General features: G+C 65.6%; 53 protein-coding genes, 2 tRNA genes and 1 riboswitch (1 of these 56 cut by a window edge). Of the genes, 27 read left to right on the forward strand and 28 right to left on the reverse strand.

Annotated features, from left to right (window positions below; all coding sequences use genetic code 11):
• Positions 1–1059: metallophosphoesterase family protein (locus AC1DDH_RS17265; RefSeq protein WP_476955924.1), on the forward strand; the 1059-nt coding region annotated here is incomplete at its 5' end.
• 156 nt (positions 1060–1215) lie between these two features.
• Positions 1216–2376, forward strand: coding sequence for a globin domain-containing protein (locus AC1DDH_RS17270; RefSeq protein WP_476860419.1), 1161 nt, complete (start codon positions 1216–1218; stop codon positions 2374–2376).
• 85 nt (positions 2377–2461) lie between these two features.
• Here the strand turns inward: AC1DDH_RS17270 and AC1DDH_RS17275 are convergent, their stop codons facing one another.
• Complete coding sequence (locus AC1DDH_RS17275; protein WP_476955925.1) at positions 2462–3874, reverse strand: FAD-binding oxidoreductase; 1413 nt, start codon at positions 3872–3874, stop codon at positions 2462–2464.
• A 319-nt stretch (positions 3875–4193) separates the two neighbouring features.
• Positions 4194–6029, reverse strand: coding sequence for a phosphoenolpyruvate carboxykinase (GTP) (locus tag AC1DDH_RS17280; RefSeq protein ID WP_476955926.1), 1836 nt, complete (start codon positions 6027–6029; stop codon positions 4194–4196).
• A gap of 277 nt (positions 6030–6306) precedes the next feature.
• Between AC1DDH_RS17280 and AC1DDH_RS17285 the strand changes: the two genes are divergently transcribed.
• Positions 6307–6380: transfer RNA gene (locus AC1DDH_RS17285), tRNA-Arg, on the forward strand.
• A gap of 169 nt (positions 6381–6549) precedes the next feature.
• On the opposite strand, the gene AC1DDH_RS17290 is transcribed toward AC1DDH_RS17285, so the two are convergent.
• A complete protein-coding gene (locus AC1DDH_RS17290; RefSeq protein ID WP_476850662.1) occupies positions 6550–7278 on the reverse strand; it encodes a FadR/GntR family transcriptional regulator in 729 nt (242 codons plus the stop codon).
• Between the two features lie 165 nt (positions 7279–7443).
• Here AC1DDH_RS17290 and AC1DDH_RS17295 point away from each other — a divergent pair, with 165 nt between their 5' ends.
• The 5 genes from AC1DDH_RS17295 to AC1DDH_RS17315 all read left to right on the forward strand — a co-directional run bounded on the left by AC1DDH_RS17295 (position 7444) and on the right by AC1DDH_RS17315 (position 13179).
• On the forward strand, positions 7444–8979 hold the full coding sequence (locus AC1DDH_RS17295) for a dihydrolipoyl dehydrogenase family protein (RefSeq protein WP_476955927.1): 1536 nt from the start codon (positions 7444–7446) through the stop codon (positions 8977–8979).
• Between the two features lie 87 nt (positions 8980–9066).
• A complete protein-coding gene (locus AC1DDH_RS17300) occupies positions 9067–9825 on the forward strand; it encodes an ABC transporter ATP-binding protein (protein ID WP_476955928.1) in 759 nt (252 codons plus the stop codon).
• A complete protein-coding gene (locus tag AC1DDH_RS17305; RefSeq protein WP_476955929.1) occupies positions 9822–11858 on the forward strand; it encodes a YhgE/Pip family protein in 2037 nt (678 codons plus the stop codon). The genes AC1DDH_RS17300 and AC1DDH_RS17305 overlap by 4 nt, the downstream gene beginning before the upstream one ends.
• Complete coding sequence (locus AC1DDH_RS17310) at positions 11855–12490, forward strand: TetR/AcrR family transcriptional regulator (protein WP_230008014.1); 636 nt, start codon at positions 11855–11857, stop codon at positions 12488–12490. Before AC1DDH_RS17305 ends, AC1DDH_RS17310 begins: the two co-directional genes overlap by 4 nt.
• 17 nt (positions 12491–12507) lie before the next feature.
• Positions 12508–13179 carry a hypothetical protein gene (locus AC1DDH_RS17315; RefSeq protein WP_476955930.1) on the forward strand — a complete coding sequence of 224 codons (672 nt, stop codon included), beginning with the start codon at positions 12508–12510 and terminating at the stop codon, positions 13177–13179.
• Between the two features lie 72 nt (positions 13180–13251).
• On the opposite strand, the gene AC1DDH_RS17320 is transcribed toward AC1DDH_RS17315, so the two are convergent.
• The 5 genes from AC1DDH_RS17320 to AC1DDH_RS17340 all read right to left on the reverse strand — a co-directional run bounded on the left by AC1DDH_RS17320 (position 13252) and on the right by AC1DDH_RS17340 (position 17585).
• Positions 13252–13866: a hypothetical protein gene (locus tag AC1DDH_RS17320; protein ID WP_476955931.1), complete on the reverse strand. Its 615-nt coding sequence runs from the start codon at positions 13864–13866 to the stop codon at positions 13252–13254.
• Positions 13867–14003: 137 nt separating this feature from the next.
• Entirely contained in the window at positions 14004–14531 is a 528-nt protein-coding gene (locus AC1DDH_RS17325) for a SixA phosphatase family protein (protein WP_018774262.1), read from the reverse strand.
• A 55-nt stretch (positions 14532–14586) separates the two neighbouring features.
• The gene (locus AC1DDH_RS17330; RefSeq protein WP_230012628.1) at positions 14587–14790 is read right to left on the reverse strand and encodes a dodecin family protein; all 204 of its coding nucleotides are present in this window, start codon (positions 14788–14790) and stop codon (positions 14587–14589) included.
• A gap of 388 nt (positions 14791–15178) precedes the next feature.
• Positions 15179–16042 carry a winged helix-turn-helix domain-containing protein gene (locus tag AC1DDH_RS17335; protein ID WP_018774264.1) on the reverse strand — a complete coding sequence of 288 codons (864 nt, stop codon included), beginning with the start codon at positions 16040–16042 and terminating at the stop codon, positions 15179–15181.
• A gap of 568 nt (positions 16043–16610) precedes the next feature.
• On the reverse strand, positions 16611–17585 hold the full coding sequence (locus AC1DDH_RS17340) for a hypothetical protein (protein ID WP_476955932.1): 975 nt from the start codon (positions 17583–17585) through the stop codon (positions 16611–16613).
• A gap of 242 nt (positions 17586–17827) precedes the next feature.
• Here AC1DDH_RS17340 and AC1DDH_RS17345 point away from each other — a divergent pair, with 242 nt between their 5' ends.
• From AC1DDH_RS17345 to AC1DDH_RS17370, 6 genes are all read left to right on the forward strand, one after another.
• Positions 17828–18568, forward strand: a complete 741-nt coding sequence (locus tag AC1DDH_RS17345; RefSeq protein WP_079551963.1) for a response regulator transcription factor — start codon at positions 17828–17830, stop codon at positions 18566–18568.
• 21 nt (positions 18569–18589) lie between these two features.
• Complete coding sequence (locus tag AC1DDH_RS17350; protein ID WP_476850623.1) at positions 18590–20200, forward strand: sensor histidine kinase; 1611 nt, start codon at positions 18590–18592, stop codon at positions 20198–20200.
• Positions 20201–20383: 183 nt separating this feature from the next.
• Positions 20384–20543: riboswitch (cyclic di-AMP (ydaO/yuaA leader) on the forward strand.
• Positions 20543–21382, forward strand: coding sequence for an aggregation-promoting factor C-terminal-like domain-containing protein (locus tag AC1DDH_RS17355; RefSeq protein WP_476955933.1), 840 nt, complete (start codon positions 20543–20545; stop codon positions 21380–21382). (Overlaps the previous riboswitch by 1 nt.)
• 160 nt (positions 21383–21542) lie before the next feature.
• Complete coding sequence (locus tag AC1DDH_RS17360) at positions 21543–22976, forward strand: bifunctional glycosyltransferase family 2/GtrA family protein (RefSeq protein ID WP_476850625.1); 1434 nt, start codon at positions 21543–21545, stop codon at positions 22974–22976.
• Positions 22977–25049, forward strand: coding sequence for a glycosyltransferase family 39 protein (locus AC1DDH_RS17365; RefSeq protein ID WP_476955934.1), 2073 nt, complete (start codon positions 22977–22979; stop codon positions 25047–25049).
• Positions 25050–25055: 6 nt separating this feature from the next.
• A complete protein-coding gene (locus AC1DDH_RS17370; protein WP_476955935.1) occupies positions 25056–27137 on the forward strand; it encodes an ArnT family glycosyltransferase in 2082 nt (693 codons plus the stop codon).
• 54 nt (positions 27138–27191) lie between these two features.
• Here the strand turns inward: AC1DDH_RS17370 and AC1DDH_RS17375 are convergent, their stop codons facing one another.
• From AC1DDH_RS17375 to AC1DDH_RS17390, 4 genes are all read right to left on the reverse strand, one after another.
• A complete protein-coding gene (locus AC1DDH_RS17375; protein ID WP_476955936.1) occupies positions 27192–27872 on the reverse strand; it encodes an HAD-IA family hydrolase in 681 nt (226 codons plus the stop codon).
• A 55-nt stretch (positions 27873–27927) separates the two neighbouring features.
• Positions 27928–28305: a glyoxalase superfamily protein gene (locus AC1DDH_RS17380; RefSeq protein ID WP_026266579.1), complete on the reverse strand. Its 378-nt coding sequence runs from the start codon at positions 28303–28305 to the stop codon at positions 27928–27930.
• A 71-nt stretch (positions 28306–28376) separates the two neighbouring features.
• Complete coding sequence (gene upp, locus AC1DDH_RS17385) at positions 28377–29012, reverse strand: uracil phosphoribosyltransferase (RefSeq protein ID WP_018774274.1); 636 nt, start codon at positions 29010–29012, stop codon at positions 28377–28379.
• A gap of 12 nt (positions 29013–29024) precedes the next feature.
• Positions 29025–29879 carry a phosphatase PAP2 family protein gene (locus tag AC1DDH_RS17390; protein ID WP_476870977.1) on the reverse strand — a complete coding sequence of 285 codons (855 nt, stop codon included), beginning with the start codon at positions 29877–29879 and terminating at the stop codon, positions 29025–29027.
• 89 nt (positions 29880–29968) lie between these two features.
• On the opposite strand from AC1DDH_RS17390, the gene AC1DDH_RS17395 reads away from it, so the two are divergent.
• Positions 29969–30469 (forward strand): nucleoside deaminase, encoded by a 501-nt coding sequence (locus tag AC1DDH_RS17395; protein ID WP_230008679.1) that lies wholly within the window; start codon positions 29969–29971, stop codon positions 30467–30469.
• Between the two features lie 10 nt (positions 30470–30479).
• On the opposite strand, the gene AC1DDH_RS17400 is transcribed toward AC1DDH_RS17395, so the two are convergent.
• The 4 genes from AC1DDH_RS17400 to AC1DDH_RS17415 are packed head-to-tail and all read right to left on the reverse strand — an operon-like array spanning position 30480 to position 34570.
• Positions 30480–31811 (reverse strand): DNA glycosylase AlkZ-like family protein, encoded by a 1332-nt coding sequence (locus AC1DDH_RS17400; protein WP_476955937.1) that lies wholly within the window; start codon positions 31809–31811, stop codon positions 30480–30482.
• 35 nt (positions 31812–31846) lie between these two features.
• Positions 31847–33097, reverse strand: coding sequence for a glycosyltransferase (locus AC1DDH_RS17405; RefSeq protein ID WP_476955938.1), 1251 nt, complete (start codon positions 33095–33097; stop codon positions 31847–31849).
• A 9-nt stretch (positions 33098–33106) separates the two neighbouring features.
• Complete coding sequence (locus AC1DDH_RS17410) at positions 33107–33505, reverse strand: 6-pyruvoyl trahydropterin synthase family protein (protein WP_476955939.1); 399 nt, start codon at positions 33503–33505, stop codon at positions 33107–33109.
• Positions 33506–33508: 3 nt separating this feature from the next.
• Positions 33509–34570, reverse strand: a complete 1062-nt coding sequence (locus AC1DDH_RS17415) for a zinc-dependent alcohol dehydrogenase (protein ID WP_476955940.1) — start codon at positions 34568–34570, stop codon at positions 33509–33511.
• Between the two features lie 127 nt (positions 34571–34697).
• On the opposite strand from AC1DDH_RS17415, the gene AC1DDH_RS17420 reads away from it, so the two are divergent.
• A tRNA-Ser gene (locus AC1DDH_RS17420) sits at positions 34698–34787 on the forward strand.
• Positions 34788–34848: 61 nt separating this feature from the next.
• On the opposite strand, the gene AC1DDH_RS17425 is transcribed toward AC1DDH_RS17420, so the two are convergent.
• Positions 34849–35946 (reverse strand): tyrosine-type recombinase/integrase, encoded by a 1098-nt coding sequence (locus AC1DDH_RS17425; RefSeq protein ID WP_476955941.1) that lies wholly within the window; start codon positions 35944–35946, stop codon positions 34849–34851.
• Positions 35947–36056: 110 nt separating this feature from the next.
• Positions 36057–36551 carry a hypothetical protein gene (locus tag AC1DDH_RS17430; protein WP_476955942.1) on the reverse strand — a complete coding sequence of 165 codons (495 nt, stop codon included), beginning with the start codon at positions 36549–36551 and terminating at the stop codon, positions 36057–36059.
• Positions 36552–36703: 152 nt separating this feature from the next.
• On the opposite strand from AC1DDH_RS17430, the gene AC1DDH_RS17435 reads away from it, so the two are divergent.
• From AC1DDH_RS17435 to AC1DDH_RS17455, 5 genes are all read left to right on the forward strand, one after another.
• Complete coding sequence (locus AC1DDH_RS17435; protein ID WP_476955943.1) at positions 36704–36928, forward strand: helix-turn-helix transcriptional regulator; 225 nt, start codon at positions 36704–36706, stop codon at positions 36926–36928.
• Positions 36929–37070: 142 nt separating this feature from the next.
• Positions 37071–39317, forward strand: a complete 2247-nt coding sequence (locus tag AC1DDH_RS17440; RefSeq protein WP_476955944.1) for a bifunctional DNA primase/polymerase — start codon at positions 37071–37073, stop codon at positions 39315–39317.
• Positions 39318–39716: 399 nt separating this feature from the next.
• Positions 39717–40094 (forward strand): hypothetical protein, encoded by a 378-nt coding sequence (locus AC1DDH_RS17445; RefSeq protein WP_476955945.1) that lies wholly within the window; start codon positions 39717–39719, stop codon positions 40092–40094.
• Complete coding sequence (locus tag AC1DDH_RS17450; protein WP_476955946.1) at positions 40091–40252, forward strand: hypothetical protein; 162 nt, start codon at positions 40091–40093, stop codon at positions 40250–40252. The genes AC1DDH_RS17445 and AC1DDH_RS17450 overlap by 4 nt, the downstream gene beginning before the upstream one ends.
• A 2-nt stretch (positions 40253–40254) precedes the next feature.
• Entirely contained in the window at positions 40255–41271 is a 1017-nt protein-coding gene (locus AC1DDH_RS17455; protein WP_476955947.1) for a hypothetical protein, read from the forward strand.
• A 116-nt stretch (positions 41272–41387) separates the two neighbouring features.
• Here AC1DDH_RS17455 and AC1DDH_RS17460 read toward each other — a convergent pair whose 3' ends face one another.
• From AC1DDH_RS17460 to AC1DDH_RS17470, 3 genes are all read right to left on the reverse strand, one after another.
• Positions 41388–41960 (reverse strand): hypothetical protein, encoded by a 573-nt coding sequence (locus AC1DDH_RS17460; RefSeq protein WP_476955948.1) that lies wholly within the window; start codon positions 41958–41960, stop codon positions 41388–41390.
• A gap of 956 nt (positions 41961–42916) precedes the next feature.
• The gene (locus tag AC1DDH_RS17465) at positions 42917–43927 is read right to left on the reverse strand and encodes a Cfr10I/Bse634I family restriction endonuclease (protein WP_476955949.1); all 1011 of its coding nucleotides are present in this window, start codon (positions 43925–43927) and stop codon (positions 42917–42919) included.
• Positions 43928–43947: 20 nt separating this feature from the next.
• Positions 43948–44178 (reverse strand): helix-turn-helix domain-containing protein, encoded by a 231-nt coding sequence (locus tag AC1DDH_RS17470; protein WP_476955950.1) that lies wholly within the window; start codon positions 44176–44178, stop codon positions 43948–43950.
• Positions 44179–44344: 166 nt separating this feature from the next.
• Here AC1DDH_RS17470 and AC1DDH_RS17475 point away from each other — a divergent pair, with 166 nt between their 5' ends.
• On the forward strand, positions 44345–45595 hold the full coding sequence (locus tag AC1DDH_RS17475; RefSeq protein WP_476955951.1) for a DNA cytosine methyltransferase: 1251 nt from the start codon (positions 44345–44347) through the stop codon (positions 45593–45595).
• A 40-nt stretch (positions 45596–45635) separates the two neighbouring features.
• Here AC1DDH_RS17475 and AC1DDH_RS17480 read toward each other — a convergent pair whose 3' ends face one another.
• Positions 45636–47213, reverse strand: a complete 1578-nt coding sequence (locus AC1DDH_RS17480; RefSeq protein ID WP_476955952.1) for an SIR2 family protein — start codon at positions 47211–47213, stop codon at positions 45636–45638.
• A gap of 182 nt (positions 47214–47395) precedes the next feature.
• On the opposite strand from AC1DDH_RS17480, the gene AC1DDH_RS17485 reads away from it, so the two are divergent.
• Complete coding sequence (locus AC1DDH_RS17485) at positions 47396–47764, forward strand: hypothetical protein (protein WP_476955953.1); 369 nt, start codon at positions 47396–47398, stop codon at positions 47762–47764.
• Positions 47761–47937 carry a hypothetical protein gene (locus AC1DDH_RS17490; RefSeq protein ID WP_476955954.1) on the forward strand — a complete coding sequence of 59 codons (177 nt, stop codon included), beginning with the start codon at positions 47761–47763 and terminating at the stop codon, positions 47935–47937. The genes AC1DDH_RS17485 and AC1DDH_RS17490 overlap by 4 nt, the downstream gene beginning before the upstream one ends.
• Before the next feature lie 978 nt (positions 47938–48915).
• On the opposite strand, the gene AC1DDH_RS17495 is transcribed toward AC1DDH_RS17490, so the two are convergent.
• Positions 48916–49416 (reverse strand): hypothetical protein, encoded by a 501-nt coding sequence (locus tag AC1DDH_RS17495; protein ID WP_476955955.1) that lies wholly within the window; start codon positions 49414–49416, stop codon positions 48916–48918.
• Positions 49417–51008: 1592 nt separating this feature from the next.
• On the opposite strand from AC1DDH_RS17495, the gene AC1DDH_RS17500 reads away from it, so the two are divergent.
• Both AC1DDH_RS17500 and AC1DDH_RS17505 read left to right on the forward strand, forming a co-directional pair.
• A complete protein-coding gene (locus AC1DDH_RS17500; protein WP_476857774.1) occupies positions 51009–51260 on the forward strand; it encodes a hypothetical protein in 252 nt (83 codons plus the stop codon).
• Between the two features lie 462 nt (positions 51261–51722).
• A complete protein-coding gene (locus tag AC1DDH_RS17505) occupies positions 51723–52160 on the forward strand; it encodes a hypothetical protein (RefSeq protein WP_476857775.1) in 438 nt (145 codons plus the stop codon).
• A gap of 86 nt (positions 52161–52246) precedes the next feature.
• Here AC1DDH_RS17505 and AC1DDH_RS17510 read toward each other — a convergent pair whose 3' ends face one another.
• Positions 52247–53023 (reverse strand): type 1 glutamine amidotransferase domain-containing protein, encoded by a 777-nt coding sequence (locus AC1DDH_RS17510; RefSeq protein WP_476850637.1) that lies wholly within the window; start codon positions 53021–53023, stop codon positions 52247–52249.
• Between the two features lie 239 nt (positions 53024–53262).
• Between AC1DDH_RS17510 and AC1DDH_RS17515 the strand changes: the two genes are divergently transcribed.
• Positions 53263–53520 carry a hypothetical protein gene (locus AC1DDH_RS17515; RefSeq protein ID WP_476955956.1) on the forward strand — a complete coding sequence of 86 codons (258 nt, stop codon included), beginning with the start codon at positions 53263–53265 and terminating at the stop codon, positions 53518–53520.
• 53 nt (positions 53521–53573) lie between these two features.
• On the opposite strand, the gene AC1DDH_RS17520 is transcribed toward AC1DDH_RS17515, so the two are convergent.
• The 4 genes from AC1DDH_RS17520 to AC1DDH_RS17535 form a co-directional block, all read right to left on the reverse strand.
• Positions 53574–53813: a hypothetical protein gene (locus AC1DDH_RS17520; protein WP_476931374.1), complete on the reverse strand. Its 240-nt coding sequence runs from the start codon at positions 53811–53813 to the stop codon at positions 53574–53576.
• Positions 53814–53994: 181 nt separating this feature from the next.
• Positions 53995–54636 (reverse strand): LutC/YkgG family protein, encoded by a 642-nt coding sequence (locus tag AC1DDH_RS17525; RefSeq protein ID WP_476955957.1) that lies wholly within the window; start codon positions 54634–54636, stop codon positions 53995–53997.
• Positions 54633–56219, reverse strand: coding sequence for a LutB/LldF family L-lactate oxidation iron-sulfur protein (locus tag AC1DDH_RS17530; RefSeq protein ID WP_476955958.1), 1587 nt, complete (start codon positions 56217–56219; stop codon positions 54633–54635). Before AC1DDH_RS17530 ends, AC1DDH_RS17525 begins: the two co-directional genes overlap by 4 nt.
• A protein-coding gene (locus tag AC1DDH_RS17535; protein ID WP_476955959.1) for a (Fe-S)-binding protein crosses the window boundary here: on the reverse strand, positions 56216–56518 show its end. Its footprint extends 501 nt past the window's final position; 303 of the gene's 804 nt are visible here — the last part of the coding sequence; the start codon falls outside the window, past its right edge; the stop codon is at positions 56216–56218. Before AC1DDH_RS17535 ends, AC1DDH_RS17530 begins: the two co-directional genes overlap by 4 nt.

The raw sequence follows: 56518 nt of genomic DNA on the forward strand, positions 1-56518 counted from the left end.
GCCACCACCACCAAAATCGCCGACACCACCGGGCTCAGCTACACCGACACCAACCGCCCCGCCGGAACCTGGTACTACCGCGTCACCGCCACCGACGCCGCCGGCAACACCGGCCCCGGCTCCAACGAAGCCACCGCCACCACCCAACCCGGTGCCGGCGGGACTGCGACCGTGCTGGCTGTCGGCGACATCGCCTGTGCCCCCGGCTCAGTTGTCACCTCGTCGGCGTGCCGCCATGGCGACGTCGCCGCGGTGGTCGCGGCCCAGGCGCCCGACAGGTTCATCGCCCTTGGGGACCTTCAGTACCAGAACGCCACCCTTGCCGAGTTCATGGGGGCCGGCGGCTACAACGACACATTCGGCGCCCTTAAGGCCATCACCTCTCCGGTGCTCGGCAACCATGAATACCAAGACAACACCCGCGGCTATTTCGACTATTTCTATGGCCCCGGCGTCACCACGGGCGACTTCGGGCCCCGGACGGACGGCTACTACTCGACGACGATCGGGGCCTGGACCTTCATCGCCCTGAACAGTGAATGCGGGCCCGGCGGGGTGAGCGGTGGATGCGGCGTCGGCAGCCCGCAATATTTGTGGCTGCAGGACCGTCTCACCAATTCCCCGACGGCGTGCACCCTCGTGGCGGCGCACCATCCGCGCTGGTCAACGGGCGTGAACCACGGCTCCTACCCGGAGCTGGGACCCATGTGGGACCTCATGGCCGGTCACGGTGTCGATGTCATGATTTCCGGGCACAACCACGTCAGCGAGATCTTCAAACCGATCGGCGCCTCCGGCTCAGGTGCGGTACCGGCGCTCTCCCCGACCGGGATCCGGTCCTTTACCGCGGGCGCCGGCGGGGCGGATCTCCAGGCGTTGTCGGCCAACACCGATCCCCTTCTGACCGCAATGGTGGCCCGTGGCCGAAGCGCCTTCGGACCGCTCAAATTGACCCTGAACGCGACGTCCTACTCCTGGCAGTTCCTCCCCCTTCCCGGCATGACGTTTACGAACGTGGGCACCACCGGTTCCTTCTCCGGCAGCGACACTTGCCACTGACACCCGCCCACTCCCGCCGCCGCCACGCCCGGAATCTCGTCGATTTGGAATAGATTTCTACGCAGTGTAGAACTGAGGCATAGATAGTTGTATTTGAAATGCAAGTATCGCCGCGGACCCGGCTGACGACGCCGGGCCACTACCTCAGGAGTCAACATGCTCTCGGACAAGTCCTTCCCCGTCATCGAGGCCACCCTGCCGCTGGTCGGTTCCCGGATCGGGGACATCACCCCCAAGTTCTACGCCCGCCTCTTCGCCGCCCACCCCGAACTGCTGGACGGCCTGTTCAGCCGCTCCAACCAGCGCTCGGGCAATCAGCAGCAGGCCCTGGCCGGAAGCATCGCCGCCTTCGCCAGCCACCTGGTGAACAACCCGGACACCCTGCCGGAGACCGTGCTGTCCCGGATCGCGCACCGCCACGCTTCCCTCGGCATCACCGAACCGCAGTACCAGGTGGTCTACGAGCACCTCTTCGCCGCCATCGCCGAGGACCTGGCCGAGGTCATCACCCCGGAAATCGCCGAAGCCTGGACCGAGGTCTACTGGCTCATGGCGGACGCCCTCATCAAGCTCGAGAAGGGCCTCTACGCCGCACAGGCCAACGCCAAGATGTGGACCCCCTGGAAGGTTGCCGCCAAGACTCCGGCCGGCACCGGCTCCATGACCTTCACGCTGGAACCGGCAGACGACACCCCCATCACCGCGGCGCTGCCGGGCCAGTACGTCAGCGTCAAGGTCACGCTTCCGGACGGGCTCCGCCAGGTCCGCCAGTACTCCCTCTCCGGCGACGCCGGCACCAGCCGCAGCTTCACCACCAAGCTCGACGACGGCGGCGAGGTCTCCCCCGTGCTGCACAACAATGTGGCCGTGGGCGACGTCATCGAAATCTCCAACCCCTACGGCGAAATCACGCTCAAGGAAGGCGACGGCCCCGTGGTCCTGGCCTCGGCCGGCATCGGCTGCACGCCCACGGCGTCCATCCTGCGCTCCCTGGCCGAGTCCGGCTCGGACCGCCAGGTCCTGGTGCTGCACGCCGAAAGCAACCTGGACAGCTGGGCGCTGCGCTCCCAGATGACAGACGACGTCGAACGCCTGGACGGCGCCGACCTGCAGCTCTGGCTCGAGCAGCCCGAAGCCGGTTCCAACGCGGGCTTCATGTCCCTGCGCGAGGTGGACCTCCCGGCCAACGCCTCGCTCTACCTGTGTGGCCCGCTGCCGTTCATGAAGAACATCCGCAACGAGGCCATCAACGCCGGCATCCCGGCCACGAAGATCCACTACGAGGTCTTCGGCCCGGATATCTGGCTCGCCAGCTAAAACACTCATCGACGGCGGCCCCGCACCTCTTCGTGAAGGTGGGGGCCGCCGTCGTGAAGAGGTGCAACGGAGCCCGCGCAGAGCGTCAACCCGCCGACGGCACCCCGGTGATCGCGTGGCCGAAGCGCAGGAGGTTGCCGGGGTCGTACGTGGACTTCGCGGACCGCATCCGCTCGTAGACCGCGGGAGTCCAGGCCCGGGCCCGGTCCTCCTCGTCGCCCGGTGCGCCATGGAAATTGACCAGCGTGTACCCGGTGGAGTGGGGAGCCATCGCGGCCAGGATCCCGCTGATGGAGGCCGATACGGCCTCGGCAAGGGGCGGTATGTTGAACCCGACGAGGAACAGCAGGAAGGCCGCGTCCCGCCCCGACACGGCGTCCGGCACCGCATCCGGCATAGCCCCCGGCCGGGACAGTGCAGTCCGGGCCAGCGCGCCGCCGAGCGGCCGCACCTCCACGAGCAGCAGCGGGCAGACCGAACCGTCCCCGGTGAGCTCGAGCAGGTCAGCCACCGCATCTTCGCCGAAATCCTTCAGGAGCGCGCCGCCGTCCATGAAGGGCAGCGGGTCCGCCGGGTCCATGTGGATCTGGTCAACGTCGAGGTAACTCATGGGCCCGGCCGTGTCCATCAATGGGGTCGAGACCGCCCGCATCGGGGCAAGCAGCGCGTCGCCGGCCTCGCGCTTGCCCAGGAAGGCAAAGCGCAGGTGCACGACGAACTGGTTCCGCAGCGGCTCGGGAACGAAGTCCATGTCCGGAAGCCGCAGCAGCGAGATCGAGGGTGAGGCATCTTCGGGCAGCGTGGGCAGCCAGTGACGGAAGGCAGCCAGGACGGTGGCCGCATCCGCCCCGGGATAGATGATGCCGCCGCCGTAGAAATCACTGAACGGAAAGAGACTGAACTCGAGGGCGGTCACGATCCCGAGGTTGCCCTTGCCGCCGCGCATCAGTGCAAACAGCTCGGCCTCGGCGTCGGCGTCGATCCGCCGCAGCTCGCCGTCGGCCGTGACAATCTCCATGCTGCGGACATGGTCCGCCGCGAAGCCGTGCGCGCGGCCGAGCACGGGCAGCCCGCCGCCGAGCGTGTAGCCGACGACGCCGACGTCGGTGCTGGAGCCGTGCAATCCGAGGAGCCCGTGCGGCACGCTGGCCTCCAGGAGGGTGCGCCACTTCACCCCGGCGCCGACGCGCGCGGTGCGTTCATCCGGATCGATCTGCACGTCCTGCAGCCGGCGCGTGTTGATGAGCAGGCCGCCATCGATCGCCGATTCGGCGCCGTGCCCAGTGGACTGGACGGACACGGGAAGCCTACGCTCGGCCGCCCACTTAACCGCCGCCACGACGTCCCGGGCATCTGCGGCCCCCAGAACGACCTCGGGCCGGTGCACTGTTGCGACGTTGAAGGCGAACGTCTCCGCCGCGAATTCGGGGCTGTCCGGCAACGCGACCGGGCCGCTGACAGCGCTGGACAAAGCATCGATGTCGTCGTTGACAAGCATGAGGAACTCCTGAGTCTCGCTTACCGCGAGCAGGTCGGGGGCGCGGCCGCACCCGCCCGGAATGCCCCCAGCGCACGCTCCAATCGTCGGCCGGCCCGGCTGATGGAATGCGGACAAGCCTAGGGATCTGGCCGGACGCGGCCTAGGGACCTAAGTCCCGGCGTCACGCACCCAACGAAAGCGGCGGCCCTGCATCTTGCGAGAGATCCTGGGTTCTAACGGTCGCTGGTTAAACCGCAACGCGGGGTCACTTACGGTCCATCCACAGTGGTGGGATGGGCCGTAAGTGACCCCGCGTTGCTTAGAGTTGTGCGGGCTACTACTGCTCGGCAGCCATGCGCTCCTTCAGTCCTGCGAGTTCGGCGCGCAGCGCCTCGGGCAGCGAGCTGCCGAAGTTGGCGAACCACTCCTCGATCGAGGCCAGCTCGGTGGTCCACTCTGCGGGGTCGACACGGACGGCCTCTTCAACCTGGGCCGGGGTCATGTCCAGGCCCTTGAGGTCGATCGCGTCAGCGGTGGGGACGAACCCGATGGGGGTCTCCACGGCGTCGGCCTTGCCCTCGAGGCGTTCGATGGCCCATTTCAGGACCCGGGCGTTGTCACCGAATCCGGGCCAGGCGAATCCGCCCTCGGAATTGCGGCGGAACCAGTTGACCAGGAAGATCTTGGGCAGCCGCTCCGGGTTGGCCTTCGCGGACAGGTTGACCCAGTGGTTCAGGTAATCGCCTGCGTCGTAGCCGATGAAGGGCAGCATGGCCATCGGATCCCGGCGGACAACGCCGACGGCACCGGCTGCCGCGGCGGTGGTCTCCGAGGACAGGGTGGAGCCCATGAAGATGCCGTTGGACCAGCTGCGCGCCTCGGTGACCAGCGGGATGGTGGTCTTGCGGCGGCCGCCGAACAGGATCGCGGAAAGCTCCACGCCGTCCGGGTTGTAGTACTCCTCGGCCAGCATGTCGATCTGGTCGATCGGCGTGCAGAAGCGGGAGTTCGGGTGGGCGGCGGGCTTGTCCGAATCCGGGGTCCAGGAGTTGCCCTGCCAGTCGGTCAGGTGCGCGGGTACCTCATCGGTCATGCCCTCCCACCACACACCGCCGTCGTCCGTCAGGGCGACGTTGGTGAAGATGCTGTGGCCCTTGGCGATGGCGCGCATCGCGTTGGGGTTGGTGCCCCAGCCGGTGCCCGGAGCCACGCCGAACAGGCCGGCCTCGGGGTTGACGGCGCGGAGCTCGCCTTCCTTGCCGAACCGCATCCAGGTGATGTCGTCACCGAGGGTTTCGACTTTCCAGCCCTCGATGGTCGGATCCAGCAGCGCGAGGTTGGTCTTGCCGCAGGCCGAAGGGAAGGCGGCGGAGATGTAGTAGTTCTTCTGCTCCGGCGAGGTCAGCTTGAGGATGAGCATGTGCTCGGCCAGCCAGCCTTCATCGCGTGCCATCACCGAGGCGATGCGCAGGGCGTAGCACTTCTTGCCGAGCAGGGCGTTGCCGCCGTAGCCGGAGCCGAAGGACCAGATGGAGCGCTCCTCCGGGAAGTGGACAATCCACTTGTCCGGGTTGCAGGGCCACGGGACATCGGCCTGGCCGGGGGCCAGCGGGGCGCCCAGGGAGTGCAGGGCGGGGACAAAGAACGCGTTGGTCGCGGTGATCTTGTCCAGGACCTCGGTGCCGATGGTGGCCATGATCCGCATGGAGGCGACAACGTAGGCGCTGTCGGTGATCTCGACGCCGAACTTGGGGTCCTCGGCGTCGAGGTGGCCCATCACGAAGGGGATCACGTACATGGTGCGGCCGCGCATGCAGCCGGCGAACAGGCCGTGCAGCTTTTCCTTCATCTGCGCCGGGGCCATCCAGTTATTGGTGAAGCCTGCGTCGTGCTCGTTCTCGGAGCAGATGAAGGTCTGCTCTTCGACGCGGGCCACGTCGGCGGGGTCGGAGAAGGCCGCGAACGACTTGGGGAAGAGGTCCTCGTTGAGGCGGGTCAGGGTGCCGGCGGCAACGAGCTCGTCCGTCAGCCGGGTGTTTTCCGCTTCGGACCCGTCAACCCAGTAGATCCGGTCCGGCTGGGTCAGTTGAGCTACCTCTTCTACCCATGCCAGTAGACCGGCATGTGTGGTGGGTGCTTTTTCAAGCAACGGCAGTCGCGCCAGATCTCCCATTACGGTTCCCTTCCTCGGGTTCAGTGGTGTGTCCTAAATGCTAGGGCTCGGCAGGGGGCCCATTTCGGGCCCGGACGTGGGATGACCGGGGCGGAGCAAATCAAAAACCGCGGAAATTCAAGGAACTGGCCGGCCATCATCCCTCCTTTTTGTGACTAAGGTCACGTAGACCGGTCTAGTCAGCTAGATTACACCCGCTTCGATTTGTAACTGGGCCCGGGCTCGCGTAAAGTAATTCGAGGTTCGGGGAGAGAGAAGTTCTCCAAGAGCCGAGAATGCGCCCATAGCTCAGCTGGATAGAGCGTCTGTCTACGGAACAGAAGGTCAGGGGTTCGAATCCCTTTGGGCGCACAGATGAAGATCCGCCCCGGTTCGCCGGGGCGGATCTTTTGCTTTAACCGCCGGATGCCCTAGGCGCCAGGGCGCCGGCCCGGCTGCTTTAGGCGCCAGGCTGGGCGCCGGCGCGGCCGCCTTAGGCGCCGGCGGCAGCTGTTGGGCCGGAGCGGCCCGGCAGCAGGTCTCAGGCCGTGGACCGGACGATGATGTTGCGGATGTCGTCGAAATGCGTGCTGAGCCGCTCGGAGGCGAGTGCCTTGTCCGCCGTTGCGACAGCCTCATAGATCCCCCGGTGCACTGCGGCCGTTGCCTGCAGGTCGACGGCGTACGGCCCGCCGAGTTCGAGGTGGATCCGGCGGTAGACCTTCCAGAAGACGTCCATCAGGCTGATCAGCAGGTCGTTGTTCAGCGGCTCGAAAAGCCTGCGGTGGAACTCCGCGTCGGCCTCGATGAACGGCTCCCCCGCGTCGGCCAGCGCTTCCATGCGGTTCACGGACTCCTCCACGGCGGCCAGCTGTTCGGCGCTGATCCGGTCCATGGCGGCGCCGACCAGGCCGGATTCGAGTGCCTGCCGGACCTCCACGAGCTGCAGGGCTTCCTCGCCCTGGTGGCGCAGCGACAGCCGGGCGCGGAAGGTGAGCCCGTCGGTCAGGGCCTCAAAATTGCTCGGCGCCACGAACATGCCGAATCCGTGGCGGATCTCAATGACACCCAGCGCCTGGAGCGCCTTCAAGGACTCCCGCAGGGTGTTGCGGCCGACGCCGAGTGCCGCCGTCAGCTCGTTTTCGGTCGGCAACGGGTCGCCGGGAACCAGGTCGCGCTCCAGGATCAGCTCCAGGATGTCCGACTGGAGCGCCCGGAGCCGGGCCTGGGCGCTGAACCTTGCCAGCGGTATGGCCGGGCCTGTTGTCATGTTGCGTGCGGCCATGGCCGCCTCCTCCCCCAAGTGTGGTCCCAACAGTATCGACCGTCCCCCGTCCTGCAAAGGGTTCGGCCCGGCACATTACGCCGGAAGCCCGCATCGCCGGAGCCCGGAGCTCCCCCGGATCCGGCCATGGCCCCGGCGTAGGCTGGTGCCATGACGGCACAGATTGAGCGGGAATTCGATGTCATTGTGATCGGCGCCGGGGCCGTGGGCGAGAATGTGGCGGACCGTGTGGTCCGCGGCGGCCTGACAGCAGTGCTCATCGAGGCGGAGCTGGTCGGCGGCGAGTGCTCGTACTGGGCCTGCATGCCTTCGAAGGCCCTCCTGCGGCCGGGCACTGCGCTGCATGGCGCGCAGACGGTCCCCGGCGCCCAGGAAGCGGTCACCCGCACCCTGGATCCGGCAGCCGTGCTGAAGCGCCGGGACTACTTCACCTCGAACTGGCAGGACGACAGCCAGGTCAAGTGGGTGGAGGACACAGGCATCGAACTGATCCGCGGCCACGGCTGGATCACCGCCCCGCGGCACGTCGAGGTGGCCGGGCTGGACGGCAACAGCTACGCACTCACGGCCCGGCACGCCGTGGTGGTCGCCACGGGCTCCGCCCCGAACCAGCCGCCGGTCGAGGGGCTTCACGACGTCGAGTACTGGACCACGAGGGAGGCGACCTCAGCCCGCGCGGTTCCCCCGCGGCTTGCGGTCCTCGGCGGCGGCGTTGCCGGCGTCGAACTCGCCCAGGCCTATGCCCGGCTTGGTTCGTCCGTGACGCTCGTGGCCCGCGGCGGGCTCCTGGGTGTTTTCCCGGAGCAGGCCGCGGATCTGGTCGCTGCCGGCCTGCGCGCCGATGGCGTCGACCTCCGCCTGCACACCGGCACGCGGAGCGTGCATGAGAACGACGACGGCTCCCTCACTGTCATGCTCGACGGCGGCCCCACGGGCGGCCCCAAGGACGGCCCCAAGGACGGCCCGGGCGCCGGGACCGCTGACGGCACGGCCCATGGCGCCACGATCACGGCGGACAAGCTGCTCGTCTCCACCGGCCGGCACCCCGCCCTAGAGGGACTCGGCCTGGACAGCGTCGGCCTCCCGGCACCCGAGGGCGGGACCCTGCGGCTCACCACCGATTCCACCGGACTAGTCCACCACGCCACCGAGAACGATGTGTCCGGCAACCCGTGGCTCTACGCTGCCGGCGACGCCGCCGGACGGGCCATGCTGACGCACCAGGGCAAGTACGGTGCGCGGGCCACCGGAGACGCCATTGCCGCCCGGGCCAAGGGCGAACTCACCGGCGAGCCGGCACCGTGGAGCCGCTTTGCCCAGACGGCCTCCGAGCACGCGGTGCCGAACGTGGTGTTTACCGATCCGGAGCTGGCGAACGTCGGCCGGACCATGGCGCAGGCGGAGAAGGACGGCTTCCGGGCCTCCGCCGTGGAACTCCCCATCCAGGTGGCCGGCTCCTCGCTGCACGCCGAACACTATGAAGGGTGGGCGCAGCTGGTCATCGACGAGGACCGCAAGGTGCTGCTGGGCGCCACGTTCGCCGGCCCGGATGTCGCCGAACTCCTGCACGCAGCCACCATTGCGGTGGTGGGGGAAGTCCCGCTGGACCGACTGTGGCACGCCGTGCCCTCCTATCCGACCATCAGCGAAGTCTGGCTCCGCTTGCTGGAGGAGTACGGCCTCTGACCCGTTGATCACAAGCAGCTGTTCTATTTGAACTGACCAGTCAGTTCGGTTAGCCTTGAAGCAGACCAGACCCTGCGAAAGGCTTACATGCTCTCCGTGCAACAGCTCCGTGTGAACGGGCGCCGGAATGACCTGCTCCCACCCACGTCCCTTGAGGTACGTGCCGGGGAGCTGCTCTTGGTTGAAGGCGACGGCCAGGACCAGCGAACAGCCCTCGCCCTCATACTCAGCGGCCGGATGAAGCCCTCCGGGGGAGTGCTCAGCTGGGACGGAAATTCCAAGATTAAGCGCCTCCGGTTGGCCAGTGCACTCGTGGACTCCCCCGGTGTCAACGAGCCCGAACAGCATCTCAGCGTGGGCGACCTCGTCACCGAGGACCTCGCGCTCATCCCCCGGCGCTATCGGGGTGCTCTGCTGAGCAAACCCTGGCTCAAGGTCAACCGCTTCGAGGACATTGCCGGCCTCTGGACCGAACAGATTCCGGCCCGGCGGCGCGTCGAACTGCTCACCGCCCTTGCCCTGGCCAACCCCGGAACAGATCTGCTGGTGGTCGATTCTCCGGACAGGCACAGCGCAGATCCCGCGGACTGGCTTCCCAGGCTGGAAGATCTGGCGCACGACGGCGGCCGGCCGCTCGCCGTCGTCGTCACCGTCGCGGCACTGCCGGACGGCTGGACCGGGCCCTCCGCCGCAATCGGGAACGCCGTTGAGGCTGCCGCCGCAACGGTTTCCATCGTTGACGCATCCGCGGACCCCTCCCAGCCTGATGCGCAGAAGACAGAAGGCCATCCCGCGAAACACCGGAACCCTGAACACATCCCGTTCGAAACCGAGGCCCTAAAGTGACTGTTCTGCGGCTGGCCCGCTCCGAGCTCAAGCGCATGACTGGCGGGCTCCTGCCCAAACTGACCATCCTGGCGCTGACCATGGTGCCTTTGTTGTACGGCGCGGTGTATCTCTACGCCAACTGGGATCCGTACGGGAACCTGGACCAGATCGACGCCGCCTTGGTAGTCGAGGACACCGGCGCGTCCGCCAGCAACGGGACCCGGCTCGAGGCGGGGAAAAAGGTCGCCGACAGCCTCGTGGACGGCCACGTCTTCAACTGGCAGAAAGTCACCACCGCCGCGGAAGCGGACCAGGGCGTGAGCAGCGGCAAGTATGCGTTCGCGCTCAAGATTCCCAAGGACTTCTCGGCCAACCTGGTTTCCCCGGGCAGCTTTGACGCCGCGAACCAAGCCATGCTGAATGTCACCACCAACGATGCCAACAACTACGTCCTCAGCAACATCGTGGACAAGCTGACCACTGCCGTGCATTCGACGGTTGCCAAGGAAGTGGGCGAGGAGACTGCGAACCAGCTCCTGACGGGCTTCGGCACAATCCATACTCAAATAGTCCAGGCCGCCGACGGGGCCGGAAAACTCTCCGACGGCGTTGCCAGACTCCGGGACGGGGCAGCCAGTTTGCATTCCGGAACGAGCCAGCTGAACGGCGGAGTCGCAGAACTCGCCGCCGGCCAAATGAAGCTGCGCGATGGCGCCAACCAGCTCAATTCAGGCGCCGGCCAGCTCAGCGCCGGCCTGACGCAGCTGGAGGACAGGACGGCCACACTCCCTGCCGACTCACAGAAACTCGCGGACGGCGCCGCGCAAGTCGCGGCGGGAAACGCGGCATTGAACACGAAAGTCCAGGACGTCGTCGGGCAACTCAGCGCTGCCGACAAGGGCCTCCGGGACCGTGTGGTGCAATCCAACAGCCGTCTGGTTGCCGCCGGGATCATCACCCCCGACCAGGCCGGCAAAATCCTGGCCGATTTCGATACCGCCGCAGCCTCAAGCCCGGTGGCCGATGCGAAGTCCAGAATCCAAACAGATGCAGCCCAGATCCAGCAGCTTGCCGACGGATCCGCCGCCGTAAGTTCCGGGGCGGCCAAACTTGCGGGAGCAACGCCGGCCCTGACTGATGCCATCTCAAAGGCTTCAGCCGGCGCCAACCAGCTCTCGGCCGGCTCGGCCGCGCTGGCCGCGGGCGAGCAGAGCGCTGTCGACGGCACTGCCAGGCTCGCAGATGGCGCCCGGCGGCTCGACGACGGGGCGGGCCAGCTGGAGGACGGCGCCCGCACGGCCTCGGATGGCGCCGCCACCCTGGCCTCAGAGCTGGACAAGGGTGCCGGGAAGATCCCCAATCCCGATGATGCCCAGAAGAACAGCCTGTCAAAGGTGATCGCGGACCCTGTTGCCGTCAGCGACGTCTCTCAGGCCAAGGCTGCGTCGTACGGTGCCGGCCTGGCGCCATTCTTCCTGACCCTGGCCCTGTGGATCGGCGTATTCATGCTGGTCCAGGCCATGCGGCCCATCACGCAACGCGCACTGGCGTCCAACGCCCCGTCATGGAAGATCGCCGTCGGCGGCTGGCTGCCATTCTTTGCCGTTTCAGTCATCCAGGCCACGCTGCTCACCCTCGTGGTGGACCTGGGCCTGGGCCTCAAGCCCGCCCACCCGGTGCTGATGTGGTTGTTCATGTTGGCCGCCGCTATGGCCTTCAGTGCCATCATCCAGGGCGTCGTGGCCCTGCTGGGAACTCCCGGAAAATTCGTGGTGCTTATCCTGCTGGTCCTGCAGCTGGTTTCCTCCGGCGGAACCTTCCCGTGGCAAACCACCCCGCAGCCGCTGCACTTTGTCCACGAGGCGCTGCCTATGGGTTATGTGGTGGCCGGCATGCGGCACCTGATCTACGGCGCGGACCTTTCCTTGATCGTGCCCACGGTGGTTGGCCTCCTTGGGTACACTGTGCTCGGGGCGGCGCTTTCCACGCTGGCCGTTCACAAGCACAAGTTCTGGACCCTGAAGTCCCTAAAACCGGAGATCGCCGTATGAGCACAGTGGGGGCCGGGGAGAAGAAACTCCGTCCCGCCCGCACGAACGCCACGAAGCAGAAACTGTTCGAGGCGTCCATGGATCTGATCGGGGAGCGCGGCGCGGCGGGCGTGACGGTGGACGAGATCGCCACGGCAGCCGGGGTGTCCAAGGGCACGGTGTATTACAACTTTGGCAGCAAGTCGGACCTGATCGCCCAGCTGCTGCGCCACGGCGTGGACATCCTCCTGGCGCGGCTGCTGAGTGTCCGCGACGGCTCCGCCGACCCCCTCGCCGCCATGGAGGAAATGATCGGCCAGGCCATGGACTTCATGGCCGAGTACCCCTCCTTCGCCCGGCTTTGGGTCAGCGAAAGCTGGCGGACCCCGAGCGAATGGCAGGACACCTTCGCCGAGCTCCGCGGGCGCCTCCTCGCGGTGATCGGCTCTGCCATCGACGGGGTCGCCGCCGTCTATCCCGTGGATTCCGCCGTTTCCCGGGGCAGCCTGGAAACGGCGATCTTTGGGGCCTGCTTCGTGGTGGGACTGGACCGCCAGACGTACAACCCGGAGCGGACCAGGGAGCAGAGTGTGGCCGCAATCATGGCCTCCATGCGCGGCTACGTCGTGAAGCAGCCGCCTGCTCAGGCATGATTATTCACATGCGTCACATGGGTACCAACGGGAAAGTCGCCATCGGAGCGTTTCTCACTGCCCTGGCACTTCTGGTCCTGACCGGAATCACCCTGCAAGAGTGGGTGCTGGTGTGGTTCGTCGGTGCGGCCGCGACGGCCTATGTGGCCTGCGTGGCGGAGGTGGTGGTCCGGCGCCGGCACAAGACTTTGGCCGCGAGCGGGGTCGGCAGCATCCTCTTCATCGCGTTCGGGGTCGCTTTCCTGCGCCAGTGGGGGCTGGCCTTCAACCCCGATCCCGACGCCCTGTCCACGCGCGTCGATTCCGAGCATCCGGATTTGTACTTCTATCTGGCCGCGGCCGCCGGAGCCGTCACCTTACTGTTGCTGTTCGCCGGCACTGTTCTGCCTGGCAGGAGCCGCGGCCGGCGTTCCCCGGGCCGTGCTCCGCGACGCCGCCCGGCGCCCGGCGCGCGGGGAGCGGGGGCCAGGTCTGCGAATCCGCGGCCCTCCGCACCGCGGCCGACGTCGAGAGGAACCGCCCCGCGCCCGGCGGCTCCGCGGGCGGCTGCTCCGCGGGCCACTGCTCCGCGGGCCACTGCCCGGCCCGCGGCCAAGTCACCGGCGAAGACACCGATCAAGCCAGCTGCGAAGACACCGGCCAAGTCGCCTGCCCCCAAATCACCAGCCCGGGCCTCGGCCCGCCGCTGAGTCCCGCGCATCACCACCCGGCGGAGAGGTTCAGCACCGGATTTCCGCCGGAAGCCAGCCCAGGAGTTCAGCTCAGAGGTTTCGAGGCTTGTCTTCCCGTGGGGTGGCATCCGGGCCCGGGGCCGTGTCGGTCCGGGTTACGTCCTCGCGGCTGCGCTGGTCTGCTGACACTTGCTGGCCGGACACTTGCTGGCCGGACGCCGGCTCGCCGGACGCTGGCTCGCCGGAAGACACTTGCTGGCCGGACGTTTGCTGGCCGGGAACGTGGCTGCCCGGTGTGGGTTCGGCGGCGGCCCTCTCGGCGCGCAAATCCCCGCGGGTCGGCATCTGCCCGCTTTCGCCGCCGCGTTCAGATGTGACTACGTCCGGGTCCACTTCGTCGGCTTTGCGCAGTTGCTCCTGCGCGCCGGAGCGGACGCTTTCGGCTTCTTCCTGGCGCTTGCGGGCTTCCTGCCGCAGCCGCTCGGCCTCGAGGTCGGCCTCCTGCGCGTCGGCCTCGGCACGGGCCGCCTTGGCGTCGCGTTCCCGCGCAGCGAATTCGTCGGCCTTGGCCTGTTCACGCATCTCGGCCGCACGGTTCCGGTCCGCGGCCACCTTGCGTTTGCGGCTGACCATGACCGCCACCGCTACGATCGCGAGCACCACGACGATGCCGACAATAATTCCTATGAGCTGCCCTGAATCCACGTTGATCACCTTTTCTCCGGGTTGCAACACATGCCCCAAAACCACTGGAAAAAACCACATGACTAAACAGCATCAGTAAACCGCAGATCGGCGCCGGTTGCTATGGATTCCGCAGCCCTCACCGGGCGGACCTGCGGCTATTTGGCGCGGGGGACCTTGAAGTGGGTCAGCTTGGCGTCCTGCCCGTCCAGTTCGGCCCAGGACTTTTCCGTTTCCAGGATGGTCAGCCCGCTGGTCGGATAGCGCGTGGCGGCGTCCATGTAGGCATCGTGGTCGGAGTCGCGCGACGCCAGATGCATCGCAAGGTCCTGCACCCCGGGCATGTGGGAAATCACCATGAGGGTGGTGACGGTGTCAGGGACGTGGTTGATGACGGCCAGCATGCGCAAAGCGGAGGCGGCGTACAGCCCATCCTCGAGCTTGGGCGTCGGCGCCTTGTCTCCGAGGGCATGGCACACCCACGTGCAGGTCTGGCGGGTCCGCAAAGCGCTGGAGCAGAGGATGAAATCAGGAACCACGCCGTGCTTGAGCAGCCACTTTCCGGCGACTGGGGCGTCCTTGTGGCCGCGTTCTTCGAGCGGCCTTTCGTGGTCGGCAACCCCGCCGGGCCAATCGGACTTGGCGTGCCGCATGATCACCAGCCGTTTGATGTGATGCGCGCTCATGCCCCAATCCTAGTGCGGCGGCTGGCCCACGGGCGCGCATCCCACCAGCGTCCGCTCAGTCTTCAAGGACAAAGGTCACTTCCAGCACGACATGCCAGGCAACGACGGCGCCGTCGCTGATTTCGACCTTCTGTTCCTTCACCCATGCCCCCGTGACATTGCGAAGGGTCTTATTGGCCCGGTCGACGCCCTCCTTGATGGCGGCATCGAACGAGGTCTTGGAGTTCGCGCTCAGGGTAGTAATCCGTGCAACAGACATGTCTTCCTCCCAATAGTCGGCTCAACGGTCCGAGACTACGCCGGCCCCCCGAAAGGCAACAGAGTCCAACCAAAACCACCAGCAGCGGCGGCAAAGGCCCGTCAGCCAGACCGCGCAAAGCCACGTTCCGGGTAGTGAGGGCGCTGTAGCGCAGCGGCACGTCCCGAAAGCGCCGTTGTCGCGTGAGCTCCGCCGTCGGGGTTCCCTGACCGTGGGCCCACGCCGGCGGGGGACCCGGCCTGAGCTTGCGAAGGCTGGGAGCCGGTGGGGACGTGCGAGGTTAGGGGGACGGCGGGAAGGGGCGAGCGCAGGCGCCGAGGGATCGTGCCGCGAAAGCGAAAGCGCCCGCTCCCTATGCAGGGGACGGGCGCTTTGCGTGAAGCTGAGGCTAGATCGAGTATTCCGGAGCGGCCCAGACAACCACCTCGGGGTGCTCGTAGAACCGGTAGCCCTGGCCGCGCACGGTGCGCACGGTGTTGGCGAGGCGGCCGAGCTTGGAACGCAGGCGGCGGATGTGGACGTCGATGGTCCGCTCGTTCGGGACCTCTTCGGCGTTCCGCCACAGGCCTTCGAGGAGCTCGTCACGGCCCACGGTGCGGGTGCCGTTCTCCACGAGGTAGTTCAGGAGCTCAAATTCCTTGAACGTGAGATTCAGGGATTCGCCGTCGAGGTGCACCTCACGGCGGGCGAGGTCGATCAGCACCCCGGACGGCCGCGGATCCTGCGGCTGCTGCAGGCGGGCGGTCTCGGTGCGCTGGCGGGCCCCCGCGGTGGGGTCACCGAAGGTCGAGCGGACGACGTCGAGGGCGGAACCCGGGGCACTGGCCGGCGCGACGGCGACGGCGGCATAGCTTTCGGCACCGGCCACGAGCGACTGTGCGTAGGCCCGGATTTCTTGGGCCAGCTTGGCGATGGATGTGCCGGCCGCGGCCGCGGTTTCCTCGTCGATGCCCATGTACAGCACGAAGCCGCGGGCGACGTTGTCGCTGGGGGCCGGACGGACCGGGCTGCCGGCACCCGGGGCGATCACCGGGGTGGGCGCCGTGGCGGGGGCGGGGGGGACGGCACGGAGCTGGCCGTAGGAGTCAGGGTTGTAGCCCTGCGCTGCATATCCGGGGGCGGGGAAGCTGCCCGTGGATCCGGCGGGGGCGAACGCGGAGCGCCCGCCAAAGCCCTGACGGATCCCTGAGGCCTGGCCGGCCTTGCTGGCGTTACGGACGGAGATGTGGACGTATCCGGATGCAACTGACATGGAATGCTTACCTCAATGTGAATGGCCGTCATCGCGGCTCGAATGCTTCTTTCCCCGCAATGAAATTGGGGAGGGGCGCCCGACTCTGGGCTGGGGGCGAATACCTGGAAACCTTTAGGGGTGTAAAAGTTAGGCGTGCATTCGACAACAGCGCATCTCGGTACCAGCGGGTGTGCTGATCCAGGAAGCTGCGGCTGCAGGTGCTGTTGAGTTCTTGTTCACAATTGAAGTGTGCAACGTAACAATGTAAACGTGCAAGTAACAATGGACCCCAGGTTCCACATAGTGAGACAGATCGAGGATTTGTAGCGCAAGTCACAATTCTGCAGCGGCAATAAAATAACAAGTGTTTTACTGACCGGAAGGTCAGCAAGTGCGCTTTCTCGAATATTATTCGGTCAAAGCGGACGACATCAGGCAAATCATTCACAGCACGGCAAGTTGGGCCAAACCGCGCCTGCCCACCGCCGCCTGCGAGGCGGTCCACGGAGTGGGCAGCCGGCATCGCCGCCGGCCAGGCACGGCGGCACTGCCTGCCAGGCACGGTGGCGATGCCGGCTGCGGCGGTTCAGTTCGACTGGCCGCTGGCCGTCGCCGCGACCACCATGACGGAGGCCGCCGTGTAGCCGGAGCCGTCCTTGGCCGCCACGATCCGCACCGTCCCGCCCGCCACGATGTCCGCGACGCTCAGCTGCGTGCCCGCGCCGCCGGCCTGCTGGCGCCGCTCTTGCAGATTACTCACCACGACGTCGCTGCCCAGCGCATAGCTGCGCGTGAAACCGTCGCTGCTCTTGACCGTCACGGAGGACGAGCTGACCTCGCTCACTGTGCCCAGCTGCTCGGCCATCGTGGTGTACGCGCTTCCTTGCAGCACCACGTATTCGGCGTGCACTGCCGCGGAAAGCCCGCTGCTCATCCCCCCGGCAGCGAAGTCGCCGGGACCGCCCTGCCCCGGCATGCCGCCGCCCGCGAAACCACCTTGCGCGGAACCGTCTTGCGCTGAACCTGGCGCGCCCGGGGCGACACCCTGGCCGCCGGGTCCGCTGGCGCCCGCCCCGCCGGCCGCACCGGTGGCTGCCGTTGCGCTTGAGGTGAGGGCATAGACGCCCGCCCCGGCGCCGACGGCCAGGACTGCGGCGGCCCCGGCGACGGCGAGCCCCCGCTTGAGGGTCCAGGGCTTTGCCGCCGAGGCCGTCTTGGCGGAAGTTCCCGGCGCGCCCCAGCCTGTGGCTGCGGCGGGCACAGGTTCCTGCCGGGGCATGCCCCAGGCAGGTTCCGAGGCCGGAACCGTCCAAACCGGCGGCGCGCCCCAGCCGCCGGCAGCGCCTGCTTCCGGCCGCCCGCCGTCAGCGTGTCCGGTTTGGACTGTTCCGCCGCCGTCGTGTCCGCCGTCGGAGTGTCCGCCGTCGGTGGGTCCGGCGCCGTGCTGCCAGGCAGTACGGCGTGTGGTTACCGGCGCGGGCGCCGCTGGCGCGCCGGTGGTGGGCGTGGGGGCTGGCTCGGGGGCTGGTCCGGAACCGGCTCCGGGATGCTGACCGCTCATGGTATTTCTCCTTTAGGGTGCGGATCGGTGTTCACCCCAGAGTGGTGAGCGATCCTGTGCCTGGGCTGTGCGGGCCGACAGCCCGGCCTGTGACGTTGGCGCCGGACGGTAAAGGGGTTTGAACATGGCCGGCGCGGCCCGTACGGTCCCGCAACGGCATCCAGCTCGCTAGGCTGGGATTCACAGGTGCCGCACAGGGTCCCCAAAGCCCCGCCTAACCGGCAGATCGGAGAGTTGTCCCCATGGCCACTTCGCACTCCATGACCAACAACCTTCCCCAGCTCACGCATCCGGACGGCTCCCCCATCCGCGCCCTCGTGGTGGATGACGAGCCCAGCCTCTCCGAGCTCATGAGCATGGGGCTGCGGATGGCCGGCTGGTCCGTGGCCGTGGCCGAGGACGGGCCCGGAGCCGTCCGGCTAGCCAAGGAGTTCCGCCCCGACGTGCTGGTGCTGGACGTGATGTTGCCCGGGTTCGACGGCGTCGAACTGCTGAACAGGATCCGCGCGTTCGCGCCGGAGGTGCCGGCGCTGTTCCTCACCGCCAAGGATGCCGTCCAGGACCGCATCACCGGACTGGCGGCCGGCGGCGATGACTATGTCACCAAGCCGTTCAGCATGGAAGAGGTGCTGCTGCGCCTGCACCGGCTGGTCCAGCGCTCCGGAGTGGCCGCCATGGACACCGCCGAACTCGTGGTGGGAGACCTCGTGCTCAACGTCGACACCCGCGAAGTCACCCGGGCCGGTGAGGAAATGCACCTGACCGCCACGCAGTTCGAGCTGCTGCGCTACCTCATGGAAAACCCGAAACGGGTCATCAGCAAGGCCCAGATCCTGGACCGTGTCTGGGACTACGACTTCGGCGGCCAGGCGAACATCGTGGAACTGTACATTTCCTACCTCCGCAAGAAGGTCGACGCCAACCACGCTCCGATGATCCACACGGTGCGCGGAGCCGGGTACGTCCTGAAACCGGCGGACTGATCCGTGCCCTCACTTTCCGGCATGACCCGCGTCCCCGGACGCGACTGGCGCAACCCGTCGACGTGGCATTTGCGCACCCGGCTGGTCCTGGTCGCCATGGCGCTGCTCGTGGCCATCTGCGGCGCTGTGGGCTTGTTCAGCTACGCCTCCATGGACCTCTTCCTCACCCGGCAACTCGACACCCAGCTGGACCAGGCCTCGCACCGTTCGAGCGAATTCGGCCGGCCCTCCTCGGACGATTCGGGCAGACGCCCCGACCCCCTCGAAGCCCGGGGACAGGGCGTCGGGACGCTTAACGCACGGATAGTGGACGGCGAAGTCAGCAGGGCAGGATTCCTGGCCGGGGACGGCGCGGTCAAGAACCTCTCCCCCGCCGACAACAAGGTTCTCCTGGCCCTCACCCCGAGCGGCGTGTCCGTGGACCGCAGCCTTTCGGCCGGCGCCTACCGGCTCACGGCGGCGCGAACACCGTACGGCGACGTGATTGTGACCGGACTCCCGCTGGCAGAAAAACAAAGCACCCTGGCCTCCCTGGTCTGGACCATGGTGGTGGTGTCCGCAGGCGGGCTCGTGCTGATCGGGCTCGCCGGCACGGCCCTGATCCGGCGGACCATGAAGCCGCTGGAACAGCTCTCCGAGGTTGCCACCAAGGTCTCCCGTCTCCCGCTGGACGCCGGCGAGGTGGCGCTCGGGGTCCGCGTCCCGACGTCGGCGGCCCATCCCGGAACGGAAGTGGGCAGCGTGGGCTACGCGCTGAACAAGATGCTGGACAACGTCTCCAACGCTCTCGAGGCGCGGCAGGAGAGCGAGATGAAGGTCCGGCAGTTCGTCGCCGACGCCTCGCACGAACTCCGCACCCCGCTGACGGCCATTCGCGGCTACACGGAGCTGATGCGGATGACCGAGCATTTCACCCCCGACGGCGAGAGGTCCCTCGCCCGTGTGCAAAGCCAGTCCGAGCGGATGACCACGCTCGTGGAGGACCTGCTGCTGCTGGCGCGCCTGGACGAGGGACAGCCGCTCAAAATCTCCGACGTCGACCTCACCCAACTGGCCATCGAGACGGTCAGCGATGAGAAAGTCATGGCCCCGGACCGCATCTGGCAGCTGGAACTTCCGGACGAGCCCGTGGTGGTGCGCGGTGATGCGACCCAGCTTCACCAGGTCCTCGCCAACCTGCTGTCCAATGCGCGCAAGCACACGGAACCCGGGACCAAGGTGGTCACGGGCGTTATGCGCTCGGCTGACGGCAGTGCCGTGGTCACCGTGACAGACAATGGCAGCGGCATCGCCCCGGAATTTATCGGCCGGGTCTTCGCCCGCTTCACCCGGGCCGACGCCTCGCGCACCAATCCGGCGTCGAACCCCGCAGCTGTCCCCGCCGATTCTGCCGTCGCGACGGCGAGGGTCGGGTCCGGGGCTCCCGCACGCTCGTCCTCCGGCGCCGTTTCCGGCAGCCGCGGAGGTCACGGCACGGCGACCGCCGCGCCGACGTCCGAGGGCACCAGCGGGTTGGGCCTGTCCATTGTCCAGTCGATCGTGGAGGCCCACGGAGGAACAGTCGAGGTCACGTCCCGGCCGGGCCGCACGGAGTTCGCCGTGCGGCTGCCCGCCTCGCCGCCGCCGGCGTAACCGGAACGGCCGCCGTCGGCGCAAACGGCCCGGACGGTCGACCGGCGAGCCCGGCGCAACCCGACACCCCGGCACTGTGACTCCTGTTACCAAAATGTGACTTAAGCGACCGGGTCCTGTAGCGTCGTTAGCGTGCGCCGCCATCGGTGCCGCATATCCGGACGGACGCCAAACTCTGCCGCTTCCCGGATTCCGCTGGACCAGGCAGAGGCGGGGGACCCAGAGTTCCCGGGCAATCTGCTTTCATGCGCCCTCGGGGTGAAGCCGACACGTGATGTTCCGTGCGGCCGGATGACCTCATCCGAACCCGACAGCTAACTCCGCCGGCGTTGAGAGGCCACCATGACTGAATTCCAGGTACAAACACGCCCTGTCGGCGGTTCGCATTCCCGCTCAGTTGGCGCCGCCAAGTCGCGCCACCGCGCCGAACCGGTCAAGCAGGCATCCGCCCTGTCGCGGTTCGCCGCCGGGCTCGGTGTAACCGGCCGCCGTGCCGCCGTCGTCACCGCCGCGTGCGCGCTGCTGCTGGGTGGCGGCGCCGCGAGCCAGGCGGCAGAGCCGGGCGCCCACACGGCGAACGTTGCGAGCCAGACGGCCACGATGGCTGACCCGCTGGCCAAGCTCAACTTCGAGCGGGTCCAGGTGGCTGGGCCGACCGCTGCCACGGAAAAGAACGTGGCTCCCCAGATCTCGGAGGTTGAGGCAGCCGAAGCGCTGATCCACGTGCCCGCTGCTGCCGCACCGGCAGCTGCGGCAGCACCTGCTCCGGCCCCCGCGGCAGCCCCCGCACCTGCTCCGGCTCCCGCGGCGGCCCCCGCTCCGGCACCGGCAGCCGCTCCGGCACCGGCACCGGCAGCCGCGCCGGTCGCAGTCGACGACCCCGCCGGCGCGCAGGCCTACGCCGCGTCCCAGCTGGGAAGCTATGGCTGGGCACCCGGCCAGATGCAGTGCCTGCACAAGCTGTGGACCAAGGAATCCGACTGGAAGACCACCGCCACGAACGCCAGCAGCGGCGCCTACGGCGTGGTCCAGTCCCTGCCCGCCTCGAAGATGGCGAGCGCCGGCGCCGATTACATGACCAACTACCGGACCCAGATCAACTGGGGCCTGAACTACGTCAAGTCGCGCTACGGTTCCCCCTGCGGTGCCCTGAACTTCCACTACGCACACAACTGGTACTAAACCGGCACTAGCCGCCCCCGCCCTGGAGGCCCCGGATCCGCATGGATCCGGGGCCTCTTTGCGTCTCCACGGCCGGACCGGCCCCGGCGGCCCGGACTTCCACAGCCCCCGCACAGCTTGACCCTAAAGCCCTCATATGGGCCGCCGGGAAAGTTGAGCCATGACATTCACAGACCAGGCCACAGGAACCCTGCCCCGCTCCACGGCGACGCCGGCCGGCCCGGCGGCCCCCGGGGCACCCTCGGGGCTTGCCCTGGCCGACGCACCCGTCCCGGGCCCGATCGCCGGGGCCCTGACCGTCCCCGGCGGCCGGCGCACGGCCATTGATACGCGCGCCAGCACGCCCCTGCTGGACGTCACCATCCCGGTCTTTAACGAGGAACGGGACCTCGAGGCCTGCCTGCGCCGGCTCCACGCGTACCTGCTCGGCGCCTTCCCGCATTCCTTCCGGATCACCGTGGCGGACAACGCCAGCACCGACGGAACGCTCAAGGCCGCGGAACGGGTAGCCCGCGAGCTGCGCGAAGTGACGGTGGTCCATATGGCAGAAAAGGGCCGCGGAAACGCACTCCGCAAGGTGTGGCTGGCCTCGCCGTCGCCGGTCCTGGCGTACATGGATGTGGATCTTTCCACTGATCTGGCGGCCCTCGGCCCGCTCCTTGCCCCGCTCATTTCCGGGCACTCCGACCTGGCGATCGGGACACGGCTGTCCCGCAACTCCCGCGTGGTCCGCGGACCCAAACGGGAATTCATCTCGCGCAGCTACAACTTCCTGCTCCAGGCCCTCATGGGCGCCCACTTCAGTGACGCGCAGTGCGGCTTCAAGGCGATCCGGGCGGACGTGGCCCGGCAACTGCTTCCCCACACGCTGGACAACGCCTGGTTCTTCGACACCGAGCTGCTGGTTCTGGCAGAAAAGTGCGGCCTGCGCGTCCACGAAGTCCCGGTGGACTGGACCGACGACCCGGATTCCAGCGTGGACATCGTCCAGACGGCCCTCGCGGACTTGCGCGGCATGGCACGGTTGAGCCGGGACCTGGTCTCGGGCCGGATCCCGGTTCCCGACCTGCGCGCGGCCCTGGCCCGCGGACCGCTGCCGGCCGCCTCGCGGGCACAGGAACAAAGCCCCGGCGGAAGCCTCTTCGGACAGCTCGTCCGCTTCGGCAGCATCGGGGTGGCCTCCACCCTGGCCTACCTGGCGATTTTCCTGCTCTGCCGCGGGTTCATGGACCCGCAGCTGGCAAACTTCCTCGCCTTGCTCACCACTGCCGTGGCCAACACTGCGGCCAACCGGCGCTTCACGTTCGGCATCCAGGGCGGCAGCCAGGCGGCTCGCCACCATTTTGAGGGGCTGCTGGTCTTCGGCATCGGGCTGGCCCTGACCTCGGGCGCACTCGCCCTCGTTCACGCCGCGTCGGGAGCGGCCCCGGACCGCTGGCTTGAACTGCTCACGGTTACCGCCGCCAACCTGGCCGCCACGGCCGTGAAGTTCCTGCTCTTCCGGTTGGTGGTTTTCCGCCACAGGCCCGCCGCTGCCGTTCCGGCGCCCGGCGCCCCCGATCCTTCCCTCCCCCGCACAGAAAAGGCCAAGTAAATGACGGCAACCATCAGTCCCACCGCCGGAGCCCAGGGCGGTTCCCCGGCCGGCAGGCTGCCGGCCGCCGAGGAACAGCCACACCAGGTTCCCGGAGACGGCGGGACGGCGCCCCATCTGCCCGCGTCCCCGGCGCCGGCCGCCCAAGGCCGCCGGGACCGGCTGCTGTTCGGACCGCAGCCCCGCTGGGTGCGGCCCGCGGCAGCGCTGCTCCTGGTGGTCTCCGCGGCGTTGTACCTGTGGAATCTGGAGGCCACCGGCTACGCCAACTCCTTCTATGCCGCGGCGATCCAGGCCGGGACCAAGGACTGGACCGCGCTGCTCTTCGGCTCCCTCGACGCCGGCAATGCCATCACGGTGGACAAGCCCCCGGCCGCACTCTGGATTCCCGCCCTCGCGGGACGGATCTTTGGTTTCTCGGCCCTGAGCATGCTCATTCCCCAGGCGCTCATGGGAGTGGCCGCTGTCGGGCTTCTCTACCTGACCATCAAGCGGGTGTCCGGGCCGGCCGCGGGCCTGCTCGCCGGCGGCGCCCTGGCGCTGACCCCGGTGGCCGCCCTCATGTTCCGGTTCAACAACCCGGACGCGATGCTCACCCTGTGCCTGGTGCTGGCGGCCTACCTCACCACCCGCGCCATCGAGAAGGCCGGCTGGAAGTGGCTCGCCGCGGCCGGCGCGGTCATCGGCCTGGCGTTCCTGAGCAAGATGCTGCAGGGCTTCCTGATCGTTCCCGGGCTGGCCCTGGCCTACCTGTGGGCGGCGCCCACCACCCTCGGCCGCCGGCTCCTGCACCTGCTGGCGGCCGCCGCCGGGATCGCCGTCGTGGCCGGCAGCTACGTTGTGCTGTTCCAGCTGACGCCGGCCTCGGTCCGGCCGTACATGGCGGGGTCTGAGACCAACAGCTTCCTGGAACTGACGTTCGGCTACAACGGCCTGGGCCGGATCACCGGGTCAGGCGGGGGCATGCCCGGCGGAGGAAACCTGGGAGGTATCGCCGGCGGCCCGGGAGGCAACGGAAACGTCGGCTTCGGCGGCGCGGCCGGGATTACCCGGATGTTCGGGACCAGCTTCGGCGGCGAGGTGTCCTGGCTGCTGCCGGCGGCCCTGATCCTGCTGGCCGCCGGGCTGTGGTTCACCCGGCGCGAGGCCAGGACCTCAAAAACCCGTGCGGCGCTCCTGCTGTGGGGCGGCTGGCTGGTCATCACTGCGGGGATCTTCAGCTTCATGAGCGGCACCGTACATCCGTACTACGCCGTGGCGCTGGCCCCCGCCATCGCGGCGCTGGCCGGCATCGGTTCCCTGGAACTGTGGCGGGGCCGGGCCTACTGGCCCGCCCGGGTTGTCCTGGCCGTGACGGTGCTGGCCACCTCGGTCTGGTCCGCCGTGCTCTTGGGCCGCGACCCGTCCTGGCTTCCCGGGCTCCGGGTGATCGTGGTGGTCCTGGGCGTCCTCGCCGCCGCGGCCCTGCTCCTGCGGGTGGACGGCATGGCGGCTCTCCCGGCGCGGTTCCGCAAGGCCGCCACGGCCGGCGTCGTGATTCTCTGCCTTCTTGCCGGCGGGCTCGGAAGCACCGCGTGGACACTGGCGACCGTCGCCCAGCCGCATTCCGGTTCGATCCCCACGTCGGGCCCCACCGCGTCCGCGATGGGCGGCGGCTTCGGGGCGGCAGGCAGGACCGGCAGTGACGGCGCCGGCACTGACGGCGCGGGCAGTGCCGGCATGGGCGGCGGCCCCGGCGGGGAAACGTCCTCGGCGGAGTTGACCGCGCTGCTGAAATCCTCCGGCGCCAAGTGGTCCGCGATTGTCTCCGGCGCCACCCAGGCTGCGAGCCTGGAACTCGCCACCGGCACCAGCGTGATCGCGCTCGGCGGCTGGAACGGCGGCGACCCCTACCCGACGCTCGCACAGTTCCAGGCGATGGTGGACCGCGGCGAGATCGGCTACTTCATTTCCGGCGGCATGGGCGGCATGGGCGGAGGCCGCGGAGGCAACTCCGAGGTCGCCACCTGGGTCGCGGCCAACTACCAGGCCCAGACCGTGGGCAACGCCACCGTCTACAAACTGGGAGCGTAGACCGCCATGACTGACACCCTGAGCCCCCGCCCCGACACGGCGCCGGCCCGCATGCCGGGGCGGCCGCGGCCGCAAGCCCGGGACCGCCGTCGGCGACTGGAGCCCCCGGCTGCCGCCGGCACGCGCGCCGTCCCTGGCGCCCCGGCCCTGCGGATGCGGCTGGAACTGGCGGGGCTGCTGCTGGCCACGGCCGTGCTGTACCTGTGGAACCTCGGCGCCTCCGGCTGGGCAAACGCGTTCTACTCCGCGGCGGCCCAGGCCGGGTCGCAGGATTGGGCGGCCTGGTTCTTTGGCTCCTCCGACGCCGCCAACGCCATCACCGTGGACAAGCCGCCGGCGTCGCTGTGGGTGATGGGCCTGTCGGTGCGGATCTTCGGGCTGAGCTCCTGGAGCGTCCTGATGCCGCAGGCTCTCATGGGGGTCGGCACGGTCTGGCTGGTCTATCTGGCCGTCCGCCGGGCCGCGGCCCCCGCCACGGCCGACGCCGGCCTGGCCCACCGCGCGGGGCTTCTCGCCGGTGCGGTCATGGCGCTGACACCGGTGGCCGTGCTGATGTTCCGGTTCAACAACCCCGACGCCCTGCTGGTGTTATTGATGACCGCGGCCGCCTACGCCGTCTTGCGTTCCATCCAGGACGCGCGCGTGCGCTGGCTGCTGTTCGCCGGGGTGCTGCTGGGCTTCGGGTTCCTCACCAAGCAGCTGCAGGTCCTGCTGGTTGTCCCCGGTTTCGCCGTGGCCTACCTGCTCGCGGCGCCGGCAGCGGCAGGCAGGCGCATTCTTCACCTGCTCGGCGCGGGCGCGGCGATGGCCGTCGCCGCCGGGTGGTGGCTGGCCGCCGTCGAACTCATTCCCGCGGCGGACCGCCCGTACATCGGCGGCTCGCAGAACAACTCCATCCTGGAACTGACCCTGGGCTACAACGGCCTGGGCCGGCTGAACGGCGATGAAACCGGGAGTGTGGGCGGCAGCAACGGCTGGGGCACGCCCGGGCTGTTCCGGCTCTTCAACAGCGAGTTCGGCGGCCAGATCGCCTGGCTGCTGCCCTCGGCGCTGCTGCTCGGAGCGGGGCTGCTCTGGCTGGGCCGCCGCGCGCCGCGCACCGACCCGGTACGGGCCTCGGTGATCATCTGGGGCTCCTGGGTTGCCGTTACCGGGCTGACGTTCAGCTTCATGGCCGGGATCATCCACCCGTACTACATGGTGGCGCTGGCGCCCGGGATCGCCGGGCTCGCCGGGCTCGGCGGCGTCCTGCTCTGGCAGCGACGGAACCAGCCCGTGGCCGCCGCCGTCCTCGCGGTGGCGATCGTGGCGGCCGGCGCCATGGCCGCCGAACTCCTGGTCCGCACCGCGGCGTACATGCCGTGGCTGCGCTGGGTGACGCTGCTGGGCGCGCTCGCCGCCGCCGGCCTCGTGCTGGCCGCAGGGGCCCCGGGCGCCAAGGGGGCCGCGGGGGTGAAAGGGACGGGGATGATGGCGTCCAAGACGGTGGCGCGAACGACGGCGGCGCTCGCCGTCGCCGCGGCCCTCGCCGGTCCGCTGGCCTACTCGCTGTCCACCGCGGCCACGGCCCACAGCGGCTCGATTGTCAGCGCCGGGCCGTCCGTGTCCGGACGGGGCGGGGCCGGGATACCGCCGGCCCTCGGCGGCGCGGCAGGAGGCGGCTTCGGCGGTGCCACGACGGCCAACGGCACAGGCACAGGCACAGGCCGCGGACCAGGGGCGGGCGGAATGGGCGGCCTGCTCGGGGCCAGCACGCCGTCGGCGGCGCTCGTGGCCGCGCTGCAGACAGATGCCGGGCCCTACACGTGGGCCGCCGCCGTCGTCGGATCCAACAACGCCGCCGGCTACCAACTGGCGACGCAGCTCCCGGTGATGGCCGTGGGCGGGTTCAACGGCACGGACCCCGCACCGACCCTGGCGCAGTTCCAGCAATACGTGGCCGACGGCCGGATCCACTACTTCGTTGCCGGGCGCCTGATGCAGGGCGAAAGCGGAGCCAACGATGCCGCGCAGATTGCCGCCTGGGTGCAGGACAACTTCACCGCCCGGACCGTGGGCGGGACCAGCGTGTACCTGCTGGCCGGGTAGGCGGGCGACGCCGCCGGGTCCGGGCCGGGCGGCGGCGGGGCTGGAAGGTGGGGGCTAGAAAGTGAAGGACAGGGTGCGCATGCCGGCGCCGGTGACGTGTGTGGTCACGGCAACCCCGGAGTAGTCGGGAATGTGCAGCACACCGTCCGGCAGTTCGCCGGCATTGGGCCCCACGGCCACGGTCCGGACGCCGGCGGCGATGCCCGCGGCAATGCCTGCCGGGGCGTCCTCGAACACCACCGCATCGGCCGGGGCGACACCCAGCAGGGAGGCCGCCCGGAGGTATCCCTCAGGGTGGGGCTTGCCCCGCATGACGTCCTCCGATGTGACCGAGACGGCCGGGACGCCGATCCCCGCGGCTGCCATCCGGACCCCGGCCAGGTCCCGTGACGCGCTCGTCACCAGCGCCACGGCATCCGGCGGCAGGCTCGCCAGCAGCTCCGGCGCGCCGGGAACCGGAACAATGCCCCGGGTCTCGGCCAGCTCCATCCGGCCGAGCTCGGCCGCGAGGGCCTGGATGTCGGAACCGGCCGGAGCAAACCTGCGGACGGTGTCCATGGCCTGGACGCCATGGGAGGAGCGCAGGATCTCGCCGATGTCCAGGCCGTAGCGGGCCGCAAACGTGGTCCACACCTGCTCCACGATGCTGGTGGAATCCACCAGCGTGCCGTCCATATCGAACAGGACGGCGCGGGCGGTCAGGGTGGTGGTGCCGGAACGGGATGGAGAGCTCATGCCTCCATCCTGCCGCATGGCCCCGGGTCAGCCTGCCGCGCGGAGCCTGCCGGGATCAGCCGTTGGGCCGGTGGGGGATGTACTGCACTGCCCACTTGTTGCCGTCAGGGTCGGCGAAGTGGACAAAGTGCCCCCAGTCCTGGACGTCGACGTCGCTGACGTCCACTCCGTTGTCCTTGAGCTGCTTGTGCGCGGCCTGGATGTCGCTGACCACAAGCTGCAGGCTCGGTGCGGTACCGGGCGGGGCGTCGTTGAGGCCCTCACCGATGGCAATCGAGCAGCCGGAGCCCGGAGGCGTCAACTGGACAAACCGGAGGCCCTCCATGGGCCGTTCGTCGTAGTCGGCGTTGAAGCCCACCTTATTGACGTAGAAATCCTTGGCCCGGTCCACATCGGACACCGGCACAAACACGAGTTCAAGTTTCCAATCCATGGCGCACAGGCTAGCGCGGTCCGCGGCGGCGCGGAAGGGATCCTCCGTGTTGCGCCTCGGCGGAGCGTTTCCTAGCCGGCGATGCCGTACAGGCGGTCTCCGGCGTCGCCCAGGCCGGGCACGATGTAGGACTTCTCGTTGAGCTTCTCGTCGATTGAGGCCAGGACGATTGTCACGTTGGCCTCTGAAAGCTCTTCCTCCAGCTTGGCCAGGCCCTCCGGGGCGGCAAGCAGGCAGATGCAGGTGACGTCGGAGGCGCCGCGCTTGAAGAGGAACTTGATGGCCTCGCGCAGGGTCCCGCCGGTGGCCAGCATGGGATCGAGGACGAAGATCTGCCGGTCCGTGAGGTCCTCGGGGAGGCGCTCGGCGTAGGTGATGATGTCCAGGGTCTCTTCGTCGCGGGCCATGCCCAGGAAGCCGACCTCGGCGGTGGGGACCAGCTTGGTCATGCCCTCGAGCATGCCGAGCCCGGCGCGGAGAATGGGGACCACCAGGGGGGTGGGCTTGGTGAACGCGGTGCCGACGGTGGTGCTGACGGGGGTCTCGATGGTCACCGGTTCGGTGCGGACGTCACGCGTGGCCTCGTACGCCAGGAGCGTGACAAGCTCCTCGGTGAGCTGGCGGAAGACCGGGGACGGGGTGTTCTTGTCCCGCAGAACGGTGAGCTTATGGGCGACCAGCGGGTGGTCCACAACGAGAGTGCGCATGGGTCAAAACTATCACCCGGATGCTGAAGACCGTCCCGCGGGGCCGGAGGTATCGGCGTCGTTCGTCCCTGCCTGTGCAGTGCCTACGGCACTGCCTTTGGTGGCGCCTTCATGCAGGTGGGCGGGGTGCTCAAAGGTCGGTGCGGCGCCGGCGTGTTCGCGGTGCCGGAGCACGTGGAAGAGCCGGTGGGCCAGGATCACGATCCCCACCCACGCCAGACCAATGACCCACCCGACGATCACATCGGTCATCCAGTGATGGCCCAGGTAGACCCTGCTCAGGCCCATCGCGACGATGAAGATCACACCAGCGGCGATCAGGGCGATCCGGGCGCCGGTCCGCTTGATGTGCAGGCAGGCCAGGTACACCACGAGCGCGATCACCACCGTGGTGTTCAGCGTGTGGCCGCTCGGGAACGACGGCGAGTTCTCGTAGGGCGGCACGGCGTCGGCATGGTCCGGGCGGGTCCGGCCGATCAGTTTTTTGCCCAGGGACGTGGCCGTCACGGAGACCGCGGCTGCGCCGCCGATCAGGATCAGCGGCCGCCACGACCGGGAGGTGTAGATGAGCACTGCCGTCAGGATGCTTGCCAGGATAGGCATCCCGATGCCGCCGCCGATGTTGGTGAATCCCGTGATGAACGCGTCGAGGCCGGGGTTGCGAAGCTGCTCCATGAACGCCAGCGCCGGCTTGTCCAGGTTCGCCAGGCCCGCGTCGTCCACCACGTTGTCGTAGACCTCGGCACTCGTCAGGGCCAGGATCACCACCACCACGCCGCCGATCAGCATGGTGATCCACAGCGCCGCGTAGGGCACCACCCATTTGCCCCAGCGCTCCGTCAGCCAGTTCTCTGTTCTGGTGGTCACGGCCGTCTCCCGAATATTTGACTATTTGAACCCGTGGACTGCGCAGCCGGGCTGCACAGCATGCTTAGGATCGAAACTATCATTGACCCATGACTGCCCCTGAGCCCCGCCATGCCCAGTGGATGGGCCTTGCCCTGGTTGAGGCCCGGAATGCCCTGGCCACCGCAGACGTGCCGATCGGCGCCGTCGTGATCGGGCCGGACGGTTCGGTGCTGGGCACCGGGCGAAACGAACGCGAGGCCCTCGGGGACCCGACGGCCCACGCCGAGATGGTCGCCATCCGGGAGGCCGCCGCGCGGTTGCGGTCGCACCGGGCCCTGGAGGGCAAGGGCGACGACGGCTGGCGGCTGGAGGACTGCACCCTGGTGGTGACGCTGGAACCCTGCGCGATGTGCGCTGGAGCGATCGTCCTCGCCAGGATTCCGCGGGTGGTGTTCGGTGCCTGGGACGAGAAGGCCGGCGCCGCTGGTTCCGTGTTCGACATCCTCCGCGAGCGCCGGCTCAACCACTGGGTGGAAGTGGTTGCAGGCGTCCGTGAGCAGGAGTGCGCAGCGCTGCTGCGGGACTTCTTCGCCGGGCACCGCGCCTGATCCGTTCCGGCTAGCCTGCGCCGCCGGCAGATGACGCGCCGGCCGGTGACGCTGAGGCTGCCGCGGAAGCCGCGAGCCCATCGATCCGCTTCTGCCGGGAGGCCGGAGAGTCCAGGCTGAAGGCCCGGAAATCACCGAGGTCCTCGCGGATCCAGGCTTCCACCTCGGCGATCCGCTGCGTCACCGCGGGCGTGGGGCCGTGGAACAGCCAGGGCACGATCCGTTCCTGGGCCGGATCGTATTGCCAGAGTCCGATGATCAGGCCGCGGTCCAGGATCGGGTGGTCCGGGAGATCCGCCTGCAGCGCGAGCGACCCCAGTGCCGGCTTGTGCAGGTCCTCCTCGGCCAGCAGGTCCGCCGCGTTGCGGCGCAGCAGGAACAGGGAATCCGTTCCTGCCAGCAGCTGGATCTGTTCCCCCGCCGGCTCCTCGAAGGCGGCGAGGCTGCCGAGGTCCTCGGGCAGAATCCACAGCGGGTCCCCGCCGCCGGCGGCTTGTGACCCGGCCATTACTGTGGACAAGGCGGTGGGCACCTCGACGGCGCCGACGGCGGCGAGGGCCGCCTTGCTTTGCGCCACGGTGAACCCCGTAAACCATTGCGACTGTTTGAAGGTGGCCCCGCCGGTCCAGCCCAGGTAGCGGCGGATCAGCTCAGTGCGCGCATCCTCGTCGTCAAGATCGCTGGGCGGCAGGCCCCACGGCTGGTAGGCGTAGCGCTGCTGGTCCAGACGCCCGTTCGCCGGGACCCGGCGGATCCGGCCGTCGGACTGCAGGATCCCCAAGGCGGTAGGCAGAGTGGTGGTGGCGCCCTTTTTCTTGCCTTCCTCCCCCAGGTTGCGCACTGAATCGCCGAGCTCGTCCTTGAGCTGCCGCGGATCCATGGGCCCCTCCGCCTCGGCGAGGGTGTGCAGCACCTGCTCTTCCAGCAGCGTGATCTCGCCGCGGTCCACGCCGAGCCGGCCGACCACCTTGAACGCGGACTCGGCCGCGTCCCGGCCCAGCTGAAGCGCCCAGGCGAAGTCTTCCCGGCCCAGGACGTAGGTGCAGCCGCGGGCGACCGGAAGTTCCAGGATCCGGTGGGCGAGGACGTCGGCGTCCACCTCGTCGCGGTGGATCCCGGCGCGGGCGAAGAGCGTGAGGTAGGGGTTGGCGCCGCCCACGGACCGGGCCCAGCCTGCCCGGGCAAGGACCTGCTCCGCCGTGCAGCCAGCCAGCGAGCCATCCAGGCCCTGCCGGTGCCAGGACCATGCCCGGAGCCGCTCCGGGGTCAGGCTCTGCGGCTCCGGCAGGTTGACGGGCTTTTCTACCGACGGCGATTGCGTGGCGACAGGGTGGGTGCTCATGGGCTCATTCTCCAACAGCTTCTCTGTCAGCGGTATCAAGAAGCCGTATCAACCCGCGCCGTCTGGTTTCTGGGCGGCCCGGTTTCGTCGGGTTCTGTGGGTTCCGTGGGTTCCGTGGATGCTGTCGGTTCCGTCGGTTCCGTCGACAGGAAGCCCAGAACGGTCCGGGCGGTGGCGTCCCAGCCGGGCAACCGGCCCCGGGCGGCCGCTGCCGCCTCCCGCCAGCGGTCCCTGAGGCCGGGGTCGTCCAGCCAGCGGCGGAGCAGGTCCGCCAGCGGAGCGGGGTCCGTTCCGAGCCCGACGGCGGCGCCCGGCAACCCGGGCGCCGGAAAGTCCGGCGGACTGTCCGGCGTCGGACTGCCGGCCGCCGGCGGCCCGGGCCGGGTGCCGGCGGCGAGCGCCTCGACGGCTCCGGTGCCCTCGCGCACCACCACGGGAATGCCGCGGGCCAGCGATTCGGTGACCACCAGGCCGTAGGTTTCGGCCCGGGAGATCAGCACGCTGAGATCGGCCGCATCCCACTCAGCATCCAGTGCCGGGCCCCGGAGCTCGCCCGGGATGCGGACCCTCCCGGCCAGGCCCAGGCGTTCCACGGAGTTCCGGAGCTGCGCGGCGTAGGCCGGATCGGCGGTGTCCGAGCCGATGAGGGACGCCGTCCAGGGCACATCCGTGAGCCGGGCGAGCGCGTCCAGCAGGAGCGACTGGTCCTTGTTCGGCAGCAGGGCCGCCACGGCGATGAGGTGCGGAGCGCCGGTTGACAGGCTGCCGGACGCGAGCGGCGCGGGGGCGGTCCCGGGCAGGGCCACCCGGAGGCCGTCGAGGCCGTGGCGGGCGCGGATGCCCGCCGCGGCCGAACCGCTCGTGCAGATGACGCCGGCAGCGGCCCGCAGGGCCCTGCGTTCGCGCTCCGCGTGGTCCGGCAGGGGCATGTGCAGCAGGATCCAGACCCGGACCCCGGCCGCGGCAGCCGCTTCCAGCTCGTCGGGCGCACCGCAGGCGAGGAGGCTGTCGACCACCGTCACCGTGCCCCAGGTTGCGGCGCCGGCAGTTGCAGGGCCGCCACCCCCGGCCGGGCCGCCGTCGGGCCCGGCGTGCAGCAGCGTGGCCAGGCGCCGCCGGTCCGCCGCGCTGCCTCCCGGCCAGTCGCCGTCGAGCGGGCAGGTTTCCACCGCGGCACCGAGGGCCGCCAGTTCGGCGGCGAGCGCCGCGTTGTAGACGTTGCCACCGGAGTTGTGCCGGACGTTGCCGGGCACCACAAGACGGATACGAGGGCTGGCCGGCGGCATCTGCGGCGCCTAGCGGGCGTCGAAGTCCAGCGAGTAACTGGCCCAGGCATCGGGGGTCTCGCGCAGGGTGACGTCCAGCCCGGCGAGGTCGCGTCCGTCCGCGCCGACGCGGATCTGGGCGGCGACGGCGTCGGCGATGTACCGGGCGAGGGCTTCGGTGGTACTCAGCTTGCCGGAGAAGTCCGGGTGCTCGTCGAGGTTCTTGTAGTTCAGCTCGTCCAGGATCTCGTCCACCGCGTCCCCTGCCGCGCCGATGTCCAGCACAATCGCGTCGTCGTTGAGCTCACGACGGCGGAATGTCACCTCCGTGACGAACGTGGCCCCGTGCAGGCCCTGGGCCGGGCCGAAGACCTCGCGCGGAAGGCTGTGGGCGATCATGAAGTTGCGACGGACGGTCAGACTAAACACGGGCTACCTCGTGGCTTCGGTGGGCTGGTCGGCGGATTTGAACTCGGTGGGCTGGTCGGCGGCTGGAGCGTCCCCGGACGGGTATTCGATGACGTGGCACAGGGCGTCCAGGTTGCCGTCGGCGAGGCGCTGGACGACGCCGGGGAGCTCTGCGAACGTCGAGGAGCCGGTCAGGAAGACATCGAAGACCGGATCCTGCAGCAGGGACACGGCGAGTGCGAGACGCTCGGCGTTGGTGCGGCGGTGCCGGCGGGCGCGGGCCACCATCCCCACCTGGCTGGCGCGGATGGACAGACGGCGGGCGTGGAAGTCCTCCCCCAGTGGGAGGGAGATGTTCCGGTCGGCGTACCAGGACATTTCGATGATGTCGCCGTCGTCGCCCACCAGCTGCAGGCTTCGTTGCAGCCCTTCCTGCGAGGCCGAGCAGTGGATCACGATGTCGCAGTCCGGGAGGGCGTCGTCGGGGTGGCTGAAGTCGACGCCGAGGGCGTCCGCGAACGCTCTTTTGGCGGGGTCGACGTCGATCAGTTGCAGCCGCGCGAGCGGAAACCCGGCCAGGAGCTTGGCCACCATGCCGCCGACCAGTCCGGCCCCAATCACGGCAACCCTGTCGCCCAGGCGGGGTCCGGCCTCCCAGAGGCCGTTGATCGCGGTTTCCACGGTGCCGGTGAGCACTGCGCGGCGGGCCGGGACGCCGTCGGGAATGATAGTGAGGGCTTCGACCGGGACGATGAAGCGGTCCTGGTGCGGATAGAGGCAGAAGACGGTCTTCCCGGCCCAGCCCTCCGGTCCGTCCTCGACCACCCCCACGGTGAGGTAGCCGAACTTCACCGGGTACGGGAAGGACCCCTCCTGGTTGGGGGCGGCCATCGCGTTGGCGACGCACTCCGGGACACTCGCGCGGTGGACTACCAGTTCGGTGCCCTTGCTGATGCCCGAATACAGGGTCCGGACCAGTGCTTCGCCGGGTCCGGGCGCGGGCAGGTCCTCGCTGCGGAGCTCGCCTTGTTCCGGGCCGACGGTCCAATAGGCGGTGGCCGTGGCGTGCTGTTCAGAAGTCGTCATTGTGCTTACGAATCTAGTGCCCGGGCTGTTCGCGGGGAAGGGTGCCGGGTTCCGGCGAGTCGGTGTGCGGGTGCTTCTGGGGCTCGTTTTGTGGATGGGCGCCTTGCTCCGGTACCCTAGTCAGGTTGGTGACGTGTCCGAGCGGCCGAAGGTGCAACACTCGAAATGTTGTTTGGTGTAAAAGCCAACGTGGGTTCAAATCCCACCGTCACCGCCAAGTGAGAAGGCGTCTACATCGTTGATAACACAGCGAAGTAGGCGCCTTCGCTTTTTGTAATTCAGTCCCGTGAGCGCGCTGTGAGCGCAACCTGTTGTGATGCGGCGGCATCGAGCGCGACGGCTACAGCGTCGAGATCATCCGGGAACAGGTCGGCGTAGGTGTCCAGCGTCATTGTTGCGGACGCATGCCCAAGCATTGCCTGGACGCTTTTCACGTTCGCCCCCGCTGAGATCGCAAGGGAGGCGGCAGTGTGGCGCAGGTCGTGAACGGTCATGCGCTCTAGACCGGCGCGGCGAAGGGCGTACACGAACCAGCCCCTGCTGGTCTGGCTTGTACCGCCCCGCTTCATGTACTTGCCATCGTCCCCCGGGAACAGTAGGTCGTCAGGGTGCTTACCTGACATCTGCGCGGCGAGCGCATCAGCCAGAAACGCCGGGAACGGCACGCTGCGTTTCTTGTGCGTCTTGGGAGTGCCAACCTCGATCTTGCTGCCGACTTCGACGGCGTTCAGAACCACGTTGAGGCGTCGGCGCATGGGGTTCACGTCCTTGACGCGCAGGGCTGTGACTTCACCCCAGCGCAGGCCCGTGTAGGCAAGAACGAGAACGAGAGTGCCGTGCTTCGCCTCGGTGGCGAGATCGTGCACCTGCTGGTGGCTCAGATACACGTGCTCCTTCTTGACCTTGCGGGGCATCTTCACTCCGCGTGCGACATTCGAGGACAGGCGTCGGTCCTTCACGGCAATGTCCAGAATTTTGGCGAGGATGCCGTAGCAACGAATGACAAGCGTGGCGGATTTCTCGGCGCTCAGCGTGGCCACCCATGCCTGCACGTCGGAGTGCCGGATGTCGGCGATGGGAGTCTTGCCCCACCTGGGTTCAACGTGGACCCTCCATGCGCTTTCAGTGGGCCGGAGCGTTGACGGCTTGATGTGGGTGAGGTTCTGCAGCCATTCCTCGCCTAGGACTGACACCGTCGCCTTTCCCGCAGATACGTTGATGAACTCTCCCCTCGCCTGCTCCACGACATTCTGCGACTTCCACAGCTCGGCGTCGCGCTTGGTCTTGAAACCGCGCTTCATTGACGTCGTGCGGTCGGGCTTCCGGTACCGGACCGTATAGGTGCCGCGTGCTTCATCTTTGGAGATCGTCGCCATGTCACGTCACCAGCTCTGCCGCGCACCGCACGCGCACGCACGGGTCATCATGCCCACCCACACCTGCAATCGTCCGTCGGATGCCCAGACGGTATCTGTACGGGTCACTGCTATGCATTTGTCGATTCCTGTTTGAGGAGTCGGCTCGCACTGGACTGACTGACGCCCAATACTTCCTGAATCAGCTTTAGCTCCGGCTGACCAAACGCCCGCGCAATGACGAATAGCCGTTCAGCTTGCGTCCGCCGCCAAACCTCAAGGTCCTGCTTCTTGTGGGGTACACGCTCCCAATAGAGTTCCCCATCTTCAAGCGTCACGCGGTCCGAATAAGGGAGCTTATAGTCGCCGCCACCCTGAAGCCCGAAGTTGGTCTTCCGCATGACTTCCCCGAACGCTTCCTGGACCCGCACCCTTCTGAGAATGGTTCCAGTGATGGGTTCCGCCCCTTCCCCCCTGACGACCGTCAAACGGCGTATCTCGTATAGCTCAGAGCTGGGGTTGAAGTCGGCCACAAATTCAACCGCCATTGATCGATCGCCATAAGATCCCGAGTTCTTGACTTCTGCCGGGAACTTGAGTCCCGCGCTTGCATTGACGTTTTTCATTGCATCTGACGCTAACAGATGTGAGCACGCTACAACAACGAGGTCTCCAAAAATACGACCGTTTGACACAAGATTCTTCCCATGATTGGGTGTGATCACGACACCGCCTGACGACATCATTCGAATCAGGTGCCCAACAGAAGGAATGCCCAATGAGCAGGAAACGCCCGGAGGATCACCTCGCCTCGAATGAGGTTCTCTACCGCCCAGATATGGCGGCGAACTACACCGGCTACAGCCGCCAGACGATGGCCCAGTGGCGATACCTCGGCAAGGGCCCCCGGTACCTCAGGCCGACTCCGCGCACGATCATCTACCGCAAGTCGGATCTCGATGCATGGCTATCAGCCAGTGTCGTCGATCCTTCCGCCAACTAATCCAGCAAAAAGCCGGGTTCGACCCGAAACGACAAAACCCGGCTCTTGCTTCAAAACGAAAGGTGTGACGGTGAGCATCCGAACACAAATCCATACTAGGACGGGCGCCTCGGGTCGCCTGAGGCGGAAGAGAAGCCCCTCCTTGGAGATCGAGGTTGACTTCAGCCTCATCACCGAACATCCCCCGCAGGCAAAGGCGCTCCGGATACCTGCCGGTGTGAACGAGATGACCGCGCTCGACGCGGCGCTAGCCTACGCGAGGGCGGGCATCTATGTAGGACCGCTTGCACCGGGCACGAAGAATCCGGGCTCACTCTTGAAGCAGGGATGGGACCAAAAGACCAGTACAGATCCGCGTGTTATTCGAGCATGGTACGAAAAGTCGCCGGACGCCGGAGTGTTCATCCACGCAGGTCGAAGCAGGCTGGCCATATTCGACTTCGACGGCGACAACCTCGACGATGTTCCGCCCGAGATCGCCCATGAACTACGCAAGGGATTGTTCCACAGTTCCCGCGGTTCCAGTGACCGGGGGCACTACATTTTTAGCACTGATGAATCACTTGGCAACTCCCCCGGTGGGTTCGCCCCATGGGGTGACTTCCGAGGCAAGAATGGTGTCATCGTTGCCTCCCCCACTGTCCATGTAGTGACGGGAACGCCTTACAAATGGGTCAAGACTGGGGAAGTACCGAATCTGGGAACCAGGCTGCGGAGTCTCGTGCAATCTGTAGGAACAGGTGCGAACGAGCCGCTATCACCGGCCCACCTCGCGACCTTCTGCCAGGAACACACCGCGTCCAGGCACCCCTCCAAGCTCGACGGGCCGCTCAGCAGCTTCCGAACCCGAGTTAGCGAAGGCGAATCTCGGCACGGAGCAATGGTCGCCGTTCTGGGCTGGGCCGTCCGCGAAGTGCGCGCTGGCGATTACTCCGCCGATCAAGCAGTTGAAGCCCTCAAAGGGGCATGGGACAAGGCCTTCTCACCGGCCCAAGGTCGTACGCCACATGCCCAAGAGTTCGACAACATGGTTAGGTGGGCCGCCGCCCAGCCCGATGCTCGCGAAGTTGCCGATGAAATCTGGGCAATGTCCGAGGTTATGGGCCGAATAAAGCGCTTCGCCAACGATCATGGCGTAGGTCCTTTCGGCATGTTGGGCCTCGGCATCATCCGTGCGTTGCTGGCAATACCCGCCTATGTGTGCCTTCCGGATACCGTCGGGGCTCCCGCACCTCCAAACCTCCACTTAGCGATTGTTGCGAAGTCCGGTGCCGGCAAGGGCATGAGTGAAAAACTAGGTCGGCGTCTTTACACCATCCCTGCATCCGTCGAAGAGGACGTCTTCCAAGGCTCCCCAGGCTCTGGAGAAGGTGTCGCCAAGATGTTCGGCTCGCTTCAACCTGTCGACGGCCAGAAGGGGTTTGAAGTTGTCTACGGCTACTCCCGGGTTCTCCTCTCGGCCCCCGAGGTCGACAGCTTGAAGGCGATGTTCGGCAGGGACAGCAGCACACTCTCTGAGACGCTGCGCAAGGCTGGTACCGGCGAGGCGTTGGGCTACGGGTACGCCAACAAGAGCAAGAACGTTCCCGTCGGCGATGATCGCTACCGCCTGTGCATGCAGGTAGGGGTGCAGCCTCTGCGAGCCGACGCGCTGTTCAGCGAAGCGGGAGGTGGCCTGCCCCAGCGCTTTATCTGGGTGACTGTAAATGATCCCCATGCGGTGGATACGGACCCTGGCTCCAGAAGCAACGAAACCATCGCGCTGCCCGAATGGCCGCAGGAGCGTCACCGGACTGAACGCTGGAAGTCCAAGATGGGCGAGGCTGCAAACTACGAAGAGCTGACCCAGGTCACTATCCCCAAATCTGTTGAAACCATCATCCGTTCAGAGAACTTGCGCAGACGCCGTGAGAACCCGTTCGAGACCGGAGATAGCGATAAGTACGACGGGCACCGCTTGTTGGTGATCGAGAAGGTTGCTCTCGGTATTGCTGTCCTCCACGGGAAGACCCACGGTTTCGACGAAATCCATTGGGAAATGGCGCAGCGCTTCATGACTCACAGCGACTGGGTCCGGGAAAGCACGGAACAGGTCATGCGGGGCGAGGCCCAGAAGAAGCATCTGGCCCGAGCCAAGGCTGAGGGCAAGGCTGCCGTGATCCGGGACGACGCCGCCCATAAGACCATGCGCCGAGAAGTCCGCGAAGTTGTGCTTGAACTCCTGAAGCAGGGACCAAAAACGGGCGCCGCATTCTCGAAAAAGTTTGGAGAGGCCAAGCGCAAAATGCTTCCCGAGGTGCTCGACGACCTCCGACGGGTCGACAAGTTGATCACACGACAGCGCGTGACATCCGGAAATACCGAGGGGTGGCGGTACTCCATGCGATAGAACACAGCCACCCGTCCTCACACCGCAAGACCCGCAATCCGAAAGGAAACCAATCATGAATGAACAACCAACCCCGTACACGCCGCCCCAACGACGCTTACGCGTCACCGTCGTAAAGGGTGCGTCAGTCCCGCCCGTGACTCTGTCGCCGCTCGCCAAAGGCATGGTGACAGGCACGTTGGGCAACGTGCCCCTATCGTCTGTCGTGTACGCCCAGCTCGCTACAGCGCACCATGTCGATGCGCCGCTCGCCTGGGTTAGAATCAACGACTCCGTCGAAGTGCTGGGGCTGCTCGAAGGTCGGCCTGTACGTACGTCTGCCGCTATCGATGGTCTACCCCAGCTGATCCTCACGGACGGTGTGCGATGATCACCGCCCTGTTCCGGAAGGTTCGGACTATGTACGATCCGCTGCCCGATATGCCGGGCAAAGCGTGGCGCGGGGCCGAAGTCAGTACTCGTCGGGCTCGAAACGGAGAATTCGTGATGCGGCTCAATGGTTACTACTTCACGACCGACATGTTTCACGCGCTGCCTGAGCACCGCGATTGGAATTCGATCTACAGGGGTGAGGTCAGGATCGTCGGCCACGTTGAACTCAACTGGCACATGCTCGACCTCGTGTTGGTGGACGATCACGGTCACGCCAAGTCCGCGTCCATCGACTTCCTATCCGCATGGTTCAAACCCCTCAAGCTCCGGACGTTCCTGTTCAACGTTTGGCGACAGTCCCCCGTTATCCGACTCAACAACACCCCTTATAGGAGCACCAAGTGAACACGAAGGAAGCAATGGCCGCCTACCGCGATGGAACATTCGAGAAGAAGGTCAGCGCCGAACGCCGCCAGACAGCCAAGGATCGCCAGTCCACAGGCAGCGTCCAAAAAGGTCGTGACCTCTACGAATCCATGTACCCCAAGAAGAAGGAGCAGTAATCATGACCATCACAGCAAAGGCTTATGCCCACATCCCCGGCTTTGAGGACCACACCAAGGCCGAGCAACGCATCAACGAAGAGATCAAAAGGAACCGAGGCATCAAGTCCGAAGCACCGATCTCCGCCACGGACTACATCGAAGCGGCGCTGGCCGGGGAGGGCTTCCCAAAGGAACCTTATTTCCACAATGAGGAGATCAGGTCCGAAAGGCTGAATGCCGGAGTCCGCGCACAGATGCTCAAGGATGCATCGAAAGCCGTCCAAGAGCGGAAGCGCGATCTGATTCGGGACAACTCCGACGCTGCGCTCGGTTACCTCCGTGCCGAACTCGCCACACTGATGCACGATGTGCGGGCAATTGATGAAACCCTCGGCCACATCCGAGCAGCAGAACAGGTTCTTGCGGCCGACGACCCGCAGGTACTGTCGGCTTGGCGCGCAACCGGAGAACTGGTCGCCCGCTATGTCGAAATCCGTGGTCTTCAGCACGCCTTCACGGTCCCGAGCCTGGGCGACGGGGAGAAGTTCAAGATCCCTGCTGTCGGGCACATCCGTAACTCCTTGGAACAGTCCGACTACTGGCTCAGCAAGCGTGAGAAATCATCCGGCCACCGAGCAGCCAACGATCCGCTGTCCGGCGTAAGGAACTTCGACGCTTGGCTTGGGACGGGAGGAACTTCACCGTTCAAGCACAGCACCTCAGACATCCCCAGCACTGACAGCACAGGAAACCCGGTCAACCCTTGGGACTACCTCGTCTGGCTCGCGACCGTCGCCGAACCGTGGGTGCCGTCCGTCTCCGACCTCGTCGCCGCCTTCGACGCTGCCAACCTCGCGGTCGCTGTGACGGATTACGCGAAGTTCCGTATACAGGAAGTAAACCGGGCCAAGTACTTCGGAGTCATTGGTGTTCGGCCCCTGATCGACTACACCGATGGCCCCGCGGACGAGAAGACTGATCGCAAGGTCCGCCGCGCCTCGTGGGGTGAAGCCGGAGCGCGGGCAATGACCTCCTAGCCGTCTATAAACCGCGATACCCCGTGCCGCTCGCAGGTACGGGGTTTCGTGGTGGATAGCCGTACCGTCAGTGCCGAAGTGACGTACTGCACCGGCTCCGAGCAATCGCCCTAGCATCAGGTCCTCATGGCCACGATCAGCTGCCCTGCGGTAAAGACGCACGCTAGGACGGTAAGGAACAGCATCAGCAAGTTGAAGTTGCGCTGGGAGTTCCCCGACGTCGCGATCACAGTTGCCATTTCATTTATCGCATTGGTCTGGGTCTCCGTCAGGCTTACAAGTGCATCCAACGGATTGTCCTGTTCCTTCGTCCCCGTCATTCCCGCAAGGTCCTGATTCGGACGCTCTTTTGATGTCGATGCCACGATGCTGTTGACTTCGCTCTGCTTGCTGCGCAATGACTTGAGCAGTTCGTCTAGCTCAGGGGTCCGGATCTTCCTCAGTGCAGTTCGCATCTGGGCTTTTACCGGCTGCATAGCTTTCTCCACGGCCGGCTGCAACGTCGCCCGGATTGTGGCCTTGCCTTGTTCGTACTCCTCAAGTTCTTTCTGAGTGAGGGTGAGGGTGAGGGGTTGACCACTGGCTTCAATGTCGCTGATCTCCTCAAAGCGTATCCAGGACATAGTCGTGGCGGGGGACGCACCCGCTGCGCTTTCGGGAAATTTGTCGTCGTCTTTATGAGAAGTCATGGGCTCGATTATGACCTACCGAGCGCACCACCTCTGACAGCGCCCGTAGCTGATCCAGCAGACGCCAGCGTGCGCGCTCGTGCGTGATTGATCATCGAACGATCCTAGGGCGCTGACAGACGCGCCTGGGCGATGTGCTCTCCCAAACGCTCCGTCTCCGGTTTCGTTCCTAGTGTCGCTGCATGGGAACGATTGCATTGGAGAAGCACTGCAGGGTGTGCGGAGGGTTGCTGGGAAAACGTGCCCGGTCCCTGTGTTCAACCGACTGCCGGCGCAGGGGCAAAGCGGCGAACGGGCGTGCCAGATACGAGGCCAGAATAGGCCGACCGGTCACCTACACCGTTGAGTACAAGCCTCGCCGTGTCCACCGCGACGGTTCGCTGACCATCGCCCTTGGCACTGGCGACAGTCGGAGGATTCTAGATGCGGTACGTCGGCTGTCGGAGCCTGCGCCCGGTGGCTGCCTTTTGTGGATGCGGGACGATGTCAAGGGATTCGGGCGGTTCCGGTACCAAGGCAGGGACCTGCGCGTGCATCGTGTGGTCGCTCGGGCATTATGGGGCGATGTGCCGAGCAGGGTCCTACAGACGTGCGGTAACAAACTCTGCTGCGCTCCAGCCCATGTGGTGGTGGAATCATGACGTGCCTGTTCTGCGGAGATGAACTGTCTGGGACCCAAATCAAATGCTGCTCTGCGAGGGCGTGCATTCTCGCCGCGAAACGGGCTCGTGCCAAAGCACGGCGCGAGGCCGACCCGAGCAAGCGAACCGTTCGGCGCCGAAATGACGATGGACGGACCTGGGACTTTCCACCGGAGCTGGAGTACCTCAATCAAGACCCGGGTATGCCGACACAGCACATATTCCATATGCGCAGCAACCCTTGGGTCCGTCGTCTGGCACTGCTACGCCGAAAGGAGCGGGCAGCCCGGTTAAAGACGCGACTGGATTCGCTGGCTAAGGCAACAAAGACGGCTGGGTGGGGACAAGCGAAGTCCGATTGTTCAGGAACGTGAAGAACCGCGTCACAATTTCCGTGGCAGTGGCTGGCTGATACAGCTCCCGAACGGCACGGTGAGGTTGACCTCCAAACGCTGAGTGAAGGTTGGCCGCCTGGTACACCCTTTCAGCATCCGTACCGGACGCCGTCAAGACGTGAACTTCAAACTCGACTCTCGGTGCACCCAAATGCCCTTCCAAGAGCAACTGCATCACGTTCGCCTCGTACAGGGGCTGGTAGATTCGGTCAGAACGCAGGCTTGCCTTCAACGCCATCGCAAGGATAATTTCTCCGGGTTCTACCTGCCCCTCCAGCTTGCGGTAGGCCGTTGCCAACATCTGTTGCTCCGTAAGTCCCAATTTCGTAACGGGTGTGCGCCAGAAATCGTCGTCCCACATGTGCTCGGGAAGTACCACAACAGCGAGGTCAGGGGTGGAGGTCGGCATAGTCAGATTGAAGCCGGTCAGACGTTCGCGCATCTTTTCGATCTCTTCCTGAGCGCTCGGCACCAAGAGCCGCACCCAGTCATAGCTTCGGGGAAGATTAAGAACGACAACTTGTCGTTTGGGATCTGGCGCCACTCTCGGTCGGCTATAGCGTGGGGACGTGACCCAGCTTTCGCCGAGCATCGCACGATTCCAATACGCTGCAGCGTCCCAAAGGATGCCGGATGTCAGAATTTCGTACACATCGCCGGTTACCTTGGCGACAGCGGCAGGCTTGATCTCGAAGTCAGCACCGTAAAGCAAGTTCCCCTCGGCCAAGGCGTTGGAAGTGCATTGCCTCACGACATCGAGAAACGGCATCGAATTTAGGCCAGCCGGGCCCCACCCTGGCAATACCGCATCGAAGGTATATGCCAGCATGTTCTGCTGCGCCAGCCGAAATTTGGTGTCTCGGCCCTTGACTGGATTGTTGCGGCGGTCCTCGATCTGCCGCAGCCCGGTCGCAAGGGCCAGCGTGGACACTTCACTATGCCTGAAGGGCACTAGCCCATCTCCTCTGCTTGTCGAATTAGATCGGAGAGGCGATTACCCAGCGCCATTGCCAGCCTCTCTTGAACCGTGAGCGTCGGGTTGCGCCGCCCCCGCTCCAACTCACTCAGATAGCTCCGATCTAACCCTGCGAGCTCGGCCAGTTGATGCTGAGTAAGGCCAAGGTCACTTCGCGCCCGGCGCACGGCGAGCCCGAATGAGGCTGTTAGATCGTCTCCATCCACGTGTACAAGCTAACCGACGTCAGCTCCGCAACTACGCCCAACCGCGTGTCGTGACAGAAGGACCGCGAAGCTCTTTGTAGACTATAGGCAACATCCACCGGCGTAGTTACAACATTGTCGCCCCCTCGATGTAGGTTGTCTGGTGGCTATCTAAAGGAGTTTCAAATTGTCCAAAAAGACTGCAGTTTCGCTGTTCTCGGGTTGCGGTGGATTCTGCGAGGGGGTTCGTCTGGCAGGCTTTGACGTTAAGGCGGCGGTCGAAATCGATCGCTTCGCGACGCAGACCTACAGAGAGAACTTCCCCGAGGTTCCGCTTTTTGAAGGTGACGTCCACGACTTCCTCAACGCAGAGTCGGCGACCTGGGCGCGCGTCGCATCCGACTTCCCGGACGTAGAACCCGGCAAGGTGGACATGCTCTTCGGCGGCCCTCCCTGCCAAGGCTTCAGCCAGATCGGAACACGGATCCTTGACGACCCGAGGAATGAGCTCTATATGCAGTTCATTCGGGTCCTCAAGTACCTGAAGCCTCGCGTGTTCCTCATCGAGAACGTCCCGAACATGCTCCTCCTAGACAAGGGCCGGTTCAAGCGAGAGGTACTGGAAGCCCTGAAGGAAGCCGGATACAGCAACAGCAGTGTTCAAGTCGTCGTGGCGTCGGACTACGGCGTTCCTCAGCTGCGTCGAAGGGCCATGTTCTTCGGTGTTCGCGACGGTGAAACCCTAGATTCCACAGCCGAGGACTTTTTCTCGTCTGCGCTGAAGAACGAGGAGCAGGAAGTGCAGACCGTATGGGACGCCCTGCGCGATTCGCCCGAACAGACGGCAATTCACTACGAAGCCGTGGCCTACCCCCGGTCCCAGGCCAAGACGGCCATCTTGGATGAGATGCGGCTGGACAGAGACGGGCGGTGGTACACGTCCGAGTACAAGGTGGCTTCGTCTAAGTCCTCGCAGCGCCGTCTCTACAATCACCACACGAAAGATATCCAAGCGAAGCGACAGGCACTAATTGCCCTTCTTAAGCCGGGCGCCAAGGGCGACTCACTTCCAAAAGACGTATGGAACGGACTCCGCCCGGAGAAGTGGCGGAGACTTCCCTATGACCGCCCGGCTTACACGATCCTCGCTCAAATGCACCGAGACATGTCGGAGTGGGTTCATCCTCGTTTTGAGCGGTGGATCACGGTGAGAGAGGCTGCACGGTTGCAGTCCTTCCACGATGGCTTCGTCTTTCACTCCAGCGAATGGCAGATGTTGAAGCAAATTGGCAACGCCGTGCCCCCGCTATTGGGGCGTGCAGTCGCGTCAGCTGCCCTTCAGTCACTCATGGCGTTGGACGCGAAGTCCGAGACAGGAGTAGTCGACCTTCTGGATGAAGAATCCAACTGGTCGGCACCCATCGCCGTGGCTGTGTAGCGCTCGCCCAAGGTAATAGCCGACGTCGGTCTGGGGAATCTCAGGCCGACGCTTCCTTCTGGTGTTCCAAGAGGTCGTAGATGCAAATGACCTTTGCAATGGGCGTGTACATCACGTGGCTCTTGCTCTCAATCTCCTTCTTCAAGGCAGCGTGCAGCATCTCCATATCGATCTTGGATGTGTCCATGTAGGGCAATACACGTGCCACGTCGTTCCAGGAGTTGCTTTCGAGGAAGGCCGAAAAGTCTTGGACTCCGTCCGCCCAGGTCTTACAGTTGGCCTGCTCTTTCGGGTACTGGGATTGAAAAAATTTCATCCCCTGCGTTACACGAAGCTGAACCCTGGTTGGAACTTCATCGGACGCTACAGTCCCATCTGGGTTCAGGTAGCCGCATGACCTCAGGTACTTATAGATCGGGGTATTCGTGCGCCCTGGGAGATTTTTTGGCAAAACGGAGGAAACTACCAACTTCATTGAATCAATGTCGCCAGGGAGAGAGGGGTTGATGATGTCTCGGAGAAGATCGTATCTGTCTCGACCTACTATGCCTTGGCCCGTCATGGTCAACTTATTATGAACTCCAATGCCAATCACAACGTCCACCTCGTCGCTGTTGAAAGCGTCATCAATCGACATCACGTAAGTCTTGTTTTTCGGAGCACTCGTCTGCACGAGCTCGGTTACCTGCTTTTTGACCCTTCGCAGGAGGCTCAGAGGGAGTCGCTCCTTTAGCGTGGAGAGAGCCAGAAAAACGTCGTCATAGTCCGAAACCGTGATTTCTATGATGGGTAGAGTTAAGGCATCCATCGGGATGACCGTTTTGTTCATTCGAGGATCGGTCGCGTTCTCATCCCATTGCACGAAGATAAGACCATTCTGAAGGAGGCCGATGTTGTCCTTAGTGAGAACTTTGGCAATGCTCATAAGGATCTCACGGACATTCTTGTCGGAGAGGGAGTAGCCCAGAAAGACGACTGGGTGCTCCACAAAAATAGTCAGCAGTTTCGCAGCCAGGTAAGCGTTGCGGCTACCAAAGTTCTCGTAGTCCTTTTGAGTGAGCACCAACGAGTCCGGATTGCTGTAACTGCCGTGGATCTTATAGATTTCCCCAACCCCTTCGGGATTGCTGAAAAGTAGGTCCTCCTGCCCCACATATACTTCCAACTCAGGGAACAGGTGCTCCAGCAGCGGATCGTAGTTTGTGGTGATAATCCCCTGGATAACCGACTTCCTAAGAATCTCAAGCTCGTCAAACTCGCGGCCCTCCACGGGAAGGTTGCGCATAAGATCCTTGACATATTCAGAAATCTCGATCTTAAGCGGCGTACTTACGAACTGAGGGTCTGAATGGATAATCCTCGTGAGCGCGTAGTCATCTGACGCGAACCAATGTGGGTGGAAGTCATTTGCCAGTTCAGTGGCGATGGTCGGGAAGTCACCATTCGCCGCCGAGGCATATTGGGCATAAGGCTTATCCAGCTTTGCAGCAAACCGAGAAAGCAATCCGGCCCAAGTCTCAGATTGAATATATCTACGTGACATTCCACTACCGACAAAAAGGAAAGGGGCCGTCTCATACTTAGAAAGATGTCCGTGCAGTTCATCCCTTAGCGACATTGTCGTTCCCCCGATTGCTTTCCGATGAGACGCAGCACGTGCCGCTCAGATACAGCCTACGGTTGATGAGCCTCGGCTCGTCCATGGACACGTTTCTCCTTGGGACTGCTGAGCAAAGTCTCTTAATGTCATCTCGTCGATCCGCCAGGAACGACGAAACGACAACCGAAGGACTGATCCAAATGACCGCACGCCGCACTCCCGCCAACCGCAAGCCGGCCGCCCCCGTCATCAAGCTGTCCGGTGAAATGGTTGAGGCACCCTCCGAGGCACTCGCCAACGAAGCTGCCGCCGCTGAGTCGATCGCACAGGACGTTGACGCACCCGCCGACGAAGTGGCCGACGCCATCGCCGAACTCGAAGCCGAGGCGAACGGCACGCGCAAGGCACCGGCGAAGAAGCCCGCGAAGGCCACGCCCGCCAAGAAGGCTCCCGCCCCGACGGCGCACACCGACTGCACCCACGCCAAGTCGGGCGCCGAAGGCAAGAAGGCCCGCGCTGCATGTCGTCGTGAAAAGGCCGCCGAAGCCGCAAAGGCTGCGAAGGCATGACTCGCGACCAAATGATCGCCTCTGCCGACTTCGTGCACTCGTCGTTCGGCCCTGATGCCGACCTCGACATCGACGACGACGGCTCCGCGTTCATCACCACGCCGCACGCCACCATCGAAGGCTTCTTTGCCTTCGACCACGAATGCGTCGCCCGCCTGACGCTCGTCCCGTAACCTCAACCCACACCCCCGGCAACGGGGGTTAGTGGTGGATACGCTAACCTATTTGCCGCTCAATAGTCGCCACAGATTCAGGCACGCCACGATAATCAAGACCCACCCGACGAATATTAGGAATGACCCGAACGGAGTCTGTTCTGTGACGAGGCATTCAATGGGGCGCCCGATGCAGACGTATTTCTTCGTGGCGAGACCATCGGCCACAGCCCAACACCCAAAGCCGAGCACCATGCCAACCCCGACCTGCCAGATTCTTCCCACATTTCCCCCAATTCATAGGCCTGACTGAACTATAGAGGTTCGAGGGTCGCACCCATGTAATCGTGCATCGACGCCGACGCGCTGCGTCCGTCGCTGACGCGTCCGCAATGCGCTCCCTGACGATCCAACGATGTCGTTGTGCGTGAATGTGTCACTTCGCCTGTCTACTCGATTGAACGCTCACTGACGCGACGTGTCGCCGATGCTCGATCTGTACCGTTGCCATGATGTCGGATTGCATTGATGTGCTGCCGATGATCCCGTCTGCCGCTGCGCCGCGTACTGCCCTGATGCCCTGATGCCGACGCATGATCACTGTCCTGATGTCCGCGTCCGTCCGACGTCCCGATGACGTACTGCCTTCCGTCCCGTGTGACGCCTCATGCTGTCGACGCCGCGTGCCTGCACCGTGCATGTGTCTGCCGCGCCACTGATGATGTGCCCGCTGCTGCGCTCTGACGTGATCCGTCGTTGCATCGACGCGTGATCATGCACGATGCGTGAACAAACGTCTGCCGTGTGCTGCTGAACCTCTGCCGTTGCGCCGTGGGCTCGTTACAACGATGCATTGTCGCGATGACATGGGGTCGACACCCCCTCCCCTGGGCAGCTAAATCCACCCGGTGCGTTCGGGTGCTCGCATTTTGTACGGGTCTGGGGAAATGAAAAATAGTACTCAAACGGGTCCCTCGCCGCTCCTTGCGAGGCCAATCACTTCTTGCGGGAGTGAACGACACCGATCTCTTGATGACAGACCTCTTGTAATTCGTTCATCTTGGCCTTCACGACCTTGCCATGGCGCTGCAACTTGGGAAACCGAAGCGGATCATCGTTATTCAACCCCACTACGTCTAGCAGCCAAGATGAATGGGCATCGGCAACGGCTTGCGCTGCATTGCGGACATCGTCCGAGCCGATCATCAGTATCCGCGCAAGGGGAATCTGCTGATCCTCCCTCACCGTCTGGAGTTCGTCGACGTCCTTCGGACGAAGGAGGGGTACCGTCTGGTAGGCAGTAAAGGCGGCGTCAATGAAGGCTGAGTAGACTTCGACCTTTTGGTTCCTGAGCCAACGGTCGTACTCATCGACTCGATCGGCCTTCAGCTTGAAGATCCCAAACCATCCATTAATGACGGCTGCACCAGCTGCACCGCCAATGAGCGACAGCAGCGGCAGCAGCCAGATCTGAAAGTCCACAATCTGAAGGTCCATAGCTGTACCGTACCGGTTCTTATATGCAGAGCCCGGACGCCCTTGGGTTGACGGGGTGACGACGGGGTGACCGGCGTATAGTCCAGTGTTCACGTGGGGTCGACGGGTTGACGGGTCGACGGGCGATGAGAACGAGCAGACCCGGTGGAGCCTATAACGATAAAGATAAAGATCATCGCTTCAAACACGTATAGGCATTTTTGCTCTTGCTCGCACGTCGTCAACCCGTCACCCCGATCAACCCGCATGAACGCTGGTCTGCACACTCATCACCCCGGCGTCACCCCGTTTTCGGCGTCACCCCGACGAGCCCAAGATACAGACTCAATGTTGAGCACGTTTTGAGCGCAATACGGTTTGATCAACAGAAATATTCAGTGCTTGGGGAGTATCGAAATACGCGAATTTTCAACGATTTTGCTCTGCCGCCCATGCTTCTGCGAAAGTTCAAATCCCACCGTCACCGCGAAGGAAAACCCCCGGGAAACCGGGGGTTTTCTGCATTCTCAGCCGCTTCGTGGTGCACTTTTGGTGCATATTTCGAAGAATCGCTCCCACATCGAGGTACTGCCGCACGCGCCACGGGGCGTGGCCGAGGGTACCGGGGCGGCATCCTGCGTCTCTACCCGAGTGACGGAAGCTTTCTCCGGGCCAGTCGCTTTACGGCCTCGGGCGTCGGCCGGCCGCGTGCCTCATCCAGGGCGGCCCTCAACTGCGCGGCCAGAATATTACGTCGCACATGGAGAGCCAATTCTTTCCGAGCCTCCGGATCCGTCCGAAGCTCTCCATCCGGCGTTCTCAAGGTATCGAATGGGGACGGCAGGTTCGGGGCCGTTCGCTGTGCCAGTCGCACCCCCGCTTCCGGCGTCCGTCGTCCCCGGGCCTCGTCCAGCGCGACCCGGAGTTGGGCCGCCCGGATTCCCCTCCGTATACGCAGAATGGTTTCTTCCCTCGACGCTCGGGCTTCCCCATCCGCAGCAGACATTGGATCGCCCCTCTCAGTCCGTTGCATTCATCATCTCCGAGACGTCCATAACCGCCAAGGCTTTGCGTCACCGAGGCGGAAGATGCACGAGCTCTGGGAAGGTCGTCGGGACGGAAGCCAGCGATCGCTGGCAGGGGACGGCATGGGGCTACAAACCAGATTCTCGGCAAAGGGTTTCGCAGGGTAAAGACCTCAGTTATACCGACTTCTAGGAAGTTCTAGCGGGTTATGCGGATTTTCCTAGAACCCGCTAGAACTTGGTACAACTTGCCAGATTTCACGTACGTACGGTGCGTGAGGTGAAGGGTCTGGCGTACACAACGACCGTCGGCAATACCCCCAAGCCATCGCACGGGGAGCGACTCGACCAAACGTTCCAACTGTCGCCCCGGTTGGCGCGAAAACAGGAGTTCCTAAAGATAGTTTAGAAACCACCAGAGCCGCTCGCGAACCTACTGAAGGCCACCCACCTCGTCATCCGCCAGCTCCAGAGCCTCGGCTACGGCGTCATCATCATCCAGCAAATGCCTGACGTCGCCTCATACTCACGCATGCGACTCGAAGAGGCCCCTTGTGCAATGGCGGAACGCCATGCAAGAGTGCGCCCATGAATGAATCCGCTGCTAAGGTCGCGCGCAAACTCAGCACAATTCCAGTTCGTGTGTCTCGCCAAATGACCGCCACCGAGTATCAGGTTCGCGTGGCCGAGGTCCTCAATCTTTTTGACATAGAAGCAGTGGGTGACGAAACGGGTGTGCATTACGGGGGCGAGGGCGTTGCGCTGGAAGATCAGCCTCTACTCGCGGCCATTCGCGTACTCGTCGGAAGGCGATTCGGCGTCCCGGATAATCTACAGTAGCCCGACAGTAGGTGTCCTTCGGATCAAGTGTCGCGTTCCCGGGTCTTGGCCCGGACGAAGGGGTGGCATCGTTCTTTCTAGCGGTCACACCGGTCCTGAATCAAAGTGCCATATCCACCTCGCCTGGGCCATAGGCGTTCCGCCGGGTTCAACCCCGCAGTTATACCCAGTTCTAGAACTCCGTATAAATGGAAATATTGGTGCGGCGAACCGGCCGAGGTGCTCCACTCACCGCTGGCCACCCACATCCGCTATCGCCGCGTAAGTCAACTCCGCAGGCGCTGCCGGCCACCGCTCGGCAGGACGGTCATTCACCCGGCTCGGGGCGGTAGGTGGCGAAGGCGAGACGGTCGGTGGACCAGCCCAGCGCGGTGGCGGGGTGGACTCCGGGCCTCACAACCAGAGAGGTACGCAGTGGGGAGCGGGACGAGAATGAGCAGGGGCCGCAAAATATGGCTCGGTGTGCTGGCAGTAACGGTTGCCTCTGTCACTGCTTTCTTCCTCTGGTCATCGTGGAAGAGCGATCAGATTGTCGCTGAGCTCAAGTCGATTGCCGACCGCCTCCAGCCAGAGCCGGGATGGGAGCCTTTGAGAACGCAGGAGCCGGTGGGCAGTGCGCTGTGCATCCCGCTCGATGGACCTTGCTCCCAGTACGCATACCGTTGGGACACTCACCGGAAGTACCGGGAGGGTGACCTGGAGCGGTACGTTCAGCAGGTGGGTTTGACGCCACAGGAGTACAAGCCATGCGTACGGGAGCAGAGGATCAATGCAGGCGGACTGGACTGCCGGGGCATTGGCGTCATCGACGGATGGAACGTACGCATTACGATCACTGACTACGGTCGGGACGACGACACCAACATTGTGCAGGTCGTGGTCAACAAGTACGGCTACTGATCCTTGTTTTGTGTTCGCGATTGCCGCAGAGCGGAGGCGGCCACCCCGTTGCCGGGGTGGCCGCCAGTTTCAGTGCGATCTTGGTGTTAGTGCTCTGCTTCTGCGGCAGCCTTCTTGGCGTCTTTCTCGGCGTCCTTCTCGGCGCGCAGAGCCTCCGCGTCGTGCTGTTCCTCGGCTTTTTCCTGGTGGATGACCGCTGCGAAGAGCTTCTCCATCTCCTTGGCCACGCCGGCGGCTGAGGCCGGGTTCTGGCCGGTCACCAGCCGGTCGTCAACCACGACCTTCTCCTCGAAGACGTCAGCGGAGACGTGGGTTGCGCCTTGTTCCTCAAGTCGGTCGGCCAAGAAGAAGGGGATGACCTTGTCCTTCCCTGCGGCAACCTCTTCGTCGTTGGTGAAGGCGGCCACCTTCCGGCCCTCGACGAGGCGAAGCCCGTTCTTCAATTCCACGTTCAGCAGGCCGGCCGGCCCGTGGCAGACCGCGCCCACCAGGCCGCCGGCGTTGTAGACGCTGGCCACCAGATTCTGCAAGCCTTCGCTGTCCGGGAAGTCCCACATCGTGCCGTGGCCGCCCACGAGATAGACGGCGTCGTACTGGTCGGGATCAACGACGTCGACGCGGGCAGTGTTGTAGAGGCCGGCGCGCGTGGTCTCGTCCTCCGTGAAGGCGACCTGGATGGGATCTTCTGAGTCCACCTCGTCGCGCGGAGGCTGGCCGCCCTGGATGGACGCGAAGTCGACGAAATGCCCGGAATCCTTGAAGACCTTCCAGGGATGTGCAGCCTCGGCCACGTTGTAGCCGGTCTTCTCTCCGGTATCGCCGATCTCGGAAACGCTGGTCAGTACCATGAGGATTTTCTTCATGAAGTGCTCCTTTCGTCCAACTTCCACCCTACGCCCAGCCCCATTCGGGCCCCTCCCAGCTGTCTTTTGCCTGCCGGCAGGCTTGCTTGGCTCTTGACCATTGAGGCAGCGCCCTAGAGCCTTGGGGCATGACAGCTCGATACCACTTAGGCTTCGCAGCCGCTGCAGGGTTGGCGCTGCTGTGCGGGTGCGCGATGCAGGGGGATCCGGCAAGTGGGACCCCGGCCAACCCAACAACTATGGCCGTCTCAGGCTCGCCGTACAGTCTCTACACACACTGCGGCATCCATGAAGCGCTCGTACAGGGCACCTATTTCGTCGCGGACGAGGCGCTGGACGACGGCCACGGCAACCCGCCTGAAGGCTGGAAGAACCCCTACCAGCCCGGCGCCATCACCGTGACCGGCCCAAAGGCCATCTTCCGCGATGACGCCGGCCACACGGTGACCTTCCATGCCCGCCCTGGCGCCACAGGTTTCCTCAACACCTGCTCCTAGAACGCAGGCAGCGGCACCCGAAACGCGCGGTTCCGTCGAGCGCTGCCAGCCGTTCACAGCTCCCCCTCGAGTTGCTCCATCTCCAGGCACGCGTCCTCGTAGGAAACGTCTCCGTTCCGGAATGCCTGCTCGAGTTCCTTGGCCCTGTGCCGTGAATGGGCCGTGCTCAGTGTTCCCGTGAGGCCACCCTCCAGATAGTCGAACCTGGAGTGCGTGGGCTGCTGGTCGCGGGCGTGGTCGCTTGCGGGGACGTGCCGGCGGATTGTCGCGCGGAACCAAGCGCCAGGGTGCATTAGGCGATGCGCATAGGCTCTGGGGTCGACTAGGTACATGCTTCCATGGTTCAACTCCCTGCTGAGAAGACCATGAGTTTCCTCTGAGTGATCGGGGCAAACGACTTTCCGGGGCCATCACCACAAACCAGGAGGCCCCGCTTCCCTCGCGGTGGCAGGGAAGCGGGCCCCGGTCTCCCGCCTACCCGCGGACGATCACGACGTCCAGGGTCCGGGGGCCGTGGACGCCTTCGACGCGTTCGAGCTCGATGTCGCTGGTGGCGCTGGGGCCGCTGATCCAGGTCTGCGGGCGGTTGCCGTCGAGCCGGCGGAGGGCCTCCGGCAGGATGGCGGTAATGTCCCCGGCCCGGACGATGCAGATGTGCCGGTCCGGGACGAGGCTGATGACCCGGCGCCCCTGGTCCGGTGCGGCATCGAGGATGATGGTGCCGGTTTCGGCGACGGCGACGGCGCTGCCGGTGACGACGGCGTCAATCCCGTCGAGCTCCTCGACGCTGAGCCGCTGCCCGGGGGCGTCCGTGACGCGGCGGCCGGAGCCGCCGTCGTAAGCGTCCGCCTCCGCGAACAGGGACTCCGCGAGGCCGTGCGGCACAGCGTAGCGGCCGGTGCCCTCCAGCAACGCGGCGAGCCGCTGCGGCACCGCGGCGGCTTCCTCGACGAAGACGTTTGCCTTGTAGTCGAGGAGCCGGTCCGTCAGCAGCTCGATCAGCGCTTCCCCGCTCAGCTCGGAGGAGCGCCGGTAGTCGCGGGGCACCTCCGGTATCGCCGGGGCGTCCCGAAGGGCGGAGCGGATCCGGTCGAGTATTTCTGCGCGTGCGTTCACGGGTTCTCCTCTGTTCCGGCTAATCCCGGGCCAGCGGACTTCGGCCCGGGGGCGTCGGTGCCGGCAGCCGGGGCTGCATCGGGTCCGGCGGCGCGGTGTTCCTTGTCCCACCACTGCCGGAAGGACTGTGCGGGCGGTGCAGGGATGTCCCGGCTTTGGGTCCAGCCGGCGGCGATGCCGGGCAGTTTGGTGATTTTCCGGTCCGGGCCGGCGGCGATCCGGCCCAGCGGCAGCGCCTTCTCCACGAGGCCGAGATTCTTTCCGGAGGACAGTGCCCAGGAGGCCGCCTTCATGCCCAGGTCCATCTGGCTCGGCAGGCGCTCCCTCCCACGCTTCCCGCGCTTGCCGCGTTTGCTGTCCACGTCCTCGCCGCGCAAGTGCACCAGGATGTCCGGGATGTTGATCTTCACCGGGCAGGCGTCGTAGCAGGCGCCGCACAGGGAGGAAGCATAGGGCAGGGAGTTGTTCTCCTCGGCCGTGATCCCAGTCAGCAGCGGGGACAGGATCGCGCCGATCGGGCCCGGGTAGGTGGATCCGTAGGCGTGCCCGCCGGTGCGTTCGTAGACGGGGCACACGTTCATGCAGGCGCTGCAACGGATGCAGTGCAGCGCGGAGCGGCCCATTTCGTCGGCCAGGGCGGCGCTGCGTCCGTTATCCAGCAGGACCAGATGGACGTTTTGCGGCCCGTCGTCAGGAGTGACGCCGGTCCACAGCGAGGTGTAGGGGTTCATCCGCTCGCCCGTTGAGGACCGCGGGAGCAGCTGCATGAACACTTCGAGGTCCTCCCAGCCGGGCAGCAGTTTTTCGACGCCCATGACAGTGATGAGCGTTTCCGGCAGCGTCAGGCACATGCGCCCGTTGCCTTCGGACTCGACGACGGCCAGGGTCCCGGAGTCTGCGAGGGCGAAGTTCGCGCCGGACACGGCCACCTTGGCGCTGAGGAACTTGCGGCGCAGGTGTGCCCGGGCGGCCGCGGCGAGGCGGGCCGGCTCGTTGGTCAGCTCCGGGTCCACCCCCTCCATTTCGCGCAGGAAGATGTCCCGGACCTGGCTGCGGTTCTTGTGGATGGCCGGGACCAGGATGTGGCTGGGCTTGTCGTGGTCCAGCTGGACGATGAGCTCGGCGAGGTCGGTCTCGTAAGCCGCGATGCCCTGTTCTTCGAGGTATTCGTTGAGGCCGATTTCCTGCGTGGCCATGGACTTGACCTTGACCACCTCGTCGGCGCCCTGGTCCCGGATGAGGGCGGCGACAATGCTGTTGGCTTCGCCGGCGTCCCGGGCCCAGTGGATGGTCCCGCCTCGGGCGGTGAAGTTCGCCTCGAACTCTTCGAGCAGTTCCGGCAGCCGGGCCATGACGGATTCCTTGATCGCCCGGCCCGCCTCGCGCAGCTCCTCCCAGTCGGGGAGTTCGGACACGACGGCCAGCCGCTTGTCCCGGATGGTCCGGGTGGCGTGGCCGAGGTTGGCCCGCAGCTGGGTGTTGCCGAGCTCGCGGCGGGCGGCTTTCGGGAAGGGCTCGTGTTCGTGCAGGTTGCCGATGCCGAAGACCGGCAGGGACGGCATCCCCAGGAATGTGCCGCTCATCGCGCGGTCCTTCCGGTGGTGAGGCGGACGTCGCCGGAGACGGCGGCGGGATTCTCGAGGGTGCTGGCCAGGATCTCGGCGAAGTGCATCGTGGTGACGCCGGTGCCCTGCCGGGACAGTCCGCCGCCGATGTGCATCAGGCAGGACGCGTCGCCGCCGGCGCAAAGTTCCGCGCCCGTGCCGCAGATGTTGGCGGTCTTGTCCGCCAGCATCGCCGAGGAGACGTCCGCGTTCTTCATCGAGAAGGTGCCGCCGAAGCCGCAGCACTGGTCGGCCTCGGGCAGTTCGGCCAGTTCGAT

The organism is Arthrobacter sp. 10T425 (assembly GCF_056393985.1).

Coding starts and splice junctions, on each gene's coding strand:
- AC1DDH_RS17270 (WP_476860419.1), top strand. CDS start 1,216: ATGCTCTCGGACAAGTCCTTCCCCGTCATCGAGGCCACCCTGCCGCTG.
- AC1DDH_RS17275 (WP_476955925.1), bottom strand. CDS start 3,874: ATGCTTGTCAACGACGACATCGATGCTTTGTCCAGCGCTGTCAGCGGC.
- AC1DDH_RS17280 (WP_476955926.1), bottom strand. CDS start 6,029: ATGGGAGATCTGGCGCGACTGCCGTTGCTTGAAAAAGCACCCACCACA.
- AC1DDH_RS17290 (WP_476850662.1), bottom strand. CDS start 7,278: ATGACAACAGGCCCGGCCATACCGCTGGCAAGGTTCAGCGCCCAGGCC.
- AC1DDH_RS17295 (WP_476955927.1), top strand. CDS start 7,444: ATGACGGCACAGATTGAGCGGGAATTCGATGTCATTGTGATCGGCGCC.
- AC1DDH_RS17300 (WP_476955928.1), top strand. CDS start 9,067: ATGCTCTCCGTGCAACAGCTCCGTGTGAACGGGCGCCGGAATGACCTG.
- AC1DDH_RS17310 (WP_230008014.1), top strand. CDS start 11,855: ATGAGCACAGTGGGGGCCGGGGAGAAGAAACTCCGTCCCGCCCGCACG.
- AC1DDH_RS17315 (WP_476955930.1), top strand. CDS start 12,508: ATGGGTACCAACGGGAAAGTCGCCATCGGAGCGTTTCTCACTGCCCTG.
- AC1DDH_RS17325 (WP_018774262.1), bottom strand. CDS start 14,531: ATGAGCGCGCATCACATCAAACGGCTGGTGATCATGCGGCACGCCAAG.
- AC1DDH_RS17330 (WP_230012628.1), bottom strand. CDS start 14,790: ATGTCTGTTGCACGGATTACTACCCTGAGCGCGAACTCCAAGACCTCG.
- AC1DDH_RS17335 (WP_018774264.1), bottom strand. CDS start 16,042: ATGTCAGTTGCATCCGGATACGTCCACATCTCCGTCCGTAACGCCAGC.
- AC1DDH_RS17340 (WP_476955932.1), bottom strand. CDS start 17,585: ATGAGCGGTCAGCATCCCGGAGCCGGTTCCGGACCAGCCCCCGAGCCA.
- AC1DDH_RS17345 (WP_079551963.1), top strand. CDS start 17,828: ATGGCCACTTCGCACTCCATGACCAACAACCTTCCCCAGCTCACGCAT.
- AC1DDH_RS17350 (WP_476850623.1), top strand. CDS start 18,590: ATGACCCGCGTCCCCGGACGCGACTGGCGCAACCCGTCGACGTGGCAT.
- AC1DDH_RS17355 (WP_476955933.1), top strand. CDS start 20,543: ATGACTGAATTCCAGGTACAAACACGCCCTGTCGGCGGTTCGCATTCC.
- AC1DDH_RS17360 (WP_476850625.1), top strand. CDS start 21,543: ATGACATTCACAGACCAGGCCACAGGAACCCTGCCCCGCTCCACGGCG.
- AC1DDH_RS17365 (WP_476955934.1), top strand. CDS start 22,977: ATGACGGCAACCATCAGTCCCACCGCCGGAGCCCAGGGCGGTTCCCCG.
- AC1DDH_RS17370 (WP_476955935.1), top strand. CDS start 25,056: ATGACTGACACCCTGAGCCCCCGCCCCGACACGGCGCCGGCCCGCATG.
- AC1DDH_RS17375 (WP_476955936.1), bottom strand. CDS start 27,872: ATGAGCTCTCCATCCCGTTCCGGCACCACCACCCTGACCGCCCGCGCC.
- AC1DDH_RS17380 (WP_026266579.1), bottom strand. CDS start 28,305: ATGGATTGGAAACTTGAACTCGTGTTTGTGCCGGTGTCCGATGTGGAC.
- upp (WP_018774274.1), bottom strand. CDS start 29,012: ATGCGCACTCTCGTTGTGGACCACCCGCTGGTCGCCCATAAGCTCACC.
- AC1DDH_RS17395 (WP_230008679.1), top strand. CDS start 29,969: ATGACTGCCCCTGAGCCCCGCCATGCCCAGTGGATGGGCCTTGCCCTG.
- AC1DDH_RS17400 (WP_476955937.1), bottom strand. CDS start 31,811: ATGAGCACCCACCCTGTCGCCACGCAATCGCCGTCGGTAGAAAAGCCC.
- AC1DDH_RS17405 (WP_476955938.1), bottom strand. CDS start 33,097: ATGCCGCCGGCCAGCCCTCGTATCCGTCTTGTGGTGCCCGGCAACGTC.
- AC1DDH_RS17415 (WP_476955940.1), bottom strand. CDS start 34,570: ATGACGACTTCTGAACAGCACGCCACGGCCACCGCCTATTGGACCGTC.
- AC1DDH_RS17425 (WP_476955941.1), bottom strand. CDS start 35,946: ATGGCGACGATCTCCAAAGATGAAGCACGCGGCACCTATACGGTCCGG.
- AC1DDH_RS17430 (WP_476955942.1), bottom strand. CDS start 36,551: ATGAAAAACGTCAATGCAAGCGCGGGACTCAAGTTCCCGGCAGAAGTC.
- AC1DDH_RS17435 (WP_476955943.1), top strand. CDS start 36,704: ATGAGCAGGAAACGCCCGGAGGATCACCTCGCCTCGAATGAGGTTCTC.
- AC1DDH_RS17445 (WP_476955945.1), top strand. CDS start 39,717: ATGTACGATCCGCTGCCCGATATGCCGGGCAAAGCGTGGCGCGGGGCC.
- AC1DDH_RS17455 (WP_476955947.1), top strand. CDS start 40,255: ATGACCATCACAGCAAAGGCTTATGCCCACATCCCCGGCTTTGAGGAC.
- AC1DDH_RS17460 (WP_476955948.1), bottom strand. CDS start 41,960: ATGACTTCTCATAAAGACGACGACAAATTTCCCGAAAGCGCAGCGGGT.
- AC1DDH_RS17480 (WP_476955952.1), bottom strand. CDS start 47,213: ATGTCGCTAAGGGATGAACTGCACGGACATCTTTCTAAGTATGAGACG.
- AC1DDH_RS17485 (WP_476955953.1), top strand. CDS start 47,396: ATGACCGCACGCCGCACTCCCGCCAACCGCAAGCCGGCCGCCCCCGTC.
- AC1DDH_RS17490 (WP_476955954.1), top strand. CDS start 47,761: ATGACTCGCGACCAAATGATCGCCTCTGCCGACTTCGTGCACTCGTCG.
- AC1DDH_RS17495 (WP_476955955.1), bottom strand. CDS start 49,416: ATGGACCTTCAGATTGTGGACTTTCAGATCTGGCTGCTGCCGCTGCTG.
- AC1DDH_RS17500 (WP_476857774.1), top strand. CDS start 51,009: ATGAATGAATCCGCTGCTAAGGTCGCGCGCAAACTCAGCACAATTCCA.
- AC1DDH_RS17510 (WP_476850637.1), bottom strand. CDS start 53,023: ATGAAGAAAATCCTCATGGTACTGACCAGCGTTTCCGAGATCGGCGAT.
- AC1DDH_RS17515 (WP_476955956.1), top strand. CDS start 53,263: ATGGCCGTCTCAGGCTCGCCGTACAGTCTCTACACACACTGCGGCATC.
- AC1DDH_RS17520 (WP_476931374.1), bottom strand. CDS start 53,813: ATGCACCCTGGCGCTTGGTTCCGCGCGACAATCCGCCGGCACGTCCCC.
- AC1DDH_RS17530 (WP_476955958.1), bottom strand. CDS start 56,219: ATGAGCGGCACATTCCTGGGGATGCCGTCCCTGCCGGTCTTCGGCATC.